Below are 55,626 nucleotides of genomic sequence, written 5' to 3' on the forward strand. Positions count from 1 at the left end.
GCCGAAAGGGACTTTCCTTCCGGCGTGGCACTGCAATGAATGATAATTAATGTAATAATCCGCATGGGATTACATGCAACTTTGTATTCCGAACACACCTCCGATGGCGGTGGCTACAGTGATAACGATTTTGAGGACTAAGCTCCATACAGAGCGGGGAGATGATGATTTACTCATACAATAACAGGTTTTAAATAAATTAATAATAGTTTTCTTTTACCACAGATTTACTGTAGGTTTGCCATAGGTTTACCACAGATCTACACAGACTCACACAGATAAATAATCGACTACTTTAGCAACTACCAATTCAATATAATCTGTGGAAATCTGTGTAGTCTGTGGTGAATCTTTTAGGCAGCCGGGTCAGGCGCTTCACCACCTCCATCCGGTTTCGGATCAGGGTTGTCACCCGAATCAGAACCTCCTCCGGCAGTTGTCGGTTTCTGATATTCCGCCTGCTGCTTCAACTGACTGTCAAGTTTCAGATTATTGGTCGACAGATTACCGGTGGCACGGGCTTTCAAACGCATGCCGCTAATATTCTTTTCCAACGAAAACTCTTCCAGCGTATCAGCTGCCTTACTGCGAATACCCACACCAAAAATGGCAAGATCATCAATTTTCACACACTTGCCGTCTAGCAACAATTCCTTGATGCAATCTACCATATCCGAAAGCACACCTTTGATGACACCACCGGAATACGGTGAATTGTGCTTCGACATATGTTCGGCAAGCTTTGCCAAATCAAACGTCTCGTCGCTTACTGCACGGGCGAACCACTTACCCGCATTCAAGCCTTTCTTCTGCTGGTTCTGATAAATTTTGTAACGAATCATAAAACAATAAATTAAAGGGTTAAACATATTGTCCGGGGATTCTTTTCCCTTTCGACGATACAAAAATACTACTCCGGATCTCCCGGAAATCAGCTGTGCACGGTTGTGTATGGTAGCGGTCGGTTATTTGTCATTATAGTCGGTTATTCAAAGGAAAAACGTTGGTTATATAGTCGTTTTTTGTTATTTTTGTAACAGTAAATCAGAAATATATCCATCATGAGTGAATTTAAAATACGTGCTTACGGGCGCATGGAACTGGCGCAACTCTATTCTCCGCAACTAACTGACATCGCTGCCTATCGAAAAATGAAGAAATGGATCTCTTTGTGCCCCGGACTTCTGCAACGCCTGTACGACTTAGGCTACGAATCAAAGCGACGCTCATTCACACCGTTGGAGGTGAGAGTTATTGTGGATGCTTTAGGAGAGCCTTAAATAAAGCACCGCTTTACGATGTCTAAAGCTTAGCTTTACACCTCCTAAAGCGATGCTTTATGCAGGACAAACGATTGTTTCAGTCAAAACGGATGTGGTAATTGAAATGACTACTGCATCCGTAAATAAAACGGGTACAGTAGGTACACTTTTTCCGGTTCACTCATACACACACGCACGCGCATACAACCCTTTACCGTCCATACTGATTAATTTTCCGTGTTTGGTGAGACGCTTCAGCCAAGTGAGGGCTGTGTTTTCCTTAATTCCCATGGCAACTGCTTCTTCCAGTAACTGTGTACGAGTAAATTCATCACCCAGTTTCTGGAAGAGATAATCACGATCGGCATTAGGACGGTGGCTGATTTCTGTATTGGGGAGGAACGATAGAATATGCGTGGCATGACAGTAGAGAGGTTCCGCAAGACTAAGCACAGCATGAAAGTCTTCCTGTGAAATGGATACATCCCAACGAGTGATGATGTCATCTTTGCGGTTGTCCGCAGGAATCTCCTTGTCCGGTGTGAAAGGAGAGGTGGGGGAGGTCTTGAAGTCGTAGGGCTGCGGGCTTTCGAGGGCACGCAATACGGCTACTTCCGACATGATTCTGCATAGATTGACGGCCAGACGTGCCACAAAACTATACATTTCCCTTCCATTAGCTACACTGGAGCGTTCAAACAAGTTGGAAAAGACGGTGTCGATTTCTTCTTTTTGTTCATCCGTAAGTTGCAGGGTATGAATGCCGTGTGTTTTTATCACGCTCAACTTTTCTTTCCATTCCAGTCCCATAGCGGTGAATATCTCCTCCCAATCTATCTCGTTGTCCATAAATTGGCTGATCCATTTACTGATTCCGCACATGTAATAATATAATTGGCGGGAGTATGATCCGTCTTCTGCCGTCGGAATGAAAGTTTGCACCTGCGACGGCGTACCCGAAATCAGGACGGAAAGATAGCTTTTCTTCACTTCCCGGTATTCCTGGTCGGTGCGGCGGTTGTAGGACAAGCGGTCGTGGTCGAACGCTTTGCGCAGGGTATCGCTCCAATGACCGTGGTCCGATCCGATGGCGGTGGAAAGGGTGTCCGCTTCCGCTTCGCAGATAAGTCCGGTTCCGTCGGAGTCCATGATGTTTTGTAGGATACCCGTACCGGTGTTGTTGCCCGAAATGAGGAACATCCTGTTAGGGGGCATTTGTGGAGCCTCCTTTTTGGTTCGTTCTTTTCCCATTGCATCGTACTCGGCTTTCTCTTTTTTGTATGCTTTCATCTGTATGGTCACTTCTTTGCGGATCTCGTCGTGGATAGGTTCCACGAGTAAGCGGATGTAGGAAAGGATACCTTTGCCGGAAGCCGAAGGAGCCACTACGAAACATTGGAGGCTGGGGTGATGGTATTTGCCGCCATATAGGCATCGCACGTGGCGCGACATACAAGCACCCAGGGCAGTGAGCGCTCCCAATAACATGATGTCGTGTTGTATTGGGCTGCTCCCGGCTTTTATGATACGTTGCAAGAATTCCGGCCAGTTGTTTTTCGGAAAAGTGGGCAATTGATGTTGCGGTTCACTGCCCGGCAATAGTTCTTCTTCCCCTTCTCTTTCTTCGGAGATATTGTCATTCCCCACCTTATTATACGCGCCCGTGTGTGGAGGAAATTTGCGTGCTGTACCTGCTGTACCTTTTGTACCTGTGGGATGTTTGGGCATTTCTTCTATGCAGATGCTTACTCCCGTCGCTTCGGCCAGGTGGAAAGCGGTGCCCAAGTGCACTTCTCCACGTTGGGTGTGGAGTGCGTTGGAGAATACCCGTTCGGCATGTTCGCGCTGATACTTGGGAGACACCCGGCACAGGCGATGGAAAAAGTCACGTCCTGCTTCACCGCAATCCGTTGCGATGGCGAATGACAATTGTACGTATTCAAGATAAGTGGGAGCAATGTCCGCTCCTGCCGCTTCGACTGCTTCGGTGAGACGGCATAAAGATTCAATATCGGTCATGTTTTGATTTTTATAAAATAATGTTTAATTATTCTCGTTTACTTGGTTCTGAACAATGCTTCCGGGTCGTAACTAAGGAAACAGGATCTCACGAGGTCTTTGCCGGAGAAATCTACTTTGGATTTCGTTTCGGAAGAAACCGCTGTTACCGTATTGTATGCCGTCTCTACGTACCGCATCGCCCAACTCATGTTTTCTGTGATATTTTTTGTATCATTTGTCGTGGAGGAATAATGGCAAGGAACAAATGCCTTTACACCCAGTCCGCTGGGGCTGATAAAGGTGAGTACAGCTTGTAGGAGAGGATCGTCATAGAGCATACGTCGCATTTCCACTGCTTCCTGATAAGAGTGGAGACCGTCCACATCTACTATCACCAGATGAGACGGGGAGACGAAATCCTTACAGCTACGGCGGGTGAATGTGCCGCAAGGGGTCACATACGGAAGCAATGATGCTTTGGCGGCTCGTATATCTGTGGCATTCCGTACTTGTGCGGTCAGGGTTTTGAGATTCTCATTGCAAGTAATCATTTGGAAAACTTGTTCGATGGAGACTTCGCAGAAGGGGATAAGCGTGGGAGGAGTCATCAGTCGGCCTTGTTTGTCTTTGATGGGAGCGATAGGTGGCATAAAATAGGACATTCTGTAGTTGTTTGACATCATTTTCTTTTTGTTATAAGTTAAAATGTTTATTTTTGCAAAAAATATGAGTGTGTTTCAAAAACACGGCATGAAGGTAGTAATAACAAAATAGACTCTACCCTGATATGTGAGGATAAAAGTTAAAATATTTAATTATTAAAGTGTGTATTTAACAACAAAAAACAAAGATGAAAAAGAAAACGGTTTGTTGCAGTGATTTGGGAGCTTATATTAATGAGTTGCTTAAACGTGCGAAATTGAAAAATGAGTATGTATGCGAGACCCTGGGTATGGGACATGATGTTTTGAATGGCATAAAAAAGGGCTAAATCTCCCATTGAACGATTATATAAAAGTAATGAATCTCTGTTTGAATGCCTACAACGAAGAGGAGATTGAACTGATTTTGAATACGTTGGTGAGAATGTATCTGCGCTACTACAAGAAGAGGATAGTGGAGTAATCCGTGAAATAATTGATAGAAAATCCCGGCTGAATAAATAAAAACGGCCGGGATTTTTTTGTTTAGGATGTCTATTTGTCATTCTTGGGAAATATCAAATGGTAGCCATACCTTTTCCGTGTGCGATAACGAAAACACAAAAAATAACATTTTATTAGGTAGAAAAAGTTTGAGGAATGCTTCGTAGTTCACAAATAATGATTAAATTTGCCGCGATTTGTAATGCGGAGTTTGCAAAATGACGAATAATACTATAAAGCATCTAGGTATTGTGGAAAACATACAGGGTTCTCATCTGTCGGTGAGGATTGTCCAGACATCGGCTTGTGCGGCATGTAGCGCAAAGGGGCATTGTTCCTCGGCGGATAGTAAGGACAAAATCATAGATATCATAGATACCGCAGCTTCTTCCTATCAGGTGGGAGAGAAGGTGATGGTGGTCGGCGAAACGTCGATGGGCATGATGGCGGTAGTGTTGGCTTTCGTACTTCCTTTCGTACTTCTTATATTTTCGTTGTTTCTTTTGATGGCATTGGTAGAGAATGAACTGTATGCGGCTCTTCTTTCTCTGGCTGTCCTTATACCTTATTATTTCGTTTTATGGCTTAACAAAATGCGACTCAAACAACAATTTTCATTTACTATAAAACCAATAAATAACTAAAAACATTATGAATTTGATTCTGATTGCAGTGATTTCATTGGGAGCTATAGCGCTCGTGCTGGCCGCTATTCTTTATGTGGCTTCCAAGAAATTTGCCGTGTATGAAGACCCGCGGATTGCCCAGGTGGGAGAAGTGCTTCCCCAGGCTAATTGTGGTGGATGTGGCTATCCCGGTTGTAGCGGCTTTGCCGACGCTTGCGTCAAAGCCGGTTCGCTGGATGGTAAATTCTGCCCCGTAGGCGGACAGCCTGTCATGGCACAAATTGCTGATATCCTAGGGCTTGCAGCCGGAGAAGCTGAACCGATGGTAGCAGTGGTAAGATGTAACGGAACGTGTATGAATCGTCCGCGTATTAATCAGTACGACGGTGCGAAGAGTTGCGCTATTGCCGCTTCGCTCTATGGTGGGGAAACGGGTTGTAGTTACGGATGTTTGGGGTGTGGTGACTGTGTGGCTGCCTGCCAGTTCGATGCCATCCACATGAATCTTGAAACAGGACTTCCGGAAGTGGATGAAGCGAAATGTACCGCTTGCGGTGCCTGTGTGAAGGCTTGTCCGAAGGCGATCATCGAAATCCGTCCGCAAGGAAAGAAATCACGCCGTGTGTATATCTCTTGTGTGAATAAAGACAAGGGAGCTGTGGCACGCAAGGCTTGTACGGTGAGTTGTATTGGCTGTGGCAAATGCGTGAAGACTTGTCCGTTCGAAGCTATCACGTTGGAGAACAACTTGGCTTACATCGATCCGCACAAGTGCAAATCTTGCCGGAAATGTGTGGAAGTCTGTCCGCAGAATACCATTATCGAATTGAATTTCCCGCCGAGGAAACCGAAAGAAGAAGCTCCGGCTGCTCCAAAACCGGCTGCTGTTTCTAAAGAAGCGGTGGAAACTCCTGCACCGGCGGCAAAAGTGGAAACTCCTGCTGAAAAGGCTACAGAAGCTCCGAAAGTAACAGAATAATAACAGAATAAAATACAGAACTGTATGTTAAAGACATTTTCAATTGGTGGAGTTCATCCACACGAAAATAAATTGTCGGCACATCAACCTATTATCACAGCGGAAGTTCCTGCAAAGGCTGTTATTTTGCTGGGGCAGCACATTGGTGCGCCTGCAAAACCGGTTGTAGCGAAAGGGGATGTGGTAAAGGTAGGCACTAAGATTGCTGAACCTGCCGGCTTTGTTTCGGCAGCAATTCACTCTTCGGTCAGTGGTAAAGTGGCGAAGATTGATACTATTGTCGATGCCAGCGGTTATGCGAAACCTGCTATCTTTATCGATGTGGAAGGCGACGAATGGGAAGAAACAATCGACCGTAGCGCCACACTGGTGAAGGAATGTGAGCTTTCCGCAGAAGAGATCGTGAAGAAAATTGCCGATGCCGGAATCGTTGGTCTGGGTGGTGCTTGTTTCCCTACACAGGTGAAACTTTGTCCTCCTCCTTCTTTTAAAGCTGAATGTGTGATTATCAATGCCGTAGAATGTGAACCTTATTTGACTGCCGACCATCAGCTGATGCTGGAACACGCGGAAGAAATCATGGTAGGTGTTTCTATCCTGATGAAAGCAGTGAAAGTGAACAAGGCATTTATCGGAATCGAAAATAATAAGCCCGATGCTATCGAACTGATGACTAAAGTAGCTTCCAGCTATGCAGGCATCGAAGTCGTTCCCTTGAAGGTGAAATATCCGCAAGGAGGTGAAAAGCAGCTGATCGATGCGATCACCAAACGTCAGGTGGCGAGCGGTGCGTTGCCTATCTCTACGGGAGCAGTCGTGCAGAACGTGGGAACGGCGTTTGCCGTTTATGAAGCTGTGCAGAAGAATAAACCGTTGTTTGAACGGGTGATTACCGTGACGGGAAAGTCGGTTGCGAAGCCGTCTAATTTCCTGGCCCGTATCGGTACACCGATGAAACAGTTGATTGACGCTTGCGGTGGTTTGCCCGAAGATACGGGTAAGGTGATCGGTGGCGGTCCGATGATGGGTAAGGCGCTCGTAAATATCGAGGTTCCTACTGCGAAGGGCAGTTCCGGCATCCTGATTATGAACCGGAAGGAAGCCAAACGTGGTGAAGCTCAAACCTGTATCCGTTGTGCGAAGTGCGTGAGTGCCTGTCCGATGGGACTGGAACCGTACTTGCTCGGAGCTTTGTCCGAAAACGGAGATTTTGAAACAATGGAAAAAGAAAGAATCATGGATTGCATCGAGTGCGGCTCTTGCCAGTTCACTTGTCCTGCCAACCGTCCGCTGCTCGACTATTGTCGTCTGGGTAAAGGCAAAGTGGGAGCTATGATTCGTGCACGTCAAGCTAAAAAATAACGAATATGGAAAATAAATTAATCGTATCACTATCGCCCCACGTTCATGGCGGAGACAGCGTACAGAAAAATATGTATGGCGTGCTGATTGCACTGATTCCGGCTTTTCTGGTGTCTCTCTATTTCTTCGGACTGGGTGCCCTGATTGTCACGGCTACTTCCGTTGCGGCTTGTTTGTTCTTCGAATGGGCGATCGGAAAATATTTAATGAAGAAACCGACCACTACCATCTGCGACGGCTCTGCCATCATCACAGGTGTGTTGCTGGCATTTAATTTACCGTCTAACCTGCCTATCTGGATTATCATCCTCGGTGCACTGTTTGCTATCGGTGTAGGTAAGATGTCTTTCGGCGGATTGGGCTGCAATCCTTTCAACCCGGCATTGGCAGGTCGCGTATTCCTGCTGCTTTCTTTCCCGGTGCAGATGACCAGCTGGCCGGTAGTCGGACAGTTGACCGCTTATACGGATGCTACCACCGGTGCCACTCCGCTGGCCTTGATGAAGCAAGCCATTTACGGTGACACTGCCGCTTTAAGCCAGATTCCGGACGCATTGACCTTGCTGATCGGACAGAATGGCGGATGCTTGGGTGAAGTGAGTGCACTGGCTCTACTGATCGGACTCGTTTATATGCTCTGGAAGAAAATCATCACCTGGCATATTCCTGTGTCTATCCTGGCTACTGTGTTTGTCTTTGCAGGCATCATGCACCTGGCAGATCCGGAAAAATACGTTTCTCCGGTATTGCAGTTGCTTTCCGGTGGTCTGATGCTGGGTGCTGTCTTTATGGCAACCGACTATGTGACTTCTCCGATGAGTAAGAAAGGGATGCTGATCTATGGTGTATGTATCGGTCTGCTGACGGTAGTTATCCGTCTGTTCGGCGCCTATCCCGAAGGTATGTCGTTCGCCATCCTGATTATGAATGCGTTCACTCCGCTGATTAACACCTATTGTAAACCAAAACGCTTTGGGGAGGTAGCGAAGAAGAAATGAAAAAGTTAGAATCATCTTTAAAGAATATGTTGCTGGTACTTACGGGAGTGACTGCTATTTCCGTTGCGTTGCTGGCTTATGTAAATGAACTGACAAAAGGCCCTATCGCCGAAGCGAATGCGAAGACGCTGAACGAGGCCTTGAAAAAGGTTCTTCCCGAATTTACCAATAATCCGGTAGCGGAAAGCGATACAATCTTCAGCGAGAAAGACGGAAAGAAGAATGTTGACTTTATCGTTTATCCGGCTAAGAACGGTGAAGAGCTTGTAGGTACGGCTGTTGAAGCTAAATCAATGGGATTTGGCGGTGAACTGAAAGTGCTGGTAGGCTTTAATGCCGAAGGAAAAATCTATAACTACTCTCTGTTGGCTCACACGGAAACTCCGGGATTGGGCTCTAAAGCCGACAAATGGTTCGGAGCGTATGATCCTGCAAAAGGAGAAAAGGCAGTATCTCACGAAGAGAGTACGAAATCTATTTTGGGTATGAATCCGGGTGAAGCTCCGTTGACCGTCAGTAAAGATGGGGGAGCGGTGGATGCCATCACAGCTTCTACCATTACTTCACGCGCTTTCCTTAATGCCGTGAATGCTGCTTATCAGGCCTATAAGGCCGAAGGCGGGGAAGTGAACGGGGTAACCGGTGCTTCTCAAAAAGCGAAAGGCGCGGACGCAGATGCTGCTGACGCTGCTACGGGAGCTACGATCAAAGTTGAACTAACTGATTCAGTCAGTGCTAAATAAGAAAGGAGACAGATATGAATAACTTTAAAGTAATGATGAACGGGATTATCAAAGAGAATCCTACGTTTGTACTCCTGCTCGGTATGTGTCCTACATTGGGTACGACTTCATCGGCTATCAATGGTATGGGCATGGGACTGGCTACCATGTTCGTATTGATCTGCTCGAATGTGGTGATCTCTTTAATAAAGAACCTGATTCCGGACATGGTGCGTATCCCATCGTTTATTGTGGTGATCGCATCCTTCGTGACCTTGCTTCAAATGGTGATGCAGGCTTACGTGCCGGGACTGTATGCTACACTCGGTCTTTTCATTCCGTTGATTGTAGTGAACTGTATTGTACTGGGACGTGCCGAAGCCTTCGCTGCCAAGAATAACGCAGTTGCTTCTATGTTCGACGGTATCGGTATGGGGCTTGGATTTACCATCGCCCTGACTTTACTGGGTGCTGTCCGCGAGTTTTTGGGAACCGGTAAAATCTTCGATTTGACCATCATGCCGGAAGAATATGGAATGTTGGTGTTTGTATTGGCTCCGGGCGCTTTCATCGCTTTGGGATACCTCATTGCGTTGATTAACAGTTTCAAGAAAGCCTAATTCAATTAAATAAGAAAAGAATATGGAATATATATTGATATTTATTTCGGCAATCTTTGTAAACAACATCGTGTTGTCGCAGTTCCTGGGTATCTGTCCGTTCCTGGGCGTATCCAAGAAGGTGGAAACTGCGATGGGTATGAGCGCTGCGGTTGCTTTCGTGTTGACCATCGCTACCATCGTCACCTTCCTGATTCAGAAGTTTGTACTGGATGTTTTCGGACTGGGATACTTGCAGACGATTACATTCATCCTGGTGATTGCCGGATTGGTGCAGATGGTGGAAATCATCCTGAAAAAGGTGTCTCCGGCCCTGTATCAGGCTTTGGGTGTGTTCTTGCCGCTGATTACAACGAACTGTTGTATTCTTGGTGTCGCTATCCTGGTGATTCAGAAAGACTATGACCTGCTGACAGGTGTTGTATACGCATTCTCTACGGCTATCGGCTTCGGTCTGGCACTGGTGCTTTTTGCCGGATTGCGCGAACAGATGAGCCTCGTGAAAATTCCGAAAGGAATGCAAGGAACTCCGATTGCTTTGATTACCGCCGGTTTGCTTGCTATGGCATTCATGGGATTCTCCGGCGTGGTGTAAGGATTTACAGTTGATAATTAAATAGGGGATTGGAAGCTCTGCTGTGTGGCGACATACAGGTTAGAGTTTCCAATTCTTTTTTATACCTAAATGCTACCAAATCGTACCTTAATTACTTTTCAGCAAATAAATTTGTGGCAGATTATTGCAATTCCATTTTATTTCCATACATTTGTAACTCAAACAATAATAAGCCGAGAAACTAACCATTTTTTATAAAGTATATGAAAGAAAGAATTTTAGTAACAGGCGGGACAGGATACATTGGGTCTCATACTGTTGTAGAACTACAAAACAGTGGATATGAAGTAATCATCATCGATAATTTATCAAATTCAAGTGCCGACGTTGTTGACAATATAGAGAAAGTTTCCGGTATTCGCCCAGTTTTTGAAAAGCTGGACTGTTTGGACTTTGCCGGTCTGGATGCAGTATTTGCAAAATATAAAGGAATTAAGGCAATCATTCACTTTGCAGCTAGCAAAGCAGTAGGAGAGTCGGTACAAAAACCGTTGCTTTACTACCGTAATAACCTGGTTTCTTTGATTAACCTTCTCGAACTGATGCCAAAACATGGAGTAGAAGGTATTGTGTTCTCTTCTTCTTGTACAGTATACGGTCAGCCGGACGAGCTGCCGGTAACGGAAAAGGCTCCGATCAAGAAAGCGGAATCACCTTATGGAAATACCAAACAGATCAATGAAGAGATTATTCGTGATACGGTAGCTTCAGGTGCTCCGATCAATGCGATCATGTTGCGCTATTTCAACCCGATTGGCGCGCATCCTACTGCATTGCTGGGTGAACTGCCTAACGGGGTTCCTCAAAACCTGATTCCATATCTGACCCAGACAGCCATCGGTATCCGTGAGAAACTTAGCGTGTTTGGTGACGATTATGATACACCGGACGGTTCTTGTATCCGTGACTTTATCAATGTCGTTGACTTGGCTAAAGCACACGTGATTGCTATCCGTCGTATCTTGGAAAAGAAACAAAAAGAAAAAGTAGAAGTATTTAATATTGGTACAGGACGTGGTGTTTCTGTATTGGAATTAATAAATGGCTTTGAAAAAGCCACTGGCGTAAAATTGAATTATCAGATTGTCGGACGTCGTGCGGGTGACATTGAGAAAGTTTGGGCTAACCCGGATTTTGCTAATAAAGAGCTGGGTTGGAAAGCCGTAGAAACTTTAGAAGATACTTTACGCTCTGCATGGAACTGGCAGCTGAAACTCCGTGAAAGAGGGATTCAATAAAAGAGAAACTTGTTTTAAATAACATAAAAGTTTAAACAAATCGTGCATGCGATTTGTTTAATTGATGCTAATCGACCTGAAGCTGTTTATGAGTATGTGAATATACGTAGATAGTACTTATGCCTCCCCGGCATAGACAGGAAAGATTGCATAGTAGTTTTGTCGTGTTTTATTTTGTGTTTGTGTTGTGACGGTACTACGACGTGAGTCGTGGTACCGTTTTTTGGTACGCCCAGCATGGATGTTCTGTTTTATAAAATATTTAGCACTAATTCTTTTGTTATCCAAAATTATTTTGTAATTTTGTATCAAATGAATAAGATATGAGAGTAGTATCACATAAGAAATTGAAAGATTTCTACGAGACGAAAGGGTGTGAAGATTCACGTGTTGCTTTAGAACGTTGGTATGATATAGCGGAAAAAGCAGAATGGCGGAATTTGTCTGATATAAAAGCGGATTTTCTATCGACTGATTATGTGGGCAATCAACACTATGTTTTTAATATCAGAGGGAACAACTATCGGCTGGTAGTGGTTGTTAAATTTACGGTGGGATACATTTTTGTCCGTTGGGTGGGAACTCATAAAGAGTATGATAAAATAGATTGTTCAACTATATAATATAATAGATATGACTAAAATAACGAAAGAACAATACGAATTTGCATTGGCAAGAGTCGAAGAACTTCTGCCTTTGGTGGACGACAGCACTCCTGCAAATGACAAGAGCATGGTGGAGCTTTCTGTTATGTCTGATATAGTGATTGCGTATGAGAAGGAACATTTTCCTATAGAAAAACCAACCGTAGCAGAATTGATAGAATTGTCCCTTGAAGAAAAGGGGATGACACAAAAACAGCTTGCCAGTGAAATAGGGGTTAGCCCTTCACGCGTGAATGATTATATTTCGGGTCGCTCGGAACCTACTTTAAAAATAGCTCGCTTGCTTTGCCGGGTACTCAATATACACCCCGCTGCCATGTTGGGATTTTGAAAAAATAGTCAAAACATAATTGTTAGTGAGATTTATTTGTTTAATGTACCTTTGAAGCAGAATACATCAGTTCCCCAATCAATTTCCGGTAAGACGAATCCGGGAGCAAACAGCCCGAATACGGATGAGCCGGAGCCGCTCATGGATGCGTAGATTGCTCCTTGATGATAGAGTTCTTCTTTGATTTCTCCAATGACGGGATGTTGCGGGAATACACTTGCTTCAAAATCATTGATTAGGATATCCTTCCATTCTGCAACTGGACGCAGGATTGCCTCTTTGACCGGATATTCCGGACGGTGCGGGTGGATATTTGAAAAAGCTTCCCGGGTAGAAACGAAAACGTTCGGCTTGACGATCATGATTTGGTAACCGCTTAATGAAAGCTCGATTGGTGAGAACAGGTTTCCGATCCCTTCGGCATAGGTCGGCTTGTTTTTAATAAAGAAAGCACAGTCCGCTCCCAAAGTGGCGGCATATACCTCCAGCTGTTCTTCAGATAATTCCAGCTGAAAATGATCATTGAGCAACTTCAGCATAAAAGCGGCATCGGATGAACCGCCCCCCAGTCCGGCTCCCGAGGGAATATGCTTATATAAATGAATTTCGACAGGGGGAAGATGAAACTCCTTATCCAGCAATGAATAGGCCTTTGCCACCAGGTTGTCTTCCGGATTGCCGGCTATCTCCATGCCATACTGGTGGAGGATAATCTTCTTTTCTGTTTCAGAAGAAGTACGGATTTCGAGAGCGTCTTCGAGGGCTACCGGATAGAAAACGGTTTCCAGATTGTGATATCCGTCCGGGCGTTTTTCCGTGATGGAAAGTCCCAGGTTTATTTTGATATTAGGAAAAGCGAGCATAAGGTTATTTACTATTTTACAATTTACGATTTACTATTTGCAGTGCCGCACATGACAATTAATCATGTGTTGAATGTAATTCGGGAGCAAAGTTAGTAAAATCTTCATTTTTCCTTATCCATTCTTCATGATTATATTCTATCTTTGTCGTCCCGACTGGAAAAACTCTGTTATAAAGGAGTTTGTCCGGTCGCAAAATAGTAAATAGTAAATTGTAAAATAGTAAATACCTCGATGGCCGAACAGAAAAGAAATACCCGCAATTCAAAGTCTACTAAAATACAACCGGTAAATGATTATGGACGTATTCAGCCGCAGGCGCCTGAACTGGAAGAAGCAGTTTTGGGAGCTTTGATGATTGAAAAAGACGCTTACTCATTGGTGAGTGAGATTCTTCGTCCCGAATCTTTTTACGAACGCCGGCATCAGTTGATTTATTCTGCTATCACCGATCTTGCGGTGAATCAGAAGCCGGTGGATATTCTGACTGTAAAGGAACAACTTAGCAAACGTGGAGAATTGGAAGAGGTGGGAGGCCCGTTCTATATTACTCAATTGAGTAGTAAGGTGGCTTCATCAGCGCATATTGAGTATCACGCCCGTATTATTGCACAGAAATCTCTGGCGCGTGAGCTGATTACATTTACAAGCAATATCCAGAGTAAGGCGTTCGATGAAACGCTGGATGTGGACGACTTGATGCAGGAAGCGGAAGGTAAACTTTTTGAGATTTCGCAGCAGAACATGAAAAAGGATTATACGCAGATCAATCCGGTGATTGACGAAGCCTATAAGCTGATTCAGAAGGCTGCGGCGCGAACCGACGGTTTGAGTGGTCTTGAGAGTGGTTTTACAAAGCTCGACAAGATGACTTCCGGTTGGCAGAATTCCGACCTTATCATTATCGCTGCACGTCCTGCGATGGGTAAGACCGCCTTTGTTCTTTCTATGGCTAAGAATATTGCTGTCGATTATCGGAACCCGGTGGCGTTGTTCTCTCTTGAAATGAGTAACGTTCAGTTGGTGAACCGTTTGATTTCCAATGTCTGCGAAATTGAAAGTGGAAAGATCAAGAGCGGACAGTTGGCTGGTTATGAGTGGCAACAGTTGGACTATAAACTGAAGAATCTGATGGATGCACCGCTTTACGTGGATGATACTCCGTCTCTGTCTGTATTTGAACTTCGAACGAAAGCGCGTCGTCTGGTACGTGAACATGGAGTGAGAATCATTATTATTGACTACCTTCAGTTGATGAATGCGAGCGGTATGGCATTTGGTAGCCGTCAGGAAGAGGTTAGTACCATTTCCCGTTCGTTGAAAGGACTGGCGAAAGAGTTGAATATTCCGATCATCGCACTGTCGCAGTTGAATCGTGGTGTGGAAAGTCGTGAAGGTATTGATGGTAAACGTCCGCAGTTGAGTGACCTTCGTGAATCGGGAGCCATCGAGCAGGATGCCGATATGGTGTGCTTTATCCATCGTCCGGAATACTATAAGATTTATCAGGATGATCGTGGTAATGACCTGCGTGGTATGGCGGAGATTGTCATCGCCAAGCATCGTAATGGTGCGGTAGGCGAGGTGTTGCTCCGGTTTAAGGGAGAATTTACCCGTTTCTCCAATCCGGAGGACGATATGGTTATCCCGATGCCGGGTGAGCCTGCCGGGGCTATGTTAGGATCGAAAATGAATACAGGTAATGCAGGTTCCGTACCTCCTTCTCCCGCGCCTGATTTTGCACCGCAGACAGCGAATCCGTTCGGAGCACCGGGGGATGGACCTTTGCCGTTCTAGTTGCGTCCCTGTGGTGAAATAACGCGCAATTTTTTATCTAACCTTCTCGGTCAACCGAAAAATCTTATTAACTTTGCAAATCTTTTTGAGAAACAATAAAAAATTAAATATATGAATATCTCTTATAACTGGCTGAAAGAGTATGTCAATTTCGACCTGACGCCCGATGAAACGGCTGCTGCGTTGACGTCTATTGGCTTGGAAACAGGTGGTGTAGAAGAAGTGCAAACCATTAAAGGTGGTTTGGAAGGACTGGTGATCGGTGAAGTGCTGACCTGCACGGAACATCCTAATTCTGACCATTTGCATATTACTACTGTCAATCTGGGAGACGGTGAACCGGTACAGATTGTTTGTGGTGCCCCGAATGTGGCTGCCGGACAGAAAGTGGTGGTAGCTACTTTAGGTACAAAACTTTATGACGGTGACGAATGTTTTACCATCAAGAAATCAAAAATCCGTGGGGTGGAATCTACTGGTATGATTTGTGCCGAAGACGAAATCGGTATCGGTACGGATCATGCAGGTATTATCGTATTGCCGGAAAATGCTGTTCCGGGTACGCTTGCCAAGGATTATTATAATATCAAGAGCGACTATGTGCTTGAAGTGGACATCACGCCTAACCGTGCGGATGCTTGCTCTCACTATGGGGTGGCTCGTGACTTGTACGCTTATCTGATTCAGAACGGCAAACAGGCTACTTTGCAACGTCCGTCGGTAGACGGCTTTAAAGTGGAAAACCATGACTTGAATATTGAAGTGAAGGTGGAAAACAGCGAAGCTTGTCCGCATTATGCCGGTGTTACGGTGAAAGGTGTCACTGTGAAGGAAAGCCCGGAATGGCTGCAAAACAAATTGCGTCTGATCGGGGTGCGTCCTATTAATAATGTAGTGGATATTACTAATTATATCGTTCATGCTTTCGGTCAGCCGTTGCATTGCTTCGATACCGGAAAGATAAAAGGCAATGAAGTAATTGTAAAGACAATGCCGGAAGGAACCCCGTTCGTTACGCTGGATGAGGTGGAACGTAAATTGAACGAACGCGACCTGATGATTTGTAACAAGGAAGAGGCCATGTGTATTGCCGGTGTATTCGGCGGACTGGACTCCGGTTCTACGGAAGCTACGACAGATGTATTCATTGAAAGTGCTTATTTCCATCCTACATGGGTGCGTAAGACAGCCCGCCGTCATGGCTTGAATACGGATGCTTCTTTCCGTTTCGAACGCGGTATCGATCCGAACAGTGTGATATATTGCTTGAAACTGGCTGCTTTGATGGTTAAAGAACTGGCTGGCGGTACGATTTCTTCTGAAATAAAAGACGTGTTCACTACTCCTGCACCCGATTTTATAGTTGATCTGGCTTATGAGAAAGTACATTCTTTGGTAGGAAAAGTAATTCCGGTAGAGACGATCAAGAGCATTGTGACCAGCCTGGAAATGAAGATCACTAATGAAACGGCGGAAGGGCTGACATTAGCTGTTCCTCCTTATCGTGTAGACGTGCAGCGTGATTGTGACGTGATTGAAGATATTCTTCGTATCTACGGATATAACAATGTTGAAATCCCGACTACACTGAACTCCAGCCTGACTACCAAAGGTGAACATGATAAATCGAATAAATTGCAGAACCTGATTGCAGAGCAATTGGTGGGCTGCGGATTTAATGAGATCCTGAACAACTCATTGACGCGTGCTGCTTATTATGATGGTATGGAGACTTATCCGTCCAACCACCTGGTGATGTTATTGAATCCGTTGAGTGCGGATTTGAACGCTATGCGTCAGACTTTGCTGTTCGGTGGACTGGAAAGTATTGCTCATAATGCAAATCGTAAGAATGCTGATTTGAAGTTCTTCGAATTCGGTAATTGCTATCATTTCGATGCTGACAAGAAGAATGAAGAGAAGGTATTGGCTCCTTACTCGGAAGATTATCACTTGGGCTTGTGGGTAACCGGTAAGAAGGTTTCCAATTCATGGGCACATGCAGATGAGAACAGTTCGGTATATGAATTGAAGGCTTATGTAGAAAATATATTGAAGCGTCTGGGACTGGATTTGCACAATCTGGTTGTCGGTAATCTGACGGACGATATTTTTGCTGCCGCACTTTCTATCAATACGAAGGGGGGTAAGCGTCTTGCTTCCTTCGGTATTGTGACTAAGAAGCTGTTGAAAGCATTTGATATCGACAATGAAGTGTATTTTGCCGACTTGAACTGGAAGGAACTGATGAAAGCTATCCGTTCTGTGAAGATCAGCTACAAGGAAATCTCCAAGTTCCCTGCTGTGAAACGTGACCTGGCATTGTTGCTTGACAAGAATGTGCAGTTTGCCGAAATCGAAAAGATTGCTTACGAAACAGAGAAGAAGCTGTTGAAAGAAGTGGAACTCTTCGATGTGTACGAAGGTAAAAATCTGGAAGCAGGCAAGAAGTCGTATGCGGTGAGCTTCCTGCTTCAGGATGAGAGCCAGACTTTGAATGATAAGATGATTGATAAGATCATGTCGAAACTGGTGAAGAATTTGGAAGATAAGCTGGGTGCCAAACTTAGATAAACTTAAAATTTCAATCTAAAAATATAAACCAATGGGAAGAGCATTTGAATATAGAAAGGCCGCTAAACTGAAAAGATGGGGCCACATGGCTAAAACATTTACAAGACTGGGTAAACAAATCGCGATAGCTGTAAAGGCAGGCGGTCCGGAACCTGAAAATAACCCGACTTTGCGTTCGGTGATCGCTACTTGTAAGCGTGAAAATATGCCGAAGGATAATATTGAACGTGCTATCAAAAACGCAATGGGTAAAGACCAGAGCGACTACAAGAGCATGACTTACGAAGGATACGGTCCTCACGGTATTGCTGTATTTGTGGATACGCTGACAGATAACACAACCCGTACGGTGGCTGACGTTCGTTCGGTATTTAATAAGTTTGGCGGTAATCTCGGTACAATGGGATCTCTCGCGTTCCTGTTCGACCACAAATGTGTATTCACTTTCAAGAAGAAAGACGGATTGGATATGGAAGAACTGATTCTGGATCTGATCGATTATGATGTGGAAGATGAATACGAAGAGGATGATGAAGAAGGAACAATCACTATCTATGGTAATCCCAAGAGCTATGCCGCTATTCAGAAACACCTGGAGGAGTGTGGCTTTGAAGATGTCGGTGGAGACTTCACTTATATCCCGAACGACATGAAAGAGGTGACTCCGGAACAGCGCGAAACATTGGATAAGATGATCGAACGTTTGGAAGAATTTGACGACGTGCAGACTGTTTATACCAATATGCAGCCGGAAGAGGGAGAATAAGACAAGGTTATGGAATATGTGTATAGAACCCAGGGAACTTGCAGCACCAACATCGAACTGAATGTGGAAGATGGAGTGGTGAAAGAAGTTGCTTTCTGGGGAGGATGTAATGGTAACCTTCAAGGTATTTCCCGCCTTGTGAGAGGAATGAAGGTAGCGGATGTTATCGCAAAACTTGAAGGAGTGCATTGTGGTGGCAGACCGACTTCATGTCCTGACCAATTGTGTCGTGCATTACATGAGATGGGATATTAATCGACTTCTTTTATTTTTGTAAAATTTGATATTTTTCAAGACCTTCGGCAATTTATTTTGTCGAGGGTCTTTTTTTTGTGGGAATCCATAGGGGGGGTATCCGGGTGTTGTTTACTTACTTGTCGGTATTTTGAACTAAAATTGACCTTCACTCGTTATTTATAAGTATATTTGTAAGGTTAAAACTATTATGCAAAAATGAAGAATATTTTTCAAGACTTAAAACGCAAAGATCATAAACGCTATCTGGGTGGATTGGATGTTTTTAAATATATTGGTCCGGGGCTTCTGGTTACGGTAGGATTTATTGATCCGGGAAACTGGGCTTCTAACTTCGCCGCCGGTTCCGAATTTGGCTATTCCTTACTTTGGGTGGTTACATTGTCTACTATTATGCTGATTGTACTTCAGCACAACGTTGCCCACCTGGGGATTGTTACCGGACTTTGCCTTTCGGAGGCGGCCACTAAATACACTCCCAAATGGGTGTCGCGACCTATTCTTGGTACGGCGGTATTGGCGTCGATTTCTACTTCTTTAGCGGAAATTCTGGGAGGTGCCATTGCGTTGGAAATGCTCTTTGATATTCCTATTATATGGGGAGCTGTGTTGACTACGCTTTTTGTCTCTATCATGCTTTTCACTAATTCGTATAAAAAGATAGAGCGTTCCATCATTGCATTTGTCTCCGTTATCGGGCTTTCGTTTATCTACGAACTGTTTCTGGTGGAAATAGACTGGCCGGCTGCGACAGCAGGGTGGGTGACTCCTTCTTTTCCGAAAGGAAGTATGCTGATTATAATGAGTGTGTTGGGAGCGGTAGTGATGCCTCATAATCTGTTTCTTCATTCGGAGGTGATTCAGAGTCACGAATATAATAAGAAAGATGATGCTTCTATTAAGAAGGTCTTGAAATATGAGTTGTTTGATACTCTTTTCTCTATGATTGTCGGCTGGGCGATTAACAGTGCCATGATTCTTCTGGCTGCCGCTACTTTCTTTAAAAGCGGTATTCAGGTAGAGGAACTGCAACAGGCTAAGTCATTGCTCGAACCTTTGTTGGGAAGTAATGCTGCCATCGTATTTGCACTGGCATTGCTGATGGCGGGTATTTCATCCACCATTACGAGCGGAATGGCGGCAGGTTCCATCTTTGCGGGTATTTTCGGTGAATCGTATCATATCAAAGACAGCCATTCGCAGGTAGGAGTCCTTTTATCTCTGGGAATTGCCTTATTGCTGATTTTCTTTATTGGAGATCCTTTCAAAGGATTGATTATTTCGCAGATGATACTTAGTATTCAATTACCTTTCACGGTATTTTTGCAGGTGGGACTGACGTCTTCCCGAAAGGTGATGGGAGATTATGTCAATAGTCGTTGGAGCACGTTTGTGTTGTATTCGATTGCCATTATTGTTTCGGTACTGAATATCATGCTTTTGTTTTCATAAAATGAATATAAATCAATACATATAGATCGATGAAGATTATTACTTATAATGTGAACGGACTACGTGCCGCCGTATCTAAAGGTTTGCCGGAATGGCTGGCGCAGGAGAATCCTGATATTCTTTGTCTGCAAGAAACGAAACTGCAACCGGACCAGTATCCGGGAGAGGTGTTTGAAGCGTTGGGTTACAAGTCTTATTTGTATTCGGCGCAGAAGAAAGGATACAGTGGAGTGGCCATACTTACCAAGCAGGAACCGGACCATGTGGAATATGGGATGGGAATGGAGGCTTATGATAATGAAGGACGTTTTATCCGGGCGGATTTCGGAGACTTATCGGTAGTCAGTGTTTATCACCCTTCGGGAACGAGCGGGGACGAACGCCAGGCTTTTAAAATGGTGTGGCTGGAAGATTTTCAAAAGTATGTGATGGAGTTGCAGAAGTCCCGTCCCAATTTGATTCTTTGTGGTGATTATAATATCTGCCATGAGCCGATCGACATTCATGATCCTGTCCGGAATGCAACAAACAGTGGTTTCCTTCCTGAAGAACGGGAGTGGATGACACGTTTCCTGTCTGCGGGGTATGTGGATTCTTTCCGTACGCTTTGTCCCGAAAAACAGGAATATACCTGGTGGAGCTATCGTTTTAATTCGCGTGCCAAAAATAAGGGTTGGAGAATTGACTATTGCATGGTTAGTGAGCCGGTACGCCCGCTGTTGAAACGTGCGTATATCCTGAATGAGGCCGTACATTCCGATCATTGTCCGATGGCGTTGGAAATATTATAGGATAGTAATACTCAATTTACGGGTGTCTCCTCCGTTGCGAAATTCGCAGAGGTAGACACCTTGCCATGTTCCCAGGTTCAGGCGGTGATTCTTGATGGGGATAGTGACCGAGCTTCCTATCAGGGAGGCTTTTATATGGGCGCTCATATCGTCGGGGCCTTCGAGGGTATGGATGAAATAGGGGGCACCGTCGGGAACCAGTTTATTAAAGAATGTCTGGAAGTCATGCCGTACGTCCGGGTCTGCATTTTCGTTGATAGTTAGTCCGGCAGAGGTGTGTTTGATAAAGATTACCAGCAGGCCACTTTCGGGAAGTGCTGGTAGTTGTGAAATGATATCACGCGTGATTAAATGAAATCCACGCGGGTAATGAGGGAGTTGAATATCGAATGTTGTAGCCATTGTTTTATCTCTTAGAATTTGGAGGGTGGATTCAGGTCCACATAGGGGTCGTTGATAGCTGATGCCATCATTGCATTGACGGCAATTCCTGCATCCTCTTTATAATTTCTTCTCTTGTTCCATTCACGTACATCTTTGAGAGTGACATCACGTTTCTTTCTGTTTTGGGGAAAACCACTTTTTCTTTTCCTGTCAGCATATTCATCCTTTCTGGCTGCGCTTATCATAGCTTGGATGGCAATGGCTGTCGATTCTTTATATGAAATAGTTTTGTTCATATTTTCTTTTTTTTGATTTTAATCTTTACGCCCTATCTGATGCAAAGATACTTTTTTATATTTTTGTGCGAAATAAAAATGCAAAATAGTTTATGGAAGATAGAATACAGAAAGCAGTGGAGCTTTTTAAGAGCGGATACAACTGTTCACAGTCGGTAGTAGCGGCCTTTGCGGATATGTATGGATTTACACAGGAACAGGCGTTGCGTATGGGTGCTTCCTTTGGCGGGGGGATAGGACGAATGCGTGAAACGTGTGGAGCTGCCTGCGGTATGTTTTTGGTGGCGGGCTTGGAAACCGGCGCTACGGAAGCGACAGACCGGGAAGGAAAAGCTGCCAATTATGCGGTGGTGCAAGAACTGGCGGCTGAATTTAAGAAGCGTAACGGCTCGCTGATTTGTGGCGAATTGTTGGGATTAAAGAAAAAAGATCCCGTTTCAACGATTCCGGAAGAGCGTACTGCTCAATATTATAGCAAGCGTCCTTGCGCTAAAATGGTGGAAGAAGCGGCAAGAATTTGGTCTGAATATCTCGAAAAGCATCCTAAATGAAAGAAAAAATGCTTTTTTATTACAAAAACGATAAAAAAGTGCTCAATAAAGTGTTATATAACATAAAAATAACTATCTTTGTCCCCGAAATAAAATCTGAAAGTCTTTTTGACCGGATGATTTTAAGCATGTCTAACTAAAATTGCAAAGCAAATGTTGAAAGAAAAAGCTGGTGTAATTGCAGGTACTATCTGGAATGCACTGAACGAAACAGAAGGAATGACTGCCAAGCAGCTTAAAAAAGCAACTAAATTGGTTGACAAAGATCTGTTCCTCGGCCTTGGCTGGTTATTGAGAGAAGACAAAGTCTCTGTGGAAGAAGTTGAAGGTGAACTCTTCATCAAATTGATCTAAGCGAGTAACTCACTTAAGCAATAAAAAAATGCGTTGGTACATAATCATAATGTTATCAACGCATTTTTTTTTATTCCGCCATTTACGTATCTTTGCACACCAAAAAGCTAAAATAATAAGAATTCAGAATGAAGAATATTCGCAACTTTTGCATTATTGCTCATATTGACCACGGTAAGTCAACGTTGGCCGACCGTCTGTTGGAGTTTACTAACACCATTCAGGTGACTTCAGGGCAGATGCTTGATAATATGGATCTGGAAAAAGAAAGAGGGATCACTATCAAGAGCCATGCGATCCAGATGGAATATACTTATCAGGGGGAGAAGTATGTCCTTAACCTGATTGATACTCCGGGACACGTGGACTTTTCGTATGAGGTGTCACGTTCTATCGCTGCATGTGAAGGGGCATTGCTGATTGTCGATGCTTCGCAGGGAGTGCAGGCGCAGACGATCTCGAATCTGTATATGGCCATTGAACACGACCTTGAGATTATTCCGGTTATCAATAAATGCGATATGGCGAGCGCCAATCCCGAAGAAGTGGAGGACGAAATCGTTGAACTGTTGGGTTGCAAGCGCGAGGAGGTAATTCGTGCATCCGGTAAAACGGGTATGGGAGTGGAAGAGATACTGGCTGCTGTGATTGAACGTATTCCTCATCCCGAAGGGAATGAAGAGGCGCCGTTGCAGGCTTTGATTTTCGACTCTGTATTCAACTCTTTCCGTGGAATTATAGCTTATTTCAAGATTGAAAACGGCACGATTCGCAAGGGCGACAAGGTGAAGTTTTTCAATACGGGAAAAGAGTATGATGCCGATGAAATAGGGGTGTTGAAAATGGATATGGTGCCTCGTAACGAACTTCGTACGGGGGATGTAGGATATATAATTTCCGGTATCAAAACTTCCAAAGAGGTGAAGGTGGGAGATACCATTACACATATTGCCCGTCCGTGTGACAAGGCTATTGCCGGGTTTGAGGAGGTGAAGCCGATGGTGTTTGCCGGAGTGTACCCGATTGAGGCGGAAGATTTTGAAGATCTTCGCGCGTCTTTGGAAAAGTTGCAGCTGAATGATGCGTCGTTGACTTTCCAGCCGGAGTCTTCATTGGCTTTGGGTTTTGGTTTCCGTTGCGGTTTCCTCGGATTGCTCCACATGGAGATTGTGCAGGAGCGTCTGGACCGTGAGTTTGACATGAATGTGATTACTACGGTACCGAACGTGTCCTACCATATATATGATAAGCAGGGCAATATGAAGGAGGTGCACAACCCCGGTGGTATGCCCGACCCGACGATGATTGACCATATCGAGGAACCGTATATCAAAGCATCTATTATTACAACGACTGATTATATCGGTCCTATTATGACGCTTTGTCTGGGTAAGCGTGGTGAATTGATTAAACAGGAATATATCTCCGGTAACCGGGTGGAAATCTATTACAATATGCCTTTGGGAGAAATTGTGATTGACTTTTATGATAAGTTGAAGAGTATTTCTAAAGGGTATGCGTCGTTTGATTATCATCCGAATGGTTTCCGTACTTCGAAGCTGGTGAAGCTGGATATTTTGTTGAACGGTGAGCCTGTGGATGCACTTTCTACTTTGACACATATTGACAATGCTTACGATATGGGACGCCGGATGTGTGAGAAGCTGAAAGAGCTTATTCCGCGCCAGCAGTTTGATATTGCCATTCAGGCAGCTATCGGGGCTAAGATTATTTCCCGTGAAACGATTAAGGCTGTTCGTAAGGATGTGACAGCGAAGTGTTATGGTGGTGACGTGAGCCGTAAACGTAAACTGCTTGAAAAGCAGAAAAAAGGTAAAAAACGAATGAAACAAATCGGTAACGTGGAAGTGCCGCAAAAAGCCTTCCTCGCCGTACTGAAGCTGGATTAAAAATACTGCCGCAAGCAATTTTTCAGAGATCTGTTCTGAACAAATTGACTTGCGGTTAGTTTTTAATACACCAGGTGATTGCCTTCTGTCTGCAGAGCTTTCCTTGGCAATTACTTTTTAGCAACAAACAACTATAAATATGAGAAAAGTTCTGTCTTTTTCGGGCTTCCTGATGTTGGGGCTCGTGGTTTCGCAATTCCTGCCGATGATGGCAGGAGATGGGTATGGAGCTGTTAAATCCATATCGAATGTACTACTCTATGTATGTCTTAGTTTTATAATGATTAATGTAGGCCGTGAGTTCGTCCTTGATAAAACGCGGTGGAAAAGTTACGCTCAAGATTATTTTATAGCCATGGCTACGGCTGCTTTACCGTGGTTTATGATTGCCATTTATTATGTGTTTATTTTGCTTCCGCCCGAGTTTTGGAATAGTTGGGAAGCGTGGAAGGAGAATTTATTGTTAAGCCGTTTTGCTGCACCTACATCAGCCGGTATTCTGTTTACGATGTTGGCGGCTATCGGACTGAAGTCCAGTTGGATTTATAAGAAGATACAGGTATTGGCAATTTTCGATGACTTGGATACGATTCTTTTAATGATTCCTCTTCAGATTATGATGATCGGGCTGCGCTGGCAGTTGATTATTGTGGTGGTGATTGTGTTCTTGTTATTGTCGATCGGCTGGCAAAGATTGAATAAGTATGATTGGCGTCAGGATTGGAAGGCTATCCTCTTTTATTCAGTGATTATATTTCTGGCTACTCAAATACTGTATCTGGGGAGTAAAGAATTGTATGGGGACGAGGGAAGTATTCATATTGAAGTCCTGTTGCCGGCATTTGTTCTGGGTATGATTATGAAACATAAGGAACATGACACACCTGTGGAACGAAAGGTGGCTACCGGGATTTCATTTTTCTTCATGTTCCTGGTGGGAATGAGTATGCCGCATTTTATCGGAGTGAACTTTGCGGAGACTCATGCAGGTTCTTATTCCGTAACGGGATCACAGGAGATGATGTCGTGGGGAATGATTATGTTTCATGTGGTGATTGTCTCTTTATTGTCGAATATAGGAAAGCTTTGTCCGATGTTCTTCTATCGTGATCGGAAATTAAGTGAGCGACTGGCTCTTTCCATCGGTATGTTTACCCGTGGTGAGGTAGGGGCCGGAATCATTTTCATTGCATTGGGATATAACTTGGGTGGCCCGGCATTGGTTATTTCAGTGCTTACTCTGGTATTGAATCTGATTCTGACGGGTATCTTCGTTCTTTGGGTGAAGAATTTGGCTTTGCGGAGTTATGCGGATTGATGTGATATGGAAATGTTGTAGAGCATTTTCTGTTTAGTGTGGAGGTGTGTCGAAACACTTTCTCTAATTTTTTTAGGCACGGATTATACGAATTGCACGGATAAGTTTATTTTCTTTCCGTGTTTATCGTGTAATCCGTGCCTAAATAATATCAGTTAGTAATCTGTCAAATCGTCTTCTATGTCAATAGGTAGAATCTTTTGGCTTTCTTCGTGTGGCAACTGTTCCACTTGCCGCAGTTTGCGTTCGATGGCACGTGTTCGTTTTCCCATGACTTCTTCGAGTTGGTCACCGGCGCTTTGCAAGTTCTTTTGTACTTTTTCAAGTAACCCTCCGAATTTACTGAATTCTGTTTTGACAGCTCCCAATACGGTCCAGACTTCTCCGGTACGTTTTTGGATAGCAAGCGTGCGGAATCCCATCTGAAGACTGTTGAGGATGGCGCCTAATGTTGTCGGACCTGTAACTACAATCTTATACTCCTTTTGGAGTGTTTCGATGAGACTGGTGCGTCGGATTACTTCGGCATATATGCTTTCAAACGGGAGGAACATGATGGCAAAATCTGTGGTAAAAGGCGGGTCCACATACTTATCATGAATGTCTTTTGCCATCTTTTTGATTGTATTTTCCAATTGTTTGCCGGACGATTCCATCAATGCTGCGTCTCCCGCTTCGAATGCATCGTAATATTGTTCGTATACATCTTTCGGAAATTTGGCGTCGATGGGGAGGTAGACGGTGCTGTTGGCGTCATCTTTTCCCGGAAGTTTGATGGCAAATTCTACAAATTCGGTTCCGCTCTTTTGGGTTTTGACATTGGCGTCGTACTGTTCGGGGCTCATCATTTGTTCTAAGAGTGCACCCAGTTGGACTTCGCCGAACGTTCCTCTCATCTTTACGTTGCTCAATACCTTTTTTAGTCCGCCGACATCTTGAGCAAGAGATTTCATTTCTCCCAGTCCTTTTTGCACGTTCTCAAGTTGCGAACGGACGATTTCGAATGATTGGCCGATACGTTCATTCAGGGTTTTCTGGAGCTTTTCTTCCACCATCAGGCGCATATCATCCAGTCGTTTCTCGGTGGATTTCAGTAATGCTTCCTGCTGGCGGGCCATCATGTCAAATTTCTGTCGTTGCAGTTCTCCGGTAGTCATCATATTCTTGTGCAGAACATCTTGGAGCTGTTGCATATTCTGGTTCAGCGTTTGCGTCATTTCCATGCGAAGTTCCCGGATGCTGCGGTTCAGTTCTTCCCGGTTTTCCTGCATTTGCTGGCGCAAGGCTATTTGTAATTGTTCTGCTTGAGTTTGATTGTTGCCTTTGGTTAGTGATAATACAAGTAGGACTATCATTAACACGGCAATAACAATAAGTAGAATCAGTTCCATTAATATGTCAGAATTTCGTTTCCGGTTTCAGTAATCAGAATCATATTTTCCCATTGGGCGGAAGGCAGTCCATCGTCGGTGCAGACGGTCCATCCGTCGGCATCGTCTACAAACACTTCGTAGGTTCCCATATTAATCATGGGTTCGATGGTGAAGGTCATGCCCGGCACGATCATCATGCCTGTGCCCCGGCGTCCGAAATGTTCTACGTCCGGTTCCTCATGGAATTGCATCCCTACGCCATGTCCGCAGAGATCACGGACTACGCTGAATCCGTTCTTTTCTGCATGTTCCTGGATGGCGGCGCCTACATCACCCAGCTGTTTCCAGGGTTGTGCGGCAGCAATTCCTATTTCCATACATTCTTTGGTTACCTGTACTAACTTTTGCATATCAGGGTTGACGTCTCCAATCATAAACATACGGGATGCATCGGAAAAATATCCTTTGTAAATGGTGGAAACATCTACATTGATAATATCTCCGCTTTTCAGAATCTCATTTTTATTGGGTATTCCGTGGCACACTACATCGTTGATGCTGGTGCAAACACTTTTGGGAAAGCCTTCGTAGTTGAGTGGGGCAGGGATGGCACCGTGACTGGTAGTGAAATCATACACTAGCACATCAATTTCTTCGGTGGACATGCCTTCCCGGATATTCTCTGAAATATAGTCCAGCAGTGCAGTATTGATTTTGGCACTTTCCCGGATACCTTCCAGTTGCTCGGGAGTACGGAGTACTTTGCGCGGTGGAAGTTTATAACCTTGCTTTCTGTATTTCTGTATTTTTGCTTCTACTTCTGCCGGATAATTGGAGGGGGTAAACCGGAATCCCTTGATAAAGTTCTTCATTATGATAGCATATTTAATCGTATGACAAAGGTACGAGAATAAATGGAAAATATGCTTTCTTGTTTTCTAAAACTTTTCGATTCCTGATTGTCGGCACGGGTTACCATTCGTATGAAACACTAATTTGAGGTATCCATTCCCATCTTTTGCGGAGGACATTGTATTGGTATTGTACCCCTGTTTTTATTTTCCAGTTTTTATTTATTTTGAGAACAACATTACTACCCAATTGGGTGGGTTCCACTTCGGAAGGGAGGCCCCGGTGTTTTCGGGTATCAAGGTTTTGTACGCCATATATGTTGAGAGACCATTTGGGAGATAAATTATATTCTATTTGGCTTTGGATATGAAAGCAACTGGAATTTTCTGCAAAATTACTTTTACTGTGCAGCACAAGATTCTTGTTTATTCTTAACCAGGAGTAAGTGGGTAAAAAGGTGGAACCCGGTTTTAGGAATGTCTGATAAGTGCGAATGGAAGGTTTCGAAAAAATCATGGAAGATTTTAAAGTCGGTAGTGTGGGATCAAAATCTACAAATGGTTTTCGAGAGTACATGTTTTGCTCTACTTTTTCAATAAACTTTCTATTTATCTTGATCTCCTGACCGGATTCCAGCATTTGCTGAAGTCTCAATGAATCCTGTTTGTTCCATTCTTGTCCTGTTGCGGATAAGGGGAACAATAATAGGCAAAAAATATTGAATTGATATTTTCGAATGTCCATACACTGTGCTAGTAAAGTTTATTGTATGGACGGTGGAAAACAGGAAATGCTGCTCTAAACGATTAGCGACTAATAATAATTTCACATAATATGAGAATACTTTTCTTTTATTTATGATAGTTTTTTAGCCTTGAAAACCGGTTGTATCTTCTGAATCTCCGATTCAAAACCAAACCAGTAACCATGTCCTTCTTCATCGGTGGGAAGGAAACATAATCGTAGATTCTCGCGATATGCTCCGTATTCTATTTCCCAGTTTTCAGGTGGTAGCTGTCTTTTGGTTCTTACTTTTTCTGCCGGAGCTTTTTTTAATGACATACCCGCTTCTATCCATGCAATGCTGACTTGTGTCAGGTAGTCGGGATAATGATTCTTGCAGAAGTCATAGAGGATTAATCCTCTTTTTTCCAGGCTAAGAGGGGTGTCAATCACATCTGTTTGAACTAAATGATCGAGTAACTCATGTATAAAATGAGGGTTTTCGAGAATGAGTATCCGTGTGATGCTTCGCCAAGTTGGGGTATTATAGAAACCGTCTAACAGGCGGGACAAATAATGTGCTGTCTGTAATTCATCTACGGTGATCTCACGAGTTTGAAGAACTTCGTATGGAGGGAGTGGAGAGTACTGTATGCCTAACTCGTCCGCTCTTCTTTTCATTTCGGTGCCCGGAAGTAATTTGAGGGATTCCAGTTGGATTTCTCCTGCGCCATACTCTGCTAAAGTACGGACATCATCGAAAATTTCTGATAGATGGTAGAGTGGGAGCCCTGCTATTAAGTCGGCATGAGTTTCCATGTTTTCAAGGGAACATAGATACTTGAGTCCGGCCAGAGCATCGGAGAGTTTTCCTATTCTCCGGCTTTGTTCAAGCACGTTTTCCCGAAGGCTTTGGATTCCGGCTTCCAGGTGTAGCAGTCCTTTAGGAAGGGTGGCTAATTCCCGTTTGAGTTCATCAGAAAGGAGTGCAGGATGAATTTCCAGATGAAAACAGATATCCGGGTATTCGCGGAATAGATTTAGTAATTCTTTTGCCCGTTTGTTGTTGTAATTGAAAGTGCGGTCCAGTACCCGTACATTCTTGATTCCGTGTTGGTGTATCACGTCAAGACGTTTCCGGGTTGCTTCAAGAGATAGGGTGCGGACCGGTTTTTCACCTCCACTGACACAAAAGGCACAGGTGTTAAAACATCCGCGGGTAGTTTCTAATTGCACAAAGGGTTTGCTCCAATTGAAGAAACGGCTCTCTTCAGGAGGAACTAATTCGGAAAAGTTCATGACACGGGCGAGCCCATTGTCATGGTATGCTTCCGATTCATCCAGATAGCAGAGTCCTGTGATCGATTTCCATTCTTTTCTTGGCTGATTCCATACTTTTAACCATAAAGGAAATACTTCTTCGCCTTCTCCGCGAAACACTCCGCTTACAAATTTGTTCTTATATAAGAAAGCTTCATTATCTCCTAAAAACTCGGGACCTCCGAGTATAACACAGCAGTGAGGTAGTAACGCTTTTGCGCGTGAAACGATGTGCAGGAGTTGCTCGTGATTAAATAGCCAGTTGGTAGCTGCAATGATGTCCGGTTGATGGCGGTAGATTTGATTGACGACACTACCGGTATTTTCATTGATAGTGGCGGAGACCGTACACCATTCAATGTCTGTATTATTTGCTATCTGGGCATGTAAGGCTGGCAATGCCAGCGAAGAATGAGCGTACGAACTATTTAAATCAAGCCAAAGAAGTTTCATGTGGAAAATTTAATATTATCTTTGCAAAGGTACAAAAAACTTGTGGCTTGTGATGTATAGTAAATATAAAATGCTAATTTTGTATTAATAAACGCAATAAACTAGAGAATTATGAAAATGATAAAAAGATATGCAGGTATCTTAATGATGCTGACTTTATTGGTTGGCTTTACTTCGTGTGAGAGTGAAGAAGAGACAGAATTTAATCTGCCTGGCGAGTGGTATACTAATGAAGAAATTGATTTCGGGGCATATACCTGGGGAAGAGGTACGCTCATGACATTTAATGCGAGAAATCAAGGAACGATTGGTTCTGCTGGTGATCCAAATTATCTGGTTTTTGAGTGGAGATGGATTGATGGAGGATATAATTCAATGGAATTATTTTTCTACGGTGACCGCACTTATGCCTATATTTGGGGTGCAGAAGCTACCGGCAGGACATTTAGTGGAACATGGTATAATAATTGGCAGGATTTTAGAGATAGAATAGATGGACAGCCATTTTATATGAGGCGTCAATAAAATAATAATGAAGATTAAAAATAAAGCCAGAGTCGATTATGATTCTGGCTTTATTTTTGAATATGGGAATTTATTTTTTCAGAAACAACTTCTTAAACTCCGCCGGATAAGGCGTCTCGAACTCCATCAAATCTCCCGTTACCGGATGATAGAAACAAAGTTTGAAAGCATGGAGTGCCAGTCGTCCGATAGGGTTGGGAGCATCTTCTCTTCCATATCTTCCATCACCGATAATAGGATGTCCTAAATCTTGCATGTGTACACGAATCTGATTCTTTCGGCCGGTTTCCAGATCGAGTTCCAACAGAGAATATCCGTTGGCACGTTTGATGGTCTTATAGTGGGTAATAGATTTTGATCCACCGTCATCATATTCACTGGAACTTACATAAAGCGTTTTATCAGTCAGCCAGGAAACGACTGTATCATAATCTTTTTCCATACTTCCCTCCACCACAGCTACATATCGACGGTCAGTCACGATATCGTGCCAGTTATCACGTAGTGTCCGCTGTGTTTTTTCGTCTTTAGCAAACATCATCAGGCCGGAAGTGTCCCTGTCCAGGCGATGAACGATAAACACACGGAATTGACGTCCGGAACGTTGCACGTATTCGTTAAGTATTGTATAGGCTGTGCGCTCTTTCTGTCTTTCTGTATTGACTGATAAAAGTCCCTGCATCTTCTCGACAACAATGATATAGGCATCCTCATATACGATTTTCAGCAGTCTGTTATTAAATTCTTTTTTTCCCTTTTGTTTGCTGATTTGCACTTTCATGCCCGCTTCAAGAGGAAAGTTGAATTGTGTGGTTATCACATTATCAACAAATACAACCCGTTTGCTTAACAACGATTTTAATTTCGTACGACTTGCGTCCGGCATCTTGGCAGCCAGGAACTCCATTAGTTCCATGGGTTCTTTCACTGCATAATTGGTATATTGAGCACGTGCTTTTTCAGCAGGAGTTCTTCTAGGTCTTTTTCCCATTTCTTTTTTCTTTTGAAATTCTATTATCATCACGGATTATCGAAGTTCCAGCAACACCACATTTTCTACGTGGTGGGTGTGAGGGAACATATCTACCGGTTGAATGGCTTTCACCTTGTATTTCTCATCGAGTAATTGCAAATCCCGTGCTTGAGTAGCAGGATTACAACTTACATACACAATCCGTTTCGGTCCGGCAAACAAGATGACATCAACTACATCCTGGTGCATACCGGCACGAGGAGGATCAGTAATGATTACATCCGGGCGTCCATGCTGATTGATGAAATCCTGCGTCAGTATATCCTTCATATCACCGGCATAAAACAATGCATTCTTGATATCATTGATTTCTGCATTTACCTTTGCGTCTTCGATAGCTTCCGGCACATATTCGATACCGATTACCTGGCGAGCCTGGCGTGATACGAAGTTGGCGATTGTTCCCGTTCCTGTATAGAGGTCATATACCAGTTCGTTGCCTGTTAATCCGGCAAATTCACGGGCCACTTTATATAAATTATAAGCCTGTTCCGAGTTGGTCTGATAGAATGATTTCGGTCCTACTTTGAAACGCAGTCCCTCCATTTCTTCAAAGATGTGATCTTTCCCTTTAAATACATGCACATCCAAATCATTGATTGTGTCATTGCACTTATTATTAATAATGTATAGAAGAGAAGTGATTTCTGGGAAAGAGTCCGCTACGAATTGGAGTAACTGCTTGAACAGTTCCATTTCGTGATCTTCCGTAATCTTGCAAATGACGATTACCATCAGTTCGCCAGTTGAAGAGGTGCGTACAATCATATTCCGCAGCATACCTTCCTGTGTGCGCAGATTGATGAAAGAGTAATCGTGTTCGTAAGCGTAGTCACGTACAGCGTTGCGGATACGGTTGGATATATCATCCTGTAACCAGCATTTCTCAATAGCCAGCACCTTGTCAAAGGCTCCCGGAATGTGGAAACCCACCGCATTCATCTGGTCATACTTCACATCCTGACGAACTTCTTCGTTTGTCAACCAGCGTTTATTTGAGAAGGTGAATTCCAGTTTGTTCCTGTAGAATTCCGTCTTGTCAGAACCGAGAATCGGAGAAATTTCGGGAAGTTCGATTTTCCCGATACGTCTCAAATTATCTTCCACTTGCTTTTGCTTATATCTGATCTGCTCCGAATAGGGGAGCACTTGCCACTTGCAGCCACCGCATACGCCATAGTGTTGGCAGAAAGGAACAGCGCGATTGGGCGACAGCTCGTGAAACTTCACCGCTTCAGCTTCGGCATATTTATTCTTTTTACGCTTGATTTGCAGGTCTACGACATCACCCGGCACTACATAGGGAACAAAAATCACCAGGTCGTTTACTTTTGCGATGGCTTTTCCTTCGGCAGCCACATCCATGATTGTTACCTTCTCCAATAAGGGAAGCTCTTTTTTCTTTCTTGCCACTTTTACACCAGTCTAATAATTACTTTGCAAAAGTAGGTATTTTTTTTGGAAAAAATTCGGGTATACAGAAATATTCCGGATTGTAATGTCGAAATTGCATTTTGATAGAAAGTTTTTTCGCAAAAAGTTTTCAAGTTTGCGAAATATCCTTAGATTTGCGAACAGAAAAAAATCATAATGTAACTTTAAACACAATATTATGGATAAAAAAAGAGTTTATACCTTTGGTAATGGTCAGGCAGAAGGAAAGGCTGACATGAAGAATTTGCTCGGTGGTAAGGGAGCCAACCTTGCAGAAATGAATTTAATCGGAATTCCTGTCCCTCCCGGATTCACAATAACTACAGATGTTTGTACGGAATACAATACGTTAGGACGTGATAAAGTGGTTGAGCTACTGAAAGATGAAGTGGTAAAAGCGATCACTCACGTGGAAACGTTGATGAAATCTAAATTCGGTGACGTTGAAAATCCTTTGTTGGTGTCTGTACGTTCCGGTGCGCGCGCATCTATGCCGGGTATGATGGATACGATTCTGAACTTGGGATTGAATGACGAAGTGGTAGAAGGTATTATCCGTAAGACAGGTAATGCACGCTTTGCATGGGACTCTTATCGTCGTTTTGTGCAGATGTACGGTGACGTAGTATTGGGCATGAAGCCTACCAATAAAGATGATATCGACCCGTTCGAAGCAATCATTGAAGAGGTGAAGAAAGCGAAAGGGGTAGAACTGGATAACGAGTTGAAAGTGGAAGACTTGCAGGAACTCGTAAAGAAATTTAAAGCTGCCGTAAAGGAACAGACCGGAAAAGATTTCCCGACTGGTGCATACGAACAACTTTGGGGAGCTATATGTGCCGTATTTGATTCATGGATGAATGAACGCGCTATCCTTTACCGTAAGATGGAAAGTATACCTGATGAATGGGGTACAGCTGTCAATGTACAGGCTATGGTGTTCGGTAATATGGGTGAAACTTCGGCTACTGGTGTTTGTTTCTCACGTGATGCCGGTACGGGTGAAGACCTTTTCAATGGTGAATATCTGATTAACGCACAAGGTGAAGATGTAGTGGCCGGTATCCGTACTCCGCAACAGATCACCAAGATTGGTTCTCAACGTTGGGCTGTATTGGCTGGTGTGACCGAAGATGTTCGCGCAGCAAAGTTCCCTTCCATGGAAGAGGCAATGCCGGAAATCTATAAAGAATTAGATGCTCTCCAGACTAAACTGGAAAATCATTATAAAGATATGCAGGACATGGAGTTCACCGTACAAGAAGGTAAACTCTGGTTCCTTCAGACACGTAACGGTAAGCGTACAGGTGCTGCCATGGTGAAGATCGCTATGGATTTGCTCCGTCAGGGCATGATTGACGAAAAGACTGCTTTGATGCGCGTGGAACCGAATAAACTCGATGAATTGCTTCACCCTGTATTCGATAAGGATGCTTTGAAGAAAGCCAAAGTGTTGACTCGTGGTCTTCCGGCTTCTCCGGGTGCTGCAACCGGTCAGGTGGTGTTCTTTGCTGACGACGCTGCTGAATGGCATGCTGCCGGTAAACGTGTGGTAATGGTTCGTATCGAAACTTCTCCGGAAGACTTGGCCGGTATGGCAGTTGCCGAAGGTATTCTTACGGCTCGTGGCGGTATGACTTCTCATGCTGCTGTTGTGGCTCGTGGTATGGGTAAATGTTGTGTATCGGGTGCAGGTGCATTGAATATCGATTATAAAAACCGTACCGTAGAAATTGACGGTGTTGTGTTGAAAGAAGGCGATTATATCTCTCTGAACGGAAGTACAGGTGTAGTTTATAATGGTAAGGTAGAAACACAGGCTGCAGAACTTTCCGGTGACTTTGCCGAATTAATGACGCTGGCTGATAAGTATACTCGTCTGCAGGTACGTACGAATGCGGATACTCCTCATGATGCGGAAGTGGCTCGTAACTTCGGTGCGGTAGGTATTGGGCTTTGCCGTACGGAACACATGTTCTTCGAAGGTGAAAAGATCAAGGCAATGCGTGAAATGATTTTGGCGGAAAATGCGGAAGGACGTCGTAAAGCATTGGCTAAGATTCTTCCATATCAACAAGAAGACTTTAAGGGTATCTTTAAAGCAATGGCTGGTTGTCCGGTAACGGTTCGTTTGCTCGATCCTCCTTTGCATGAGTTCGTTCCTCACGATTTGAAGGGACAGCAGGAAATGGCAGATACTATGGGTGTGAGCCTGCAATATATCCAGCAACGTGTAGAATCATTGTGTGAGCATAACCCGATGTTGGGTCACCGTGGTTGCCGTCTGGGAAATACTTATCCTGAAATTACACAGATGCAGACACGTGCCATCTTGGGTGCTGCACTCGAATTGAAGAAAGAAGGAGTGGAAACTCATCCGGAAATCATGGTTCCATTAACTGGTATCTTGTATGAATTCAAGGAGCAGGAAAATGTAATCCGTGCGGAAGCTAAGAAGTTGTTTGAGGAAGTAGGAGATAGCATTGACTTCAAAGTGGGTACAATGATCGAAATTCCGCGTGCCGCTTTGACTGCCGACCGTATCGCTTCTTCTGCCGAGTTCTTCTCATTCGGTACAAATGACTTAACGCAGATGACCTTCGGTTATTCTCGTGATGATATAGCTTCTTTCCTTCCTGTTTATCTGGAAAAGAAGATTTTGAAAGTAGACCCGTTCCAGGTTCTCGATCAGAATGGTGTGGGACAGTTGGTACGTATGGCTACAGAAAAAGGCCGTGCTATCCGTCCGGATCTGAAATGTGGTATTTGTGGTGAACATGGTGGTGAGCCTTCTTCAGTGAAGTTCTGTCACCGGGTAGGTTTGAACTACGTTAGTTGTTCTCCATTCAGAGTGCCGATTGCCAGATTGGCGGCGGCGCAAGCAGCAATAGAAGGATAGTCAAATACGCTGGTTAGGTACTTAACTATCTGATAAATAGACTGTAAATACTTGTGAAAGTATTTGCAGTCTATTTTATTTTATGCCTGTTGGGTATTGATGTCCGTTTACCACCCAATATTTATTTGGTATTTATTATAAAAAACTAACTAAATGTTTGTTTAATCATAAAAACAGCTTTACATTTGCACCCCAGAAATCGACCGAATTGGGGTCTAACGTTTAATTTAAAAAAACAAAGAAAATGAAAAAGGGTTTATTATTGGTAGTTGTAATGTTAGCAACTATCGCTGTAAAAGCACAAGACATTTACGTAGGCGGATCTTTGAACGTTTGGCGTAACAGCACAGGCAACACTACTTCTTTTAAAGTTGCTCCGGAAGTTGGATACAACTTTAATGAAACATGGGCATTGGGTGCTGAATTGGATTATTCACATAATTATAATGGTGGACTAACAAAAAATTCAGTAATTGTTGCTCCATACATTCGTTGGTCTTACTGTGAAACCGGTGCGGTTCGCCTGTTTCTGGACGGAACTGCTGCTCTCGGCTTCGTGAAGGTTAAAGACGGAGACACTACTAAAGCCGGACAAGTGGGACTTAGACCGGGTATTGCTGTTAAATTGAACGATCACTTCTCTTTCATTGCCAAGTATGGTTTCCTGGGATATCGTAGAAATATAAATACGCTTGGAGATTCTTTTGGTCTTGAACTTACTAGTGAAGATCTTTCAATTGGTTTCCATTACGCATTCTAATAAGAAGAAAACAAATCAACAAATTAGGAAAGGGAGTTCTCAAAAATAGGGAATTCCCTTTTTTTATGTATAATCTCTATAAATTGCGCACTTGTTAACGAAAAAGTTGTTTAATACAAATTACAATTATACATTTGTATTGTTAAACAATGAGGTCAATAAAAACCTTTAGTATTAATTTAAAACTTTAAAATTATGAAGAAGAGTGTTTTGTTTGTTTTATTTGCACTGATTTCAGTGGCAGGTTTCTCTCAAATTACAGGTTGGAATGCCAAAGTAGGTATGAACTTTAGTAATTACACCGGTGATCTTGATCTGAATGCAAAGGTTGGATTCAAACTTGGTGGAGGTTTTGAATATGCTTTTACTGATACATGGTCACTGCAACCTTCATTATTCTTAACTAGTAAAGGTGCAAAGAAAGATGGCAATAGCATTAATGCAATGTATTTGGAATTGCCAGTAATGGCTGCTGCACGTTTCAATGTAGCAGATAATACTAATCTGGTGGTGAATGCAGGTCCTTATTTTGCTTGTGGTATTGCCGGTAAAACAAAGTTTGACTTAGGTAATGACACAGAACGTAAAGTCGACACTTTTGGTGATGATGCTTTGAAGCGTTTTGATGCAGGTCTTGGTGTAGGAGTTGCATTGGAATTTGGTAGAATCATTGCAGGCTTGGATGGTCAATTTGGTCTGGTTGATGTGGAAAAAGTTGGTAATCCTAAAAACATGAACTTCTCTATTATCGTGGGATATAAGTTCTGATAAGAAAACACCGAAAATACAGAAAGCCGTTGCGGAAGACAATTCGCGGCGGCTTTTTTATTTTATGATTGAGAAAGTCATTTCCTTTATTGGATATACAATAGGAATGTACAGTCAGTTTACTATCGGCTTTTTATTAATCTGATAGCTTTTTCAACTTTTTAAAGTGCTCGATTACGGCTAAATAGTTCTGATCCTGACAGGCGTCGAATTTGTTCCAAAGATCTCCTAATACGACAGCTCCTCCGAAACCGAAATCTTTAATCTCCAGCAAATTATCTTCATTGATACCTCCCAATGCCATCACTTTCGAATCGATAATTTTGGCTCTTTGTGCTTCACGCAATTCTTCGGCAGTATATGTTGAATAGTAATTCACTTTAGAGATACTATCATAAATAGGACTCATAAAAACATAGTCGTAAAAATGCTTTCTGTTTTTTACCTCCTCCACTGAATGGCACGAACAGCTGATGTGACCATAATAATCATGCGGCTCTTTGGGATTACGTGCATTCAGGTGGATACCCATCAGATTAAATTCTTCTTTCAAATAGAAATGTTCATGCGTGACGATACGGCGGTGATATTTATCCGGAATAAGTGTCAATAGCCGTTCCGAATACATAGCCGGAGTTTCCGGCTTCCTAAGATGTAGGACATCCAGCCCCTCTTCGAAAAGAGCGGTAATAATCTTATCTTCTTCGACGAAGAAGGTAGGGGTGGTAACTACAATTAGTTTCATTTCTTTTGTTAAAATTGGATTGCTTAGCAAAGTTACTAATTAACTATGTCAGAAACCAACCTTTATAGTGAAAATTTGTTAGATTGCCATGTCCGCAGGTCGATTGTCCATAGTTCGCCGGCTAAAACATCTCCAAAATCACAGATTATTTTCAGCACTTCCGTAGCTTCAACGCTTCCTACAATAGCAGGAGTAACTCCCATCACACCTTTGGGCGGAGGAGGCATTCGTTGCATTTCTTCTTCATCAGGATAAAGATCCCGGTAGTTCTTTTTCTGGTTTCCATAGTTGAATACAGAAACCTGTCCTTCAAAGCCGCAGATAGCACCATATACGTAAGGCTTTTTCTGCTCTATGCAGATATCGTTAATCAGGTAACGGGTGGCAAAGTTGTCACAGCCGTCGACTACTATATCATATTCCTGAATGATATGATAAGCATTTTCTTTTGTCAACCTGGTAGAGTAGGGATGTATTCTGATCTCGCTGTTGAGAGCGGAGAGCCGTTCCGCTGCACAGATAGCTTTCGGTTTACCCAATTCTTTTTCGGAATAGAGAACTTGTCGTTGCAGGTTAGTGATGCTTACCAAATCGTCATCTACCAGTCCGAGACATCCCACACCGGCGCCTGCCAGGTAGAGAGCGATGGGAGAGCCTAGCCCTCCCACACCTACAATAAGCACTTTGGCTTCCTGCAGTTTCTTCTGACCTTCTTCTCCGATTTCGGGAAGTATGATTTGTCTATCGTATCGCATCTGCCTATCTTTTAAAATCAAAAGACTGATCCCAATCTTTCCAAACTGGTTCGCGACCTAGTTTCTTCAAGTCACGTTCCACTTCAACCGCCTTTCGCTCATCACTTACGTGAAATTGTTCCAGGGTTTGAGGATAACTGTAATATCCTCCCGGTTCAGTTTTACTCTCCGCACTCATGGTTGTAATACCGAGCGTTGCCATGTGATTTCGGATTTCTGCACTTTCACGGGTGGAATAGGAGATATCTACGTCGTGGTCGAAGATTCGCATCGCGAATGTAAGTTGAGCCAGTTCCCGGTCGTTCATGACTACATTCGGTTGGAATCCGCCATTTTCAGACGGACGCATACGCGGGAAATTTACGCTGTATTTTGTTTTCCAATAATGCTTCTGCAGATAACGCAGATGATAAGCCATCATCGTTACGTCTGTCCGCCATTCTTCCAGACCGATCAGGACACCCATGCCAATCTTATGTACACCTGCCTGTCCCATACGGTCGAAGCCGTCTACACGCCATTCGAATTTAGACTTCATGCCTCTCGGATGATATGTCTTGTAATTTGCTTTATGGTAAGTCTCTTGAAAACAGATCACTCCATTCAGACCATGATTAGTCAGTTCCTGATATTCTTCTGCTTTAAGGGGCATTACTTCAATTTGCAGGTTGCTGAAATAAGGTTTTGCCAAATCCAGCGCCCGGGCAATGTAGGGAACACCTGCTGCGGCAGGGTTTTCACCGGTTACGAGCAGTAGATTTTCAAAAGGAGCCAGTCGTTTGATGGCTTTGTATTCGTTGACAATCTCTTCCTCTGTCAGTATCGTTCTCTTCATCGGATTGCTGATGTGGAAACCGCAATAGACGCAGGAGTTGGTACATGAATTAGTCAGGTAGAGCGGTACGAACATGGAGATAGTCTTACCGAACCGTTCCATCGTATATTTCTGACTAAGGCGTGCCATCACTTCCAGATAAGGAGTGGCGGCAGGTGAAATCAGCGCCATAAAGTCGTTGACATCCAGATGCTCTTTTTTACCCAATGCACGGCGTACGTCGGCATCTGTTTTGGAATAGATGGCTTTTGTCGTCTCTTCCCAGGATATTTTTTCTAATTCGTCGGAGAACATTCTTATTAAATTGAGAATTAAAAATTGAAAATTGAAATGAGGGGAGGGCAGGTTCGGTCAGTGGGCTGACTTTCTGTTTCTCCCCACTCATTATTTGTTGGTTTTAGCGCTTTTCTTTAAATCGCGTGACAATCTCATTGCACAGAAATTAGGTCCGCACATCGTACAATATTCTCCATCGATATGATGTCCTGCACGGAAATAGGTCTGCGCCCGCTCCGGGTCGAGAGACAGGTCGAACTGATCTTTCCAGCGGAACTCATAGCGAGCTTTACTCAATGCGTTGTCTCGTACCTGTGCACCCGGGTGTCCTTTTGCCAGGTCAGCGGCATGAGCGGCTATCTTGTAGGTAATGACTCCTACGCGTACATCCTCTTTGTCGGGTAAGGCAAGGTGTTCTTTCGGAGTGACATAACAAAGCATAGCCGTACCCAGCCATCCGATTTGTGCGGCACCGATAGCAGAAGTGATATGGTCGTATCCGGGAGCAATATCCGTCACCAACGGGCCGAGTGTATAGAATGGGGCGTCATGGCATTTTTCAATCTGACGTTCCATGTTCTCTTTGATTTTATGCATCGGAACGTGTCCGGGGCCTTCAATAAATGCCTGAACATTCTTATCCCAGGCACGAAGCACTAATTCTCCCATGGTATCCAGTTCGGCGAACTGCGCTTCATCGTTCGCATCGTAGATAGAACCCGGACGAAGTCCGTCGCCTAAAGAAACGGCTACATCATATTGTGCCAGGATATCACAAATATCATCAAAGTGATCGTATAAGAAACTTTCCTGATCGTGTACGAGACACCATTTACTCATTATGCTTCCTCCACGGCTGACAATACCGCACAACCGCTTATCGGCAAGATGAACATTATGGCGGCGGATCCCTGCATGAATGGTGAAGTAATCTACACCTTGTTCACATTGTTCAATCAATGTATCCCGGTAGATTTCCCAGGTGAGATCTTCCACTATGCCGTTCACCTTTTCAAGTGCCTGATAAATAGGAACCGTGCCGACGGGTACGGGACAATTACGGATAATCCATTCGCGTGTTTCATGAATATTTTCTCCTGTGGAAAGATCCATCAAAGTATCTCCACCCCATTTGCAGCTCCACAATGCTTTCTCCACTTCTTCATCTATGCTTGAGGTAGTAGCCGAATTTCCGATATTCGTATTGATTTTCACAAGGAAGTTGCGTCCGATAATCATCGGTTCAGCTTCCGGGTGGTTGATATTGGCCGGTAATACAGCACGTCCTTCTGCAATCTCCTGACGGACAAATTCTGGAGTAATGTGGGTCTTAATTCCCAATTCCTCGCAATTCATGTTCTCGCGGATTGCTACATATTCCATTTCAGGGGTGATAATCCCTCTTTTGGCGTATGCCATTTGAGTGATTGCTTCTCCTTTTTTAGCGCGATAGGGCAGAGCGATGTGCTCGAAACGTAAGTGATCGAGACTTTTATCGTCCCTTCTCATTTGTCCGTATTCCGAAGTAATTTCGGGAAGTTGTTCCACATCACCACGGCCTACAATCCATTCTTCACGCATACGGGGCAGTCCTTTTTTAAGATCAATGCTCATATCTGCATCGCTGAACGGTCCGCTGGTATCATATACATATATCTCCGGGTTCGGTGTTGCTATCTTTTCTTCGCCTTCAAAGCTGACACTGGGCACTTGTTCCACTTTCCGCATCGCTACACGGATATTCGGATAAAGTTTACCGGGTAAATAGACTTTCTGCGAGCGGGGGAATTTTATTTTTTGTTCCATAGTTTATTCGTTTTTAATCAAGAAAAGCCGTTAGAGGTGAACTTGCTTCTGCCACGAAGTCGACGGCTTGTAATCCTAATCCTGCCTCGTAAGCCTGTCTTCCGGCTTCTGTAGCCGCTTTGAATGCTTTTGCCATTTCTACCGGATTTCCGGCAACGGCTATTGCGGTATTTACTAATACAGCGGAAGCTCCCAGTTCCATTGCTTCGGCAGCATGACTGGGTGCACCGATGCCCGCATCTACGACTACCGGGATACCTGCCTGTTCGATAATGATTTGCAGGAATTCTTTGGTCTGCAGTCCTTTATTGGTACCGATTGGTGCACCGAGCGGCATAACGGTAGCTGCGCCCGCTTCTTCCAGACGTTTGCAGAGTACAGGGTCAGCCTGACAATAAGGCAACACGATAAAACCCAGTTTTACCAGTTCTTCCGTAGCTTTCAGTGTCTCGATAGAGTCAGGGAGCAGATAGCGTGGGTCCGGGTGAATTTCCAGTTTCAGCCAGTTTGTTCCAAAGGCTTCACGAGCCAGTTGTGCTGCAAAAACAGCCTCCTCTGCATTACGTACACCGGAAGTATTGGGCAATAGCTGAATATTCGGATGAATAATATGTTTCAGCATGTCATCCTCTTTGTTGTCCATGTCGATTCGTTTCATGGCAACAGTAACCATTTCCGTGCCTGAAGCCAGAATAGCTTGTTCCATTACTTCATTGGAATTGAATTTTCCTGTTCCCAGGAAAAGACGGGAGTTAAATTCGCGTCCCGCAATTACTAACTTTTCCATTCTATATATATTATAAATTAAATTACTGATTGTACATCATTGCTTTACGCATGATTCAGGATTCTACGTGTTTCTTCTATCGGATTATCCGCTCCGAGAATGGTTCCCGACAGGGCTATCCCGTTTACTCCTGTGTGAAGTATGGCAGGAATATCCTCATAAGTGATTCCTCCAATCGCTACTACGGGGATTTCGATATTCGCCTCTTTCATCTGTGAAAGGATGGAGGAATAGCCTTCCAATCCCAGTACAGGGCTTAAATTCTTTTTGGTGGTAGTAAACCGGAAAGGACCGATGCCAAGATAATCGGCACCGGCACGATAGTGCTGTACAACATCTTCGAATGTATTTGCAGTGCCGCCGATAATGAAAGCCTCTCCAAGAATTTGGCGGGCCTGGTCGATAGGCATATCCTTTTTGCCCAGATGCACACCGTCCACTTCCAGCTTTCGCGCCAGTTCAACGTGATCGTCCAGAACCAGGATTGCTTCGTGCTCTTTACAAAGCGGTTTCAGTTGCAGGGCTACTGCCTCCACTTCTTCGAGAGGAGCCTCTTTCATGCGTAGTTGGATCCATTTGCACCCGCCTTCGAGTGCCATACGTGCCGATTCGAGGTACGAGTACCGTTCGGTCTGATGCGTGATAAATTGTAGACTGACCATTCCCTTATCCTCCGCAAGCAGCTTTGATAATCACCAGGTTATCGTTCTCATGCAATATGAAACCCTCCCATTCGGTACGGGGAATCATTTTGTTGTTTACGGCGATAGCAATGCCTTGAACCGGAAGTTCGAGCTGTGCTGTCAGTTGTGTAAGGGTAGAGTCGGGAGTAATTTCCACCTCTTTGTTGTTCACTTGTACTTTCATTGTCCTATCAGAATAAATAAGTTGAAAGTAAATACAAAGAGCGTGCTTGAATGGAAAGGCGATAAGAAGAAACACAATCCCTACGTCAGTACTAACTGCCTCAGGTTCCTAGGGTATAATCTCAGCCCCTCATGGGGCACCCCTTTGTCTTTACGGGGGCAAAGTAAGTGAAAAAGAAACAGAAAAACACTAAATCATTCGATTTTTTTTCATTTTTCTGTTGATTCCTGTTTTTTGATAGGATGAGAAAAGATAAATCGGGCGCCATTTTTGTAATTCTTGTCAATCCAGATATCACCTCCCATATATTGGATGGTCAGTTTGCAGATAGCCAGTCCCAATCCTGTACCCTGTACGAACTCGTTCAGCTTTTCGAAACGTTGGAATACCAGCTCCTGTTTATCTTCGGGGATTCCGGTGCCGGTATCAGTTACCGAGAACAGCATACATTGCTTTTCTTCGTCCACTTCATAATCCAGCGTAATGCTTCCTCCGGCAGGAGTGAATTTCAAGGCATTGTTCAGCAGATTGATAATAATCTGCTGCAGGCGCAAGGGATCTGTGTAGAGCATGTAAGGCTCTTTAGGCATTTGCAGTTTAATGTCTACATCCATTGTCTTGTTCCGGTTGGTCAGAGTAATCATATTCTGGCAATGGTTCACCAGCTCACACCATTCATAGTTGAATTGCAGTTTTCCTGATTCCAGGCGTGATATATCCAGTACATCACTAATCAGTTGGAGCAACAGATTGGAGTTGGTCTGGACAATATCTGCGTATTCTTTCAGTTCGTTATTCTGCTCTACCGAACCGATAATCAGGCTGGAGAAACCGACAATAGCATTTAGCGGAGTCCGTATCTCGTGGCTCATATTCGAAACAAAGGCACTTTTCAGTTGGTTAGCTTCTTCGGCGCGCTCTTTAGCATCACGCAATTCGACTTCAGACTCTTCCAGTTTCTTTTTATCTTCCCGTAGTTGTTTCGTAGTTCTTTCAAGGTGATTCTTCAGGATTTTAGTCCGGTAATAGTAATACAGCGAAATCATTAGACTTCCTACTAATACGAGAAATATAATCAGGATGAATTGTACTTCTGTCTTATAGGCCACAAAGAACGGGATGGGCTGATTGATTACCATTGAGTTAACAGGTAACTTCTTGTTTTCAAATCCCCATTCCTTTAGTTTCTTCGCATCAAATTTATATCTGTTGGGTAAGATATTGATACTGCTGATATCAGTTTCCTTCTGGTCTAAAAAGCGGTAGGCATATTCTCCCATGCTTTGTCCCACTCCTTCATATTGCGGGACATATCCTCCGATAGCCCAGTAACCTATTGCAGTGGAAGTCATGCTGAACATAGGCAGGAGAGGATTGGCTTTGGAAAAAGCATAAACGGAGTTATTCATGTAAGTAATGCCCCGGTTGTCGATTCTCCAGATGCCAAGCAACATGACTGTGTTTCTGGGAAGATTGCGCAATTGACTGGCAGCCATATCGAGTGTATGGATGCGGCCGTCGACGTAAGTGATAGACAACTGTGGGAAATGTTGCAGGTTTTTCTTGAACCATGCCAGTTCGGCAAGTCCGTTGTATGTGTTATCCGATACAAATACAAGGTGTTCTGTTTCCGGATAGAAATCCTGTATCATTTCAATATCTTTTTTAATGTCATATTCGTATGTGCTACAATATCTTACGTTGTATTCCTTCATGCGTTCCATTAAGTTAATGCTTTCGGGATTATAGCTTCGGATGTCGGTCGAATCCTCCGGAATACGTATTCCGTTGCGTGACGCCATTGCACAGAAAACAGGAAGCTGCTTGTACTTTTCATCTTCGAGATGAAGGAAACTGCTCCATGCTTCACCACCCAGGAGAATAACTAATTTGGCTTTCGGATGTTTGTCGAGAATATCAGTTAATATTTTTTTTCATTGATGCGCCTGCGTTAAGTCTGTTGCATTCATATTTTCTACCATGGTCGAATATCTTCCTCCCAATTGGGTGTAGGTTTCTACAAATGTGCTGATGTTATCGTAGGTATATTTAGTGTCAGAATTATAAGAGGTGATAAACAGGATTTCTTCCTCAGATTCTTCTGTGGTGGCAGCATTGCCGAAAAGGGGGAGGAAAAGGAGTACAGCAATGGAGACAATAAATCGTATTTTTTTTCTTTTATACAGTATCATAATTGTTTGTTATGTTGTTTTATGAGTTGCAAAAATACAACTAATGCATCTGATATACAATAAAAGTCTGTTTCTTTTTAATCTGTAAAAAAGGTCGCTGTGAAAAACACAACGACCTTTTCCATAAGTATAGTTTAGCTTGTAAATTTGCTTACATTCTTTTTTCAACCACATCCCAGTCGATGATATCCCACAGGGCGTTTACGTGGTCGGCACGGCGGTTCTGGTAATCCAGATAATAGGAGTGTTCCCAAACGTCAAATCCAAGAAGTGGTTTCAAACCGGCACGTACCGGATTGCTGCCGTTCCCCTCTTTAGTGATTTTCAGTTTACCGTCTTTATCTACGGATAGCCAAGCCCATCCTGAACCAAACAATCCGACTGCTGCTGCATTGAATTCTTTCTTGAAGTTTTCAAAGCTGCCAAAGTCACGTTTGATGGCTTCTCCCAGTTTACCGGCCGGTTCTTTCTTCGAAGGTTTCGGGGCAAATTGCAGGAAGTACAGGTTGTGGTTCAATACTTGTCCGGCGTTATTGAATATAGCTCCATCCGGTGCGGCTGCAACGATTTCTTCTACCGTTTTACCTTCATATTCTGTTCCGGGCACGAGGCTATTCAGATTATTTACATACGTTTGTAGATGTTTTCCGTAATGGAAATCTATTGTTTGCTGACTGATTACAGGTTCCAACGCATTGTTAGCGTAAGGAAGTTTAGGCATTTCGTAAGTCATGGTCATCATAATTAAAGACATTAATATAGTATTCATAATGTTACAAGTTTTAATTGGCTTGCTATACTATAATAACAGAAGCCCTTTGCAAAATGTTCACAGCATCTTACTTTATTTGTAAATGTACTGTATACGTTCCACTTCTTTCGGATGCTCACGGTCGGTCCGGCAGATCCATTGGCCCGTATTATCATATTCATAATAAGAATTGCTATCGATCTGGTTTCCGTATTTATCGTACAGGCAGGTCAGGCATCCCGATGTTTTCTGGTTATTGCCTAAAATCCGTTGGTAAACGATCTGTGTCAGATAACCGTATTTATCGTATTCATAAGCATCTTTTTGTGAAATAATCTGATCCGAAGAATTGGCAAAAAGCAGGTTTTGATGTTGGGATGAAATCAATCTGCCTTTATCATCATATTTGTTTGCGGTGTACGCCTGAAGTTCTCCATTCTTATTATACTCTTTGGTTTCGGTCAATAACCCCTGTTTATTATAGGAACTTATGATGACTCTTCCATCTGTATACTTGAGCGAATCACTCTCGATACTCCCGTCCGTACCGATACGGCGTGTCCGTCGGTAGAGATCCGTTTTGGTTTTCGGATTCGTTTGCACTTCAAAGATGCAGTGACCTTGCGGATCGTATAATCTGTTCGTTTGTATTTCATTGCTTGGCTGACCATTCTTTACGGTAAGCGACAATGTAGAAATGAGCTGTCCCTTATCGTCATACGAATAAGTGGTCGAGGTATTTCCCGTACTGTCATTTTCCGCAGACTTAATCAATCGTCCTCCATTATAGTATTTCACGGAAGTAGGAGTGGATATGATTGTTTGCAGAATAAACGGTGTCCGTAGTGCATTGGCCTGGTCACGAAATTCCTTGTATCTGTGTGTGCAAAGAAAATCCTGCAGCATACTCAAAGATTCGGAATTAACAATGGCAGCTTTTAAAAGCTCAAAATCAGCTTTTTCACTAAGATATTCAAGGTCGTCCAGATGAGTACGTGCTATGGAAGTCAGGTAAGGTGATTGCTTATACTCGTCAATAATCTGCCGGATGGCTGTTGCGTTTCCTTTCTCCCGGAGGCTGTCGATTCCTTGAAACAGAAAATCATCGTATAACGCGCGGACTTCCGGAAGGAATGGACGCGTATCTTTATCCGTGAAGAATTTCTGCATGTTGGCGTTATCAAAAAATGCCTTGAAATTCGCTGATGTCGGATTACTCTTTACAATCTGGTAAAGCCGTTTGTTTTCCGCAGTGTTGATTTGAGAGATAAATTTGCCGTTCGGATATTCCGTGATGTACGTTTGATAAATATTCAGCGTAGGTGTTTTCAGCATACCTTCCAGTAAAGCCATTTCACGGATGTCCCGTACCTTTTGCAAGATGGTAGAATCTCCCGGATAACCGCTTGACTGGATACTGTCCATCAACGTCTTGCTAAAAGGGATTTGATCTTTCGAAGCTTCCAGAATGGAGATAACAGCCAGTTCCGCTTTGTTTTGTACGTTGGAAAGTTGTATTTTCTCTTCTTCACAGATATTGGGAAAATAAGCTTTCGTTGCCCTTTCGTAGCATCCGAAATAGTTGGTGGCAGCCTGTTCGCTTTGCTCGTTCCACAATCCGTTGAGCACATCCAATAATGCCAGTTCCTCGGCATAATAGGTTTGTGTCTCGTCATCTATCTTATCACGGTTTTTCTGCCATTTGTCGGCGTCATTATCGTTCAGATACCTTAGCAGCTTTTCCAGGCGGCTCTGCTTTTGTGCCATTGCCTGTGGAATGCAGGCGACCAGAAACAAACTCAAAATAATCGATAAAAATATACTTCTTTTCATTGCTTTTTGGTGTTAGGTTAAAATAGTTAGTGATGAAAATTCATAAAAATACCTTCATTTTCGAATGAATATTATACTTTTGTATTGAGAACAAATTTGAATGCCAAGGGTTTGTTAAAAATCCACATTGTTTTTATAATGCTGTTATGAATACCAATTATATAGATGAATTGAACGAGAGTCAGTGTGCTGCAGTGACTTATAATGACGGTCCTTCGCTGGTGATAGCCGGTGCAGGTTCGGGGAAGACGCGCGTATTGACTTATAAAATCGCTTACTTGCTGGAACAGGAGAACGGCTACAATCCGTGGAATATCCTTGCACTGACCTTTACGAATAAGGCGGCGCGCGAGATGAAAGAGCGTATTGCCCGTCAGGTAGGTATGGAACGGGCACGTTATTTGTGGATGGGGACTTTCCATTCCATCTTCTCACGGATTCTTCGTGCCGAAGCAACATTTATCGGGTTCACTTCCCAGTTCACCATCTATGATACGGCTGATAGTAAGAGTCTGCTCCGTTCCATCATCAAAGAGATGGGATTGGACGAGAAAACTTATAAACCGGGAGTAGTGCAGGCACGCATCTCCAATGCCAAGAATCATCTGGTTACTCCCACAGGGTATGCTGCCAATAAAGAGGCTTACGAAGGAGATATGGCTGCCAAGATGCCTGCTATCCGTGATATTTATACCCGTTATTGGGACAGATGTCGTCAGGCAGGCGCAATGGATTTCGATGATTTACTGGTGTACACCTATATTTTATTCCGTGACTTTCCGGAAGTGTTGGCACGCTATCGGGATCAGTTCCGTTATGTGTTGGTAGATGAGTATCAGGATACGAATTATGCGCAGCATAGCATTGTCCTGCAACTGACTAAAGAAAATCAACGGGTCTGTGTCGTGGGAGATGATGCGCAAAGTATCTATTCTTTCCGTGGGGCGGATATTGACAATATTCTCTATTTTACAAAAATCTATCCCAATACGAAAGTTTTTAAACTGGAGCAGAATTACCGTTCCACACAAACCATTGTTTGTGCTGCCAACAGCCTGATTGAGAAGAATGAACGCCAGATACGGAAAGCCGTGTTTTCGGAGAAAGAAAAGGGGGAACCTATCGGCGTATTTCAGGCGTATAGCGATGTGGAAGAGGGAGATATTGTAGCTAATAAGATTGCGGAACTGCGACGGGAGTATCGCTACGGATATGCTGATTTTGCCATCCTGTATCGTACGAATGCACAAAGCCGTATTTTTGAAGAGGCTCTTCGGAAACGGAGTATACCTTATAAGATTTACGGAGGACTTTCGTTCTACCAGCGAAAAGAGATAAAAGATGTGATTGCTTATTTCCGTTTGGTAGTGAATCCGAATGATGAAGAAGCATTTAAGCGAATCATTAATTATCCGGCTCGTGGTATTGGAGATACGACAGTCGGGAAGATTATATCGGCGGCTACCGATCATGGCGTAAGTCTTTGGGCGGCACTCTGTGAACCATTGAGTTACGGACTGGATATAAATAAAGGAACGCATGCAAAACTGCAAGGCTTTCGTGAATTGATAGAAGGTTTCATTGTCGATCAGGCAGATAAGAACGCTTATGAAATAGGAACGAATATCATCCGTCAGTCCGGCATTATCAACGATGTTTGTCAGGACACATCCCCCGAGAATCTAAGCCGTAAGGAAAATATAGAAGAGTTGGTGAATGGAATGAATGACTTCTGCGCTTTGCGGCAGGAGGAGGGTAATCCGAATGTGTCTCTTACCGATTTCCTTTCGGAGATTGCATTGCTTACCGATCAGGATTCCGACAAGGCGGATGATGGGGAAAAGATAACGTTGATGACAGTTCATTCGGCTAAAGGATTGGAGTTTAAGAATGTATTTGTGGTCGGTCTGGAAGAAAACCTGTTTCCCAGTGGGATGGTAGGAGATTCTCCCCGGGCACTGGAAGAAGAACGTCGTTTGTTCTATGTAGCTATTACTCGTGCGGAGGAACATTGTTATCTGTCTTTTGCCAAAACCCGTTTCCGTTATGGAAAGATGGAATTTGGAAGCCCCAGTCGTTTCTTGCGTGATATCGATGTTCATTACTTGCAATTGCCGCATGAGGCAGGAGTGAGCCGTGCTGTCGATGAAGGTGCAGGACGTTTCCGTAGAGAGATTGAAGGAGGATTCACCCGTTCAGCTTCTCCGTCGCGTGCCCCTTTCGGAAGTACATCTTCCGAACAACGTGAACGTCCGAAAGCACAGATCATTGCTTCCAGCGTACCGAGGAATTTGAAGAAAGTTAGTACTGTTAGCCCAAGTAGCGGTGCACAGGCAACCTCTTCCACTTCGCCATCGGTAGCAGGAGTACAGGCCGGACAGATGATAGAGCACGAACGTTTCGGATTGGGTGAAGTGATTAAAGTAGAAGGAACGGGAGACAATGCGAAAGCAACTATTCATTTTAAAAATGCGGGAGACAAACAACTATTATTACGTTTCGCTCGTTTTAAAGTGGTAGAATAAATAATAACACTAAATAGAGAGACTCATGAAGAAACAACTAACAGTAATTTTGCTTTCCGCTTTGATTGTGAGTGGATGTGCGTCGGGGCGTATGGGAAATCCGGGAGCTATCATGGCAGGTGCTTCTATCGGAGGTAGTCTGGGAAGTTCGATAGGCGGACTTATCGGAGATAATAATCATGGCTGGAGGGGCGGTTACCGTGGTTCTGCTATTGGGAATATTGTGGGAACCATTGCCGGTGCGGCTATTGGAAACGCGTTGACGGCGCCGAGGCAAGAGCAAATAGAGGAAGATGCGTATATTCCTGAAGTACGGGAAGTGCGTGTGCAAAAGTATAAGAAACAGCCGCAAGTGCAACAGCCTATTTCTCAACTGAAGTTGCGCAAGATCCGTTTTATAGATGATAATCGCAGTCATGTGATTGATGCGGGAGAAAATAGCAAGATAATCTTTGAGATTATGAATGAAGGGAGAAATCCTGTTTATAATGTAGTTCCTGTGGTAGAAACGGTGGGGAAGGTGAAGCATCTCGGCATTTCTCCTTCCGTGATGGTGGAGGAAATTCTTCCGGGTGAAGGCATCCGTTATACCGCTTCCATTCATGCAGGTGAAAAATTGAAAGACGGTGAAGTGACATTCCGTGTCGCAGTGGCGGACGAGAATGGAATGATTTGTGATTCGCAGGAATTTACCTTGCCTACACAGCGCGGAAACTAGAGTTAAAAGCCCGAAATATTCGGTTTAAATATAGTGACGGTATTTGCCTTGGATAGTGACGCTATCCTAAGCATATACCGTCACTATATTGGTGGGATAGCGTCACTATTTTAATGGCTATTAATAAGGTAGTTCTTTAGATAAGTTTATGTGAATCGAACAATGCAATTGAATGATATTGTAGGGTTTTATAATAATATTAAGTGTCATGTAATCATTTTATTTCGTATCTTTGTTCATATTTCCAATAAAAGCATTAGAGTGGTATGAAAGAGACATTTAGAAGATATCCTATCGGAATACAGAATTTTGAGGATTTACGTAATAATGATTGTGTGTATATTGATAAAACTGCATTAATTTATCATTTGACTCATACAAATAAGATTTATTTCCTTAGTCGTCCGCGTCGCTTTGGAAAAAGTCTTCTAGTCTCTACTCTTGAAGCTTATTTTTCCGGAAAGAAAGAGTTGTTCGAAGGATTGGCTATGGAACAGTTAGAGAAAGAATGGACTGTTTATCCTGTGTTGCATATTGATTTTAGTAGAACGAAATACACCACAATCGAAGATTTGCAAGAGCAATTGAATCTTTATCTAAGCGAATGGGAGAGGACTTATGGGAAAAATGAAGAAGAAACGAGCTATGCAGCCCGTTTAACCGGTTTGCTTCAACGAATCTACCAACAGACAGGAAAGCAGGCTGTTGTATTGATTGACGAATATGATGCACCTTTATTGGATAGTAATAGCGACTCTGCTTTACAAGGACAATTGCGAACTGAAATGCGGAAGTTTTTCAGTCCTCTTAAAGCGCAAGGGCAATATCTTCGTTTCTTGTTTCTGACAGGAATCAGCAAGTTCAGTCAGATGAGTATATTTAGTGAGCTGAATAACTTGCAGAATATCAGTATGAGCGATGATTATAGTGCTATTTGTGGTATTACAGAGCAAGAGTTGCTAAGTCAGATGCAACCGGATATTGAGAGGATAGCTCAAGCGAATAATGAAACCTATGAAGAAGCTTGTCGGCATTTGAAACGGCAGTATGACGGTTATCATTTCAGCAAGATTTGTGAAGATATTTACAATCCGTTCAGCCTTTTCAATGCATTTTCGCAAAGAGATTATAAGAGCTTTTGGTTTTCTACCGGTACGCCTACTTTCTTGATTGAAATGTTACAGCGAATGGACTTCAGTCTTACTCTATTGGAAAAGATGGAAGTGAAAGACGAAGATTTTGATAAAGCGACAGAGGTTATTACCGATCCGATTCCTGTACTTTATCAGAGTGGCTATTTGACTATTAAAGGATATGAACCTCTCTTTCGTACATATACATTAGGTTATCCCAACGAAGAAGTTAAGATAGGCTTTATTGAGACTCTGATCCCTTCCTATCTCAATCAACCGACACGTGAAAGTAATTTTTATGTAGTCTCTTTTGTAAGAGACCTGATGAAAGGTGATATTGAGCAGTGCCTTCTTCGTACTCGTTCTTTCTTTTCTTCTATACCTTATGATTTGGAGAATAATCAGGAAAAGCACTATCAGACTATTTTCTATTTGTTATTCCGTTTGATGGGGCAATATGTGGATGTAGAGGTTAAGAATGCTATTGGTAGGGCTGATGTGGTAATCAAGATGCCTGATGCGATTTATGTGTTTGAATTTAAGGTAGACGGAACTCCCGAAGAAGCGTTGGCACAAATTAATAGTAAACAGTATGCCATTCCTTATGAGGTAGAGCATCGCAAGGTTGTTAAAGTTGGAGTGAATTTCGATAGTACAACGCGGACTTTGGGACAGTGGAAGATAGAATATTCTTAGTAGAAAGAAATTGAAGCATATATACTTGAAATCAAACATTTTCTGCTTACCTTTGTTAGCTTGAAACAAGATAACAAGAAAGGAGACGAACTTATGTCAAGTAATTATATTCGTTTCGATTGGGCTATGAAACGTTTATTGCGTAATAAAGCCAATTTTGCAGTTCTTGAGGGCTTTCTAACTACTCTTTTGAATGAAAAGATAATCATTCGGAAGCTTTTAGAGAGTGAAAGCAATCAAGAAGATGAGTTTGATAAGTATAATCGTGTAGATATGCTTGCTGAAAACTCGAAAGGTGAACTTATTCTGATTGAAGTTCAGAATAATAATGAGTATGCTTATTTTCAACGTATGCTGTTTGGTACTTCAAAATTAGTAACCGAGTATATTAATCGTGGAGAAGGTTATGATAAGGTACGTAAAGTATATAGTGTCAATATTGTCTATTTTTCTTTAGGTAGTGGCAAAGATACCGTATATCACGGTAAAACGGAATTCCGGGGAATTCATCAGGGAGATATGCTTGAACTGACTCCTTTTCAAAAACAAACTTTTAAAGTGGATACAGTAAGTCAACTTTATCCTGAATATTATATTTTGAAGGTCAATGATTTTAATCAGGTAGCTAAAAGTCCGTTGGAAGAATGGATCTATTATCTGAATACAGGTGATATTCCTGATAGTGCGACTGCTCCAGGTTTAACAGAAGCCCGTGAACGATTAAAACTTGACAAGATGACTAAAGCAGAGCTTGATGCTTACTATCGCCATTTGGATAATATTGTCATATTAAAAGATAATATATTTACGGAACGTGCAGAAGGACGTGCAGAAGGACATGCTGAAGGTCGTGTAGAGGGTCATGCTGAAGGACGTGTGGAAGGTATTAATGAAGGCCGTCTGGAAGAGAAAAGGGAAGCAGCAAGCAATATGAAGACTCTGAATATTCCTCTTGATGTTATTTCGCAAGTCACAGGCTTGTCCATAGAAGAAATAAAGGCGTTGTAATAAACGCCTCTATATAATTGTTAGTATCCTATATCATCTTAGACATGATATAGGATTTTTTTATATATGGAAGTCTTGAAATGAGAACATACATAAAAATTGGATATCTTATGCGTTTCTCCTGCTTGAATTTAAAACAGAGTCTTGTATGCGAATAAATATGTGAGTAATTAGGGATTGTGGAAATCCGTGGTGCTTTGTTTTTAGGTTATTTGGATACTTATTGTTTGCTGTAAAGAGGCTATTTGCGGATATTCGTTTGATTATTTGATAAGTACTTTCTTTTTGCTATATTTGATTTGGATGGAATATAGTGTGAAATAGCTGAAAATATACCGATAAATTTGGGTCTCACCGATGAATGTATTGTTCCTCGGTGAGGAAGGGAGCGACGCACACCGGGCAACGAGTCGTTCCTCGGTGAGGAACAAAGCTTAGTTAGCGGTAAATAATTCGTTTTTTATCCCTTATTTATGTAATATTTAGTCTGAAAACGGTATATTCTTGCATTGATTTATGCATTTATTTCTCTCTTTGCTTTTATTTTGATTTAATATTTATAGAGTAAATCTTAAAAATAGACTAATTTCTTTGGTTGGAAAGATTATTTTTGATATAACCAAAAACTCAAAATAGTGGTTCTTCGTCAAATTTGGTGGTAATCTCTTTTTTATTTCAACTGT

The 55,626-nt window shown here is 43.2% G+C and carries 52 protein-coding genes, 1 pseudogene and 1 riboswitch; of the genes and pseudogenes, 30 read left to right on the plus strand and 23 right to left on the minus strand.

The window, feature by feature from the left end:
• Positions 1-69: 69 nt before the first annotated feature.
• A complete protein-coding gene (locus DXA54_RS28260; protein WP_004303578.1) occupies positions 70-177 on the minus strand; it encodes a smalltalk protein in 108 nt (35 codons plus the stop codon).
• A gap of 176 nt (positions 178-353) precedes the next feature.
• Positions 354-842 (minus strand): DNA-binding protein, encoded by a 489-nt coding sequence (locus DXA54_RS20445; RefSeq protein WP_004303576.1) that lies wholly within the window; start codon positions 840-842, stop codon positions 354-356.
• A 219-nt stretch (positions 843-1,061) separates the two neighbouring features.
• Here DXA54_RS20445 and DXA54_RS20450 point away from each other — a divergent pair, with 219 nt between their 5' ends.
• On the plus strand, positions 1,062-1,280 hold the full coding sequence (locus DXA54_RS20450) for a DUF4248 domain-containing protein (protein ID WP_004295574.1): 219 nt from the start codon (positions 1,062-1,064) through the stop codon (positions 1,278-1,280).
• A 159-nt stretch (positions 1,281-1,439) separates the two neighbouring features.
• Here DXA54_RS20450 and DXA54_RS20455 read toward each other — a convergent pair whose 3' ends face one another.
• Positions 1,440-3,281, minus strand: a complete 1,842-nt coding sequence (locus tag DXA54_RS20455) for a DUF3987 domain-containing protein (protein WP_120080545.1) — start codon at positions 3,279-3,281, stop codon at positions 1,440-1,442.
• A 38-nt stretch (positions 3,282-3,319) separates the two neighbouring features.
• Positions 3,320-3,943 carry a BT4734/BF3469 family protein gene (locus DXA54_RS20460; protein WP_120080547.1) on the minus strand — a complete coding sequence of 208 codons (624 nt, stop codon included), beginning with the start codon at positions 3,941-3,943 and terminating at the stop codon, positions 3,320-3,322.
• Between the two features lie 170 nt (positions 3,944-4,113).
• Here DXA54_RS20460 and DXA54_RS28265 point away from each other — a divergent pair, with 170 nt between their 5' ends.
• The 11 genes from DXA54_RS28265 to DXA54_RS20510 all read left to right on the plus strand — a co-directional run bounded on the left by DXA54_RS28265 (position 4,114) and on the right by DXA54_RS20510 (position 12,565).
• A complete protein-coding gene (locus DXA54_RS28265) occupies positions 4,114-4,254 on the plus strand; it encodes a hypothetical protein (RefSeq protein ID WP_004295577.1) in 141 nt (46 codons plus the stop codon).
• Between the two features lie 372 nt (positions 4,255-4,626).
• Positions 4,627-5,052, plus strand: a complete 426-nt coding sequence (locus tag DXA54_RS20465; RefSeq protein ID WP_120080549.1) for a SoxR reducing system RseC family protein — start codon at positions 4,627-4,629, stop codon at positions 5,050-5,052.
• Between the two features lie 7 nt (positions 5,053-5,059).
• The gene (locus tag DXA54_RS20470; protein WP_120080551.1) at positions 5,060-6,013 is read left to right on the plus strand and encodes a Fe-S cluster domain-containing protein; all 954 of its coding nucleotides are present in this window, start codon (positions 5,060-5,062) and stop codon (positions 6,011-6,013) included.
• Positions 6,014-6,037: 24 nt separating this feature from the next.
• Positions 6,038-7,375 carry an electron transport complex subunit RsxC gene (gene rsxC, locus DXA54_RS20475; protein WP_008998542.1) on the plus strand — a complete coding sequence of 446 codons (1,338 nt, stop codon included), beginning with the start codon at positions 6,038-6,040 and terminating at the stop codon, positions 7,373-7,375.
• 5 nt (positions 7,376-7,380) lie between these two features.
• Positions 7,381-8,373 (plus strand): RnfABCDGE type electron transport complex subunit D, encoded by a 993-nt coding sequence (locus tag DXA54_RS20480; protein WP_004303572.1) that lies wholly within the window; start codon positions 7,381-7,383, stop codon positions 8,371-8,373.
• On the plus strand, positions 8,370-9,116 hold the full coding sequence (locus DXA54_RS20485) for an RnfABCDGE type electron transport complex subunit G (protein WP_004309218.1): 747 nt from the start codon (positions 8,370-8,372) through the stop codon (positions 9,114-9,116). The genes DXA54_RS20480 and DXA54_RS20485 overlap by 4 nt, the downstream gene beginning before the upstream one ends.
• A 14-nt stretch (positions 9,117-9,130) precedes the next feature.
• Positions 9,131-9,715: an electron transport complex subunit RsxE gene (gene rsxE, locus DXA54_RS20490; protein WP_004295586.1), complete on the plus strand. Its 585-nt coding sequence runs from the start codon at positions 9,131-9,133 to the stop codon at positions 9,713-9,715.
• A 22-nt stretch (positions 9,716-9,737) separates the two neighbouring features.
• Positions 9,738-10,310 carry an electron transport complex subunit RsxA gene (rsxA, locus tag DXA54_RS20495; protein ID WP_004295587.1) on the plus strand — a complete coding sequence of 191 codons (573 nt, stop codon included), beginning with the start codon at positions 9,738-9,740 and terminating at the stop codon, positions 10,308-10,310.
• 224 nt (positions 10,311-10,534) lie between these two features.
• A complete protein-coding gene (galE, locus tag DXA54_RS20500; RefSeq protein WP_004295588.1) occupies positions 10,535-11,569 on the plus strand; it encodes a UDP-glucose 4-epimerase GalE in 1,035 nt (344 codons plus the stop codon).
• A 323-nt stretch (positions 11,570-11,892) separates the two neighbouring features.
• Positions 11,893-12,192, plus strand: coding sequence for a type II toxin-antitoxin system HigB family toxin (locus DXA54_RS20505; protein WP_004295589.1), 300 nt, complete (start codon positions 11,893-11,895; stop codon positions 12,190-12,192).
• 10 nt (positions 12,193-12,202) lie between these two features.
• Positions 12,203-12,565, plus strand: coding sequence for a type II toxin-antitoxin system HigA family antitoxin (locus tag DXA54_RS20510; protein WP_004295590.1), 363 nt, complete (start codon positions 12,203-12,205; stop codon positions 12,563-12,565).
• 32 nt (positions 12,566-12,597) lie between these two features.
• On the opposite strand, the gene ispE is transcribed toward DXA54_RS20510, so the two are convergent.
• Positions 12,598-13,428: a 4-(cytidine 5'-diphospho)-2-C-methyl-D-erythritol kinase gene (ispE, locus tag DXA54_RS20515; protein ID WP_022199635.1), complete on the minus strand. Its 831-nt coding sequence runs from the start codon at positions 13,426-13,428 to the stop codon at positions 12,598-12,600.
• Positions 13,429-13,662: 234 nt separating this feature from the next.
• On the opposite strand from ispE, the gene dnaB reads away from it, so the two are divergent.
• The 6 genes from dnaB (at position 13,663) to DXA54_RS20545 (ending at position 21,063) form a co-directional block, all read left to right on the plus strand.
• A complete protein-coding gene (gene dnaB, locus DXA54_RS20520) occupies positions 13,663-15,225 on the plus strand; it encodes a replicative DNA helicase (RefSeq protein ID WP_022199634.1) in 1,563 nt (520 codons plus the stop codon).
• A 111-nt stretch (positions 15,226-15,336) separates the two neighbouring features.
• Positions 15,337-17,799 carry a phenylalanine--tRNA ligase subunit beta gene (gene pheT, locus DXA54_RS20525; protein ID WP_120080553.1) on the plus strand — a complete coding sequence of 821 codons (2,463 nt, stop codon included), beginning with the start codon at positions 15,337-15,339 and terminating at the stop codon, positions 17,797-17,799.
• A gap of 31 nt (positions 17,800-17,830) precedes the next feature.
• A complete protein-coding gene (locus tag DXA54_RS20530) occupies positions 17,831-18,565 on the plus strand; it encodes a YebC/PmpR family DNA-binding transcriptional regulator (RefSeq protein WP_004295595.1) in 735 nt (244 codons plus the stop codon).
• Between the two features lie 9 nt (positions 18,566-18,574).
• Positions 18,575-18,820, plus strand: a complete 246-nt coding sequence (locus tag DXA54_RS20535; RefSeq protein ID WP_004295596.1) for a TIGR03905 family TSCPD domain-containing protein — start codon at positions 18,575-18,577, stop codon at positions 18,818-18,820.
• A 198-nt stretch (positions 18,821-19,018) separates the two neighbouring features.
• Complete coding sequence (locus DXA54_RS20540; protein ID WP_004295597.1) at positions 19,019-20,272, plus strand: Nramp family divalent metal transporter; 1,254 nt, start codon at positions 19,019-19,021, stop codon at positions 20,270-20,272.
• Positions 20,273-20,301: 29 nt separating this feature from the next.
• Positions 20,302-21,063 carry an exodeoxyribonuclease III gene (locus DXA54_RS20545; RefSeq protein WP_004303567.1) on the plus strand — a complete coding sequence of 254 codons (762 nt, stop codon included), beginning with the start codon at positions 20,302-20,304 and terminating at the stop codon, positions 21,061-21,063.
• On the opposite strand, the gene DXA54_RS20550 is transcribed toward DXA54_RS20545, so the two are convergent.
• Together DXA54_RS20550 and DXA54_RS20555 are read right to left on the minus strand one after the other, a co-directional pair.
• On the minus strand, positions 21,058-21,465 hold the full coding sequence (locus tag DXA54_RS20550) for a secondary thiamine-phosphate synthase enzyme YjbQ (protein WP_120080555.1): 408 nt from the start codon (positions 21,463-21,465) through the stop codon (positions 21,058-21,060). The genes DXA54_RS20545 and DXA54_RS20550 overlap by 6 nt on opposite strands.
• Positions 21,466-21,476: 11 nt before the next feature.
• Complete coding sequence (locus DXA54_RS20555; protein ID WP_004295600.1) at positions 21,477-21,743, minus strand: hypothetical protein; 267 nt, start codon at positions 21,741-21,743, stop codon at positions 21,477-21,479.
• A 92-nt stretch (positions 21,744-21,835) separates the two neighbouring features.
• Between DXA54_RS20555 and DXA54_RS20560 the strand changes: the two genes are divergently transcribed.
• The 4 genes from DXA54_RS20560 to DXA54_RS20575 all read left to right on the plus strand — a co-directional run bounded on the left by DXA54_RS20560 (position 21,836) and on the right by DXA54_RS20575 (position 25,876).
• On the plus strand, positions 21,836-22,294 hold the full coding sequence (locus tag DXA54_RS20560; protein WP_004295601.1) for a C-GCAxxG-C-C family protein: 459 nt from the start codon (positions 21,836-21,838) through the stop codon (positions 22,292-22,294).
• A 153-nt stretch (positions 22,295-22,447) separates the two neighbouring features.
• Positions 22,448-22,648 (plus strand): winged helix-turn-helix domain-containing protein, encoded by a 201-nt coding sequence (locus DXA54_RS20565; RefSeq protein WP_004295603.1) that lies wholly within the window; start codon positions 22,448-22,450, stop codon positions 22,646-22,648.
• 128 nt (positions 22,649-22,776) lie between these two features.
• A complete protein-coding gene (gene lepA, locus DXA54_RS20570; protein WP_004325757.1) occupies positions 22,777-24,558 on the plus strand; it encodes a translation elongation factor 4 in 1,782 nt (593 codons plus the stop codon).
• A gap of 139 nt (positions 24,559-24,697) precedes the next feature.
• A complete protein-coding gene (locus tag DXA54_RS20575; protein ID WP_004317960.1) occupies positions 24,698-25,876 on the plus strand; it encodes a hypothetical protein in 1,179 nt (392 codons plus the stop codon).
• A 155-nt stretch (positions 25,877-26,031) separates the two neighbouring features.
• Here the strand turns inward: DXA54_RS20575 and DXA54_RS20580 are convergent, their stop codons facing one another.
• From DXA54_RS20580 to DXA54_RS20595, 4 genes are all read right to left on the minus strand, one after another.
• Positions 26,032-27,267, minus strand: a complete 1,236-nt coding sequence (locus DXA54_RS20580; protein WP_120080557.1) for a DNA recombination protein RmuC — start codon at positions 27,265-27,267, stop codon at positions 26,032-26,034.
• Positions 27,267-28,121 carry a type I methionyl aminopeptidase gene (gene map, locus DXA54_RS20585; protein WP_004295607.1) on the minus strand — a complete coding sequence of 285 codons (855 nt, stop codon included), beginning with the start codon at positions 28,119-28,121 and terminating at the stop codon, positions 27,267-27,269. Before map ends, DXA54_RS20580 begins: the two co-directional genes overlap by 1 nt.
• 100 nt (positions 28,122-28,221) lie before the next feature.
• On the minus strand, positions 28,222-28,845 hold the full coding sequence (locus DXA54_RS20590) for a DUF4858 domain-containing protein (RefSeq protein WP_004295608.1): 624 nt from the start codon (positions 28,843-28,845) through the stop codon (positions 28,222-28,224).
• Positions 28,846-28,956: 111 nt separating this feature from the next.
• Positions 28,957-30,597, minus strand: a complete 1,641-nt coding sequence (locus tag DXA54_RS20595) for a B12-binding domain-containing radical SAM protein (protein WP_120080559.1) — start codon at positions 30,595-30,597, stop codon at positions 28,957-28,959.
• Between the two features lie 111 nt (positions 30,598-30,708).
• Between DXA54_RS20595 and DXA54_RS20600 the strand changes: the two genes are divergently transcribed.
• Complete coding sequence (locus DXA54_RS20600; protein ID WP_004295611.1) at positions 30,709-31,122, plus strand: hypothetical protein; 414 nt, start codon at positions 30,709-30,711, stop codon at positions 31,120-31,122.
• A 70-nt stretch (positions 31,123-31,192) separates the two neighbouring features.
• Here the strand turns inward: DXA54_RS20600 and DXA54_RS20605 are convergent, their stop codons facing one another.
• Both DXA54_RS20605 and rlmD read right to left on the minus strand, forming a co-directional pair.
• Complete coding sequence (locus tag DXA54_RS20605) at positions 31,193-32,113, minus strand: RluA family pseudouridine synthase (protein ID WP_004303559.1); 921 nt, start codon at positions 32,111-32,113, stop codon at positions 31,193-31,195.
• Between the two features lie 36 nt (positions 32,114-32,149).
• Positions 32,150-33,520: a 23S rRNA (uracil(1939)-C(5))-methyltransferase RlmD gene (gene rlmD, locus DXA54_RS20610; RefSeq protein WP_256372853.1), complete on the minus strand. Its 1,371-nt coding sequence runs from the start codon at positions 33,518-33,520 to the stop codon at positions 32,150-32,152.
• Between the two features lie 247 nt (positions 33,521-33,767).
• Between rlmD and ppdK the strand changes: the two genes are divergently transcribed.
• The 3 genes from ppdK to DXA54_RS20630 all read left to right on the plus strand — a co-directional run bounded on the left by ppdK (position 33,768) and on the right by DXA54_RS20630 (position 38,016).
• Entirely contained in the window at positions 33,768-36,488 is a 2,721-nt protein-coding gene (ppdK, locus tag DXA54_RS20620; RefSeq protein ID WP_004317964.1) for a pyruvate, phosphate dikinase, read from the plus strand.
• Between the two features lie 244 nt (positions 36,489-36,732).
• Entirely contained in the window at positions 36,733-37,248 is a 516-nt protein-coding gene (locus tag DXA54_RS20625) for an outer membrane beta-barrel protein (RefSeq protein ID WP_004295700.1), read from the plus strand.
• Positions 37,249-37,443: 195 nt separating this feature from the next.
• Positions 37,444-38,016, plus strand: coding sequence for a porin family protein (locus DXA54_RS20630; RefSeq protein WP_004295701.1), 573 nt, complete (start codon positions 37,444-37,446; stop codon positions 38,014-38,016).
• Between the two features lie 136 nt (positions 38,017-38,152).
• Here the strand turns inward: DXA54_RS20630 and DXA54_RS20635 are convergent, their stop codons facing one another.
• The 10 genes and pseudogenes from DXA54_RS20635 to DXA54_RS20680 form a co-directional block, all read right to left on the minus strand.
• On the minus strand, positions 38,153-38,761 hold the full coding sequence (locus DXA54_RS20635; RefSeq protein ID WP_004295702.1) for a thiamine phosphate synthase: 609 nt from the start codon (positions 38,759-38,761) through the stop codon (positions 38,153-38,155).
• 62 nt (positions 38,762-38,823) lie between these two features.
• Positions 38,824-39,516 (minus strand): HesA/MoeB/ThiF family protein, encoded by a 693-nt coding sequence (locus tag DXA54_RS20640; protein ID WP_004303541.1) that lies wholly within the window; start codon positions 39,514-39,516, stop codon positions 38,824-38,826.
• Between the two features lie 4 nt (positions 39,517-39,520).
• A complete protein-coding gene (gene thiH, locus DXA54_RS20645) occupies positions 39,521-40,645 on the minus strand; it encodes a 2-iminoacetate synthase ThiH (protein ID WP_120080561.1) in 1,125 nt (374 codons plus the stop codon).
• A 90-nt stretch (positions 40,646-40,735) separates the two neighbouring features.
• Positions 40,736-42,433: a phosphomethylpyrimidine synthase ThiC gene (gene thiC, locus DXA54_RS20650; protein WP_004303540.1), complete on the minus strand. Its 1,698-nt coding sequence runs from the start codon at positions 42,431-42,433 to the stop codon at positions 40,736-40,738.
• A gap of 13 nt (positions 42,434-42,446) precedes the next feature.
• Entirely contained in the window at positions 42,447-43,220 is a 774-nt protein-coding gene (locus DXA54_RS20655; RefSeq protein WP_004295706.1) for a thiazole synthase, read from the minus strand.
• Positions 43,221-43,264: 44 nt separating this feature from the next.
• The gene (locus tag DXA54_RS20660) at positions 43,265-43,882 is read right to left on the minus strand and encodes a thiamine phosphate synthase (RefSeq protein ID WP_004312310.1); all 618 of its coding nucleotides are present in this window, start codon (positions 43,880-43,882) and stop codon (positions 43,265-43,267) included.
• Between the two features lie 4 nt (positions 43,883-43,886).
• The gene (thiS, locus tag DXA54_RS20665) at positions 43,887-44,087 is read right to left on the minus strand and encodes a sulfur carrier protein ThiS (protein ID WP_004303537.1); all 201 of its coding nucleotides are present in this window, start codon (positions 44,085-44,087) and stop codon (positions 43,887-43,889) included.
• Positions 44,088-44,147: 60 nt separating this feature from the next.
• Positions 44,148-44,241: riboswitch (TPP riboswitch) on the minus strand.
• A gap of 55 nt (positions 44,242-44,296) precedes the next feature.
• Positions 44,297-46,279 (minus strand): annotated as a pseudogene (locus tag DXA54_RS20670) (ATP-binding protein).
• A gap of 151 nt (positions 46,280-46,430) precedes the next feature.
• Positions 46,431-47,048, minus strand: coding sequence for a superoxide dismutase (locus DXA54_RS20675; protein WP_004295710.1), 618 nt, complete (start codon positions 47,046-47,048; stop codon positions 46,431-46,433).
• Between the two features lie 75 nt (positions 47,049-47,123).
• Complete coding sequence (locus tag DXA54_RS20680; RefSeq protein ID WP_120080563.1) at positions 47,124-48,863, minus strand: RHS repeat protein; 1,740 nt, start codon at positions 48,861-48,863, stop codon at positions 47,124-47,126.
• Between the two features lie 146 nt (positions 48,864-49,009).
• Here DXA54_RS20680 and DXA54_RS20685 point away from each other — a divergent pair, with 146 nt between their 5' ends.
• The 4 genes from DXA54_RS20685 to DXA54_RS20700 all read left to right on the plus strand — a co-directional run bounded on the left by DXA54_RS20685 (position 49,010) and on the right by DXA54_RS20700 (position 54,943).
• Positions 49,010-51,388 carry an ATP-dependent helicase gene (locus DXA54_RS20685; RefSeq protein ID WP_004312306.1) on the plus strand — a complete coding sequence of 793 codons (2,379 nt, stop codon included), beginning with the start codon at positions 49,010-49,012 and terminating at the stop codon, positions 51,386-51,388.
• 25 nt (positions 51,389-51,413) lie between these two features.
• Entirely contained in the window at positions 51,414-52,106 is a 693-nt protein-coding gene (locus DXA54_RS20690; RefSeq protein ID WP_004312305.1) for a hypothetical protein, read from the plus strand.
• 266 nt (positions 52,107-52,372) lie between these two features.
• A complete protein-coding gene (locus tag DXA54_RS20695) occupies positions 52,373-53,935 on the plus strand; it encodes an ATP-binding protein (protein WP_004312304.1) in 1,563 nt (520 codons plus the stop codon).
• Between the two features lie 93 nt (positions 53,936-54,028).
• Positions 54,029-54,943 carry an Rpn family recombination-promoting nuclease/putative transposase gene (locus DXA54_RS20700; RefSeq protein ID WP_004312303.1) on the plus strand — a complete coding sequence of 305 codons (915 nt, stop codon included), beginning with the start codon at positions 54,029-54,031 and terminating at the stop codon, positions 54,941-54,943.
• Positions 54,944-55,626 lie beyond the last annotated feature (683 nt).

This window comes from Bacteroides sp. OF03-11BH, assembly GCF_003604005.1.
Classification (GTDB): Bacteria; Bacteroidota; Bacteroidia; order Bacteroidales; family Bacteroidaceae; genus Bacteroides; species Bacteroides ovatus.

Excerpts from the sequence above, each read along its gene's own strand:
- DXA54_RS20555 (WP_004295600.1), bottom strand. The coding sequence starts at position 21,743 with ATGAACAAAACTATTTCATATAAAGAATCGACAGCCATTGCCATCCAA.
- DXA54_RS20565 (WP_004295603.1), top strand. The coding sequence starts at position 22,448 with ATGTTGAAAGAAAAAGCTGGTGTAATTGCAGGTACTATCTGGAATGCA.
- DXA54_RS20605 (WP_004303559.1), bottom strand. The coding sequence starts at position 32,113 with ATGGGAAAAAGACCTAGAAGAACTCCTGCTGAAAAAGCACGTGCTCAA.
- DXA54_RS20580 (WP_120080557.1), bottom strand. The coding sequence starts at position 27,267 with ATGGAACTGATTCTACTTATTGTTATTGCCGTGTTAATGATAGTCCTA.
- DXA54_RS20660 (WP_004312310.1), bottom strand. The coding sequence starts at position 43,882 with ATGGTCAGTCTACAATTTATCACGCATCAGACCGAACGGTACTCGTAC.
- ppdK (WP_004317964.1), top strand. The coding sequence starts at position 33,768 with ATGGATAAAAAAAGAGTTTATACCTTTGGTAATGGTCAGGCAGAAGGA.
- DXA54_RS20450 (WP_004295574.1), top strand. The coding sequence starts at position 1,062 with ATGAGTGAATTTAAAATACGTGCTTACGGGCGCATGGAACTGGCGCAA.
- DXA54_RS20630 (WP_004295701.1), top strand. The coding sequence starts at position 37,444 with ATGAAGAAGAGTGTTTTGTTTGTTTTATTTGCACTGATTTCAGTGGCA.
- DXA54_RS20505 (WP_004295589.1), top strand. The coding sequence starts at position 11,893 with ATGAGAGTAGTATCACATAAGAAATTGAAAGATTTCTACGAGACGAAA.
- DXA54_RS20530 (WP_004295595.1), top strand. The coding sequence starts at position 17,831 with ATGGGAAGAGCATTTGAATATAGAAAGGCCGCTAAACTGAAAAGATGG.
- DXA54_RS20550 (WP_120080555.1), bottom strand. The coding sequence starts at position 21,465 with ATGGCTACAACATTCGATATTCAACTCCCTCATTACCCGCGTGGATTT.
- DXA54_RS20640 (WP_004303541.1), bottom strand. The coding sequence starts at position 39,516 with ATGCGATACGATAGACAAATCATACTTCCCGAAATCGGAGAAGAAGGT.
- ispE (WP_022199635.1), bottom strand. The coding sequence starts at position 13,428 with ATGCTCGCTTTTCCTAATATCAAAATAAACCTGGGACTTTCCATCACG.
- DXA54_RS20510 (WP_004295590.1), top strand. The coding sequence starts at position 12,203 with ATGACTAAAATAACGAAAGAACAATACGAATTTGCATTGGCAAGAGTC.
- DXA54_RS20575 (WP_004317960.1), top strand. The coding sequence starts at position 24,698 with ATGAGAAAAGTTCTGTCTTTTTCGGGCTTCCTGATGTTGGGGCTCGTG.
- DXA54_RS20445 (WP_004303576.1), bottom strand. The coding sequence starts at position 842 with ATGATTCGTTACAAAATTTATCAGAACCAGCAGAAGAAAGGCTTGAAT.
- thiC (WP_004303540.1), bottom strand. The coding sequence starts at position 42,433 with ATGGAACAAAAAATAAAATTCCCCCGCTCGCAGAAAGTCTATTTACCC.
- DXA54_RS20695 (WP_004312304.1), top strand. The coding sequence starts at position 52,373 with ATGAAAGAGACATTTAGAAGATATCCTATCGGAATACAGAATTTTGAG.
- DXA54_RS20675 (WP_004295710.1), bottom strand. The coding sequence starts at position 47,048 with ATGAATACTATATTAATGTCTTTAATTATGATGACCATGACTTACGAA.
- rsxE (WP_004295586.1), top strand. The coding sequence starts at position 9,131 with ATGAATAACTTTAAAGTAATGATGAACGGGATTATCAAAGAGAATCCT.
- DXA54_RS20545 (WP_004303567.1), top strand. The coding sequence starts at position 20,302 with ATGAAGATTATTACTTATAATGTGAACGGACTACGTGCCGCCGTATCT.
- rlmD (WP_256372853.1), bottom strand. The coding sequence starts at position 33,520 with ATGGATGTGGCTGCCGAAGGAAAAGCCATCGCAAAAGTAAACGACCTG.
- thiS (WP_004303537.1), bottom strand. The coding sequence starts at position 44,087 with ATGAAAGTACAAGTGAACAACAAAGAGGTGGAAATTACTCCCGACTCT.
- DXA54_RS20655 (WP_004295706.1), bottom strand. The coding sequence starts at position 43,220 with ATGGAAAAGTTAGTAATTGCGGGACGCGAATTTAACTCCCGTCTTTTC.
- DXA54_RS20625 (WP_004295700.1), top strand. The coding sequence starts at position 36,733 with ATGAAAAAGGGTTTATTATTGGTAGTTGTAATGTTAGCAACTATCGCT.
- rsxA (WP_004295587.1), top strand. The coding sequence starts at position 9,738 with ATGGAATATATATTGATATTTATTTCGGCAATCTTTGTAAACAACATC.
- map (WP_004295607.1), bottom strand. The coding sequence starts at position 28,121 with ATGAAGAACTTTATCAAGGGATTCCGGTTTACCCCCTCCAATTATCCG.
- DXA54_RS20470 (WP_120080551.1), top strand. The coding sequence starts at position 5,060 with ATGAATTTGATTCTGATTGCAGTGATTTCATTGGGAGCTATAGCGCTC.
- dnaB (WP_022199634.1), top strand. The coding sequence starts at position 13,663 with ATGGCCGAACAGAAAAGAAATACCCGCAATTCAAAGTCTACTAAAATA.
- rsxC (WP_008998542.1), top strand. The coding sequence starts at position 6,038 with ATGTTAAAGACATTTTCAATTGGTGGAGTTCATCCACACGAAAATAAA.
- galE (WP_004295588.1), top strand. The coding sequence starts at position 10,535 with ATGAAAGAAAGAATTTTAGTAACAGGCGGGACAGGATACATTGGGTCT.
- DXA54_RS20590 (WP_004295608.1), bottom strand. The coding sequence starts at position 28,845 with ATGGACATTCGAAAATATCAATTCAATATTTTTTGCCTATTATTGTTC.
- DXA54_RS20690 (WP_004312305.1), top strand. The coding sequence starts at position 51,414 with ATGAAGAAACAACTAACAGTAATTTTGCTTTCCGCTTTGATTGTGAGT.
- DXA54_RS20635 (WP_004295702.1), bottom strand. The coding sequence starts at position 38,761 with ATGAAACTAATTGTAGTTACCACCCCTACCTTCTTCGTCGAAGAAGAT.
- DXA54_RS20455 (WP_120080545.1), bottom strand. The coding sequence starts at position 3,281 with ATGACCGATATTGAATCTTTATGCCGTCTCACCGAAGCAGTCGAAGCG.
- DXA54_RS20540 (WP_004295597.1), top strand. The coding sequence starts at position 19,019 with ATGAAGAATATTTTTCAAGACTTAAAACGCAAAGATCATAAACGCTAT.
- DXA54_RS20680 (WP_120080563.1), bottom strand. The coding sequence starts at position 48,863 with ATGAAAAGAAGTATATTTTTATCGATTATTTTGAGTTTGTTTCTGGTC.
- thiH (WP_120080561.1), bottom strand. The coding sequence starts at position 40,645 with ATGTTCTCCGACGAATTAGAAAAAATATCCTGGGAAGAGACGACAAAA.
- DXA54_RS20485 (WP_004309218.1), top strand. The coding sequence starts at position 8,370 with ATGAAAAAGTTAGAATCATCTTTAAAGAATATGTTGCTGGTACTTACG.
- DXA54_RS20560 (WP_004295601.1), top strand. The coding sequence starts at position 21,836 with ATGGAAGATAGAATACAGAAAGCAGTGGAGCTTTTTAAGAGCGGATAC.
- DXA54_RS28260 (WP_004303578.1), bottom strand. The coding sequence starts at position 177 with ATGAGTAAATCATCATCTCCCCGCTCTGTATGGAGCTTAGTCCTCAAA.
- DXA54_RS20460 (WP_120080547.1), bottom strand. The coding sequence starts at position 3,943 with ATGTCAAACAACTACAGAATGTCCTATTTTATGCCACCTATCGCTCCC.
- pheT (WP_120080553.1), top strand. The coding sequence starts at position 15,337 with ATGAATATCTCTTATAACTGGCTGAAAGAGTATGTCAATTTCGACCTG.
- DXA54_RS20595 (WP_120080559.1), bottom strand. The coding sequence starts at position 30,597 with ATGAAACTTCTTTGGCTTGATTTAAATAGTTCGTACGCTCATTCTTCG.
- DXA54_RS20685 (WP_004312306.1), top strand. The coding sequence starts at position 49,010 with ATGAATACCAATTATATAGATGAATTGAACGAGAGTCAGTGTGCTGCA.
- DXA54_RS20480 (WP_004303572.1), top strand. The coding sequence starts at position 7,381 with ATGGAAAATAAATTAATCGTATCACTATCGCCCCACGTTCATGGCGGA.
- DXA54_RS20700 (WP_004312303.1), top strand. The coding sequence starts at position 54,029 with ATGTCAAGTAATTATATTCGTTTCGATTGGGCTATGAAACGTTTATTG.
- DXA54_RS20465 (WP_120080549.1), top strand. The coding sequence starts at position 4,627 with ATGACGAATAATACTATAAAGCATCTAGGTATTGTGGAAAACATACAG.
- DXA54_RS20535 (WP_004295596.1), top strand. The coding sequence starts at position 18,575 with ATGGAATATGTGTATAGAACCCAGGGAACTTGCAGCACCAACATCGAA.
- DXA54_RS28265 (WP_004295577.1), top strand. The coding sequence starts at position 4,114 with ATGAAAAAGAAAACGGTTTGTTGCAGTGATTTGGGAGCTTATATTAAT.
- lepA (WP_004325757.1), top strand. The coding sequence starts at position 22,777 with ATGAAGAATATTCGCAACTTTTGCATTATTGCTCATATTGACCACGGT.
- DXA54_RS20600 (WP_004295611.1), top strand. The coding sequence starts at position 30,709 with ATGAAAATGATAAAAAGATATGCAGGTATCTTAATGATGCTGACTTTA.